Origin of the sequence: Streptomyces thermodiastaticus (genome assembly GCF_014656135.1) — a bacterium.
GTDB classification, from domain to species: domain Bacteria; phylum Actinomycetota; class Actinomycetes; order Streptomycetales; family Streptomycetaceae; genus Streptomyces; species Streptomyces thermodiastaticus.
The window spans coordinates 167,387-225,057 of record NZ_BNBV01000007.1 but is presented as its reverse complement, the minus strand read 5'-3'; the positions used below and the strand labels follow the sequence as shown (position 1 = coordinate 225,057).

Genomic DNA, 57,671 nt, shown 5'->3' with positions numbered 1-57,671 from the left:
CGCCCGCGTGCACCCGGGAGATTCAGCACGCGCCTTCCCTACCGGCCGGCACGGCAGCCATGGTGCCTGGAGCTTCACGCATGGCATGACGAGACCGAAGGGGGCAGAGCAGCATGGCGAGGTGTGGCGCCCCGACCAAGGCTGGAGGTCGGTGCCGGCGGCCGGTGGTGACCGGCACGTCCAGGTGTCCTGTCCATCAGGGACAGTGGTCCGCGTACGGCGTGGCCCAGCGCAAGGAGAAGGAGGCCAAGGAGAAGAAGCGCAAGATTCGCAAGAAGCGCTAGCTCCGGCTGGCATCCACGGGTGACATCGACAGCACCGGACCGGGCACCCGTGCACCGCCTGGCATGTTCGGTCACCCGCTCGACGGCACCGCCGGGATGCTCTCGGACCGACCCTCTGAAGCGGGCGTCACGGGTTCGGAACCTGCCGGGAGCACCAGCTCAGGAGCCCTCCCGCCAACGGACGTGAGGGCTCCTGCATTCCCGGCGCCCTCATGTACGTACTGCCCTTCTCAGATGATCCGGCCCAGCGTGCGCCACGAGTAAGAGCACTATGGTCACTCGACACCGGCCCCGGCCTTCCCTGAACAGCCGACGCACGCACGCATGCCGAAAAATCTGTCGAGCCCCACCCTGCGACGCCCCTACCATTCGCCGCATGGCGCATGCAAAGACCTCCTACGTCTGCCTGCCCTGCAGGGCCTCCTACAAGCAGCGATACCCAAGCTGCTACGACCACGACCGGGTCTGTCCCCGCTGCGCCGAACCGCTCATCCACGTCGGCTCTGCCTTCGCAGCGCCCAAGAGGCGGGACACCGCGGCCTGGCGCACCCTCTCCGTGCTCCTGCACGCCGGTGTGCGCTTCCACAAGAGCTGCTGCGGGTTTGGCCCTGGCTACCGCCCGCGCACCCTCCGAGAGGTGCGCGAGCGTATGGACTACGCCCGAGCCACCGGAGAGCCATTCGCCCGGGCGTTGGTCCGCCCCGAACTCCCCTAGTAATCTGATAGCAGGGGACTCCAGCCACCGTCGAGGCGGATTCCGCCGCCCTGCGAGGGTGTCTCACGCGTGGCGGCTGAATATTGCTCGCACCGGGGAGAATCCGTTGTGCTCGACATCGAGCGGCACGCCTTCGACCGGCCAGTCGAGTTGTTGACGCAAGCTGTCCAGATCACCACCCGCGCCACTCAGGCCAGGGGTTGGACCACGTCTGCCCGTCTTCCGGAGGGACGTTGACCGGTAGACCCGCCGCGAGGAACGCTCGGTGATCATCGGCGAACTGGAAGCCGTTACTCCCGCTCGATGCGCTCGAACTCGGCGTCGCTCAGCCCGGGCTCGAACTCGTAGAGGCCTGTCTCTGCCGGGCGATGCGCGGCTTCCGCACCCAGACGTGCTCCCTCTTGGCTGATCACCAGCGTACGCTAGCGCGATCGGGGGCCGGAGTCATCGGAGCACGCTCTCCGTCCCGGACGAGGGGACTGTGACGAGCCCGACCGGCATCGACGACTGCGGTACAGGGCATGCGCCGATGTTTCTGTACGTCTGGGGCCGGCCGGCGATCGCAGCCGGAGCGGGATCGATCGGTCTCCTGAAGGGGCGGGGGTGCATGCGGGCATGCCCTGGTCAGCAGTGAGACGCACGGGCCGAGGCCCTTCCGGCCGTCGGACGGAAGGGCCTTTGAACGGAAGCGTCGCGGGGTTCTGCGGCCACAAGTGCTCTGAGGCATCACGCAGGGGCGAGTTGGCTGTTGATGCGGCTGATCAGCTCATCTCGGCGTGCACGCAGGTCGGCCGGGGCGCAGGTGACGGCGACCCGGTTGGCTTCGACCAAGGGGCCGAGCTCCGGCGGAGGCTCGGCCACGCCGGTGAAGAGGGGCGCCACCCGGGCGACCGTCTGCGGATCCGCTTCGTCGGACGGGACGGCCGGGACCGGCGGACGGTTGCCGGCCTGTCCGTGGTACATGCGGGCCGTGAGGATGGCGGCCTCCCAAACGCGCATGCTCTCAAGGCGTACGTGTGAGGCGAGTTCGTCGCGCAGTGCGCACAGGTCGCTCCAGGCTCGTTCGTGGTCGCGCAGGGCAGTGCCGCACCGCCGCACCAGCCAGCCGTAGGTCAGTTTGGCCCGCAGCAGTGCGCGGCGGGCTTCGGCGGCACTGTCGGCGTAGGGGTTGTGGGCGACGACCTTCATCGCCACGGCAGTGATCGCGAGCACCAGCATCAGCACCGCGACATAGCCGGGGGCGTACCGCCCGCTCGCCGTCGCCATGTCATCGCCTGTGTCACGGGCCCGCAGCACCGCCCACACCGTGACGGTGAACAGGACGGCGATCAGGTAGAGGACGGGCAGGGAGAGTGAGGCGAGCAGCGACAGGGCGGGACGGCGTTCGCGGAGGGCGCGTACCTGCTCGCGTATCCGGTGCAGCGGGGCCGCGACCGCGTGTCCGGACAGCATGAGGGCGAGCGCCAGGACGACTCCGGGCAGGACGGAGACCGTCTGCTCGATCAGCGAGATGTCATCGTTGCTGACGGTGAGGTACTGGAAGACCTGCATGAAGTACCAGGCGTCGAACACGGCCATGGCGACGATGACGGGCCAGCGCAGCATCCGTATCCACATCTCGCGGCGGCGCCGGTCGTGGGCTCCGTCGTCCGCGTGACGGGCTTCCACCGCCTGGTGGGCGGCGCGGCTTCTCCGCAGGGAGGCCGCGACCTCGAACCGGGCCAGGGCCTGGATGGCCTCCTCGGCCCGCGCGTGGGCGTCGATCGTACGGGCTCGGGCGACGGCGAGCTGCTCGCGGTTGCTGCCGACGAGTTCGGCGACCTCCCGAGCCGCGCGGAGCAGCATCCGCATCTCACCGTTGTCCAGGTGCTCCGGCGCCCGTTCGGGACCGGACTCGGCGCTCTTCACCAGGTCTCGTATGTCGCATCCGCAGCCGTGGTGGCACGGGATGCCTCGGTGATTCAGGGACATGGGTGTGGTCCTTCGTGCGCTGTGCTTCTCGGACGGGTGAGGGCTGTGGTGGAGCGGTCAGCGGCGGACCGTCACGGCGATCTCCACGCGGCGGTTGCACGCCATGGCCGCGTAGTCGGGTACGCCGTCGTGGTATTCGGGGGTGCACCTGGGGCGGTCGTCGGAGTAACCGCGGGCGGAGATCACCGTGATGCCGCGCTGGGCGAGGGCTTTCCGGACCGCCTGTGCGCGGGCCCGCGAAAGCTGCCTGCCGTGTTGTTCGCTGCCGCGTGAGTCGGTGTGTCCGGAGACGGTGACCGAGACGGGATCGAGTTCCTTGATGCGGCGTGCGGCCTTGTCCAGCGTGTCCCGTGCGTCCTGGGACAGCTCTGCCCGGTCGGTGGCGAACAGGATGGAGCCGGGCAGGACGATCGTGGTGACCCGGTCGGCGGACCGTTCCGAGAGGGCCGGGAAGGTGACCGCTGGTTCCGGCTTTCCGGTGCCGGTGGTGTGCCCCGTCTCGTCGTCGTGGGTGATGGCGGTCACCTTGCAGGGGGAGGCTCCGGTCGCCTCGCACAGGCGGGTCCAGAGGGCGATCAGCCAGGCGGTCTGCGCGGAGGACGGCTTGTCGCCCCGGGCGGGCTGGCCTATTCCGACGAGGTGGACCTCCGTGCCCTTCAGGTCGGGCAGTTCTCCGGTCTTGCGGCAGCGTTCCACGGTCGCCTTGATCTCCGCCGTCCCGTCGAATCCCGAGGAGCGCAGGTCCGCGCAGCCGGTGTTGGTCAGCCCATCGGTGGCCACGTAGATCCGCCGGCGGCCGCCTTCCGTACCGAGTCGGTCGCTGGCCGCGGCGAGCGCGCCGAGGACATCTGTGCGATCCGTGCCCGGCTCCTCGGCGGCCAGCTGTCGCAGCCGCTCCTTCAGGCACTCGGACCGAGCTCGCTGCTGGTCCTTCCGCCGTGTCTCGTTGCCTTTCACCGGGGTGACGAAGGTGCTGCTGACCGCCCAGTCGACGGTGGACCTGTTGCCGTCGAAGCCGGCCATGGACAGGATTCCGCCTTCCAATGCCGGCAGCGTCATCTGCTGGGGGTCCAGCAGGGTGGCCGCCCAGTCCGGAGACTGGTGACCGGGCGAGGTGTTCGTGTCCGGGCGGGTGGACGAGCTTCGGTCCACGAGCACGACGGTCTGCTGCCGGGTGCTGCTGTCCGCCGGCTCGGCCTGGCGCTCCAGCCAGGCACAGGGCCGGGCCTTGGGGGTGTCGAACGCACCGCAGCCGCTGACGGCCGCGACGGCGGTGAGCGACAGCACCACTGCGAGGAGTCGGCTGGATCGTGCTTGCTTCGAGGAAGTCACCGGATTCTCCAGATCAGGATGGATCGGCGAAATGCGTATTTGTGACTTTTCCCGCGGAGTGTGAGGCGAGTTACTGGAATTCCTCAGCCACTCGGTGCCAGGAGGTTTTTCCGTGTCCAGTTCCGTTCCGGCTCCCGGAATCACCACCGCGGGAGAGGAGAAAGACGCCGGTCTCCGGTCCGGTCTGGCCGTGTACACATCGCTTCAGGCGTCGGCTCAGTTCGCCGACACCAAGGCCGGGGTCCTCAGTGCCGTTCAGGCGGGGCTGATGGCCATGGCCATCCCGCAAGGTGACCGTGTGCGCGAGGCGTGGGGCCACGGCGGTCCCGGCGCCTGGATCGCGGTCGGCCTGCTGGTGTTACACGTGGCGGCGTTCCTGCCCGCCGTGTACTGCGTGGTGCAGGCCCTCCGCCCCCGCCTGGGGCCGCCGGCCGCCCCGAACAGGTTCAGCCTGCCGTTGCTGGCCACCGCCGACGGCACTGCTCCGCCGGCGGATGCGGAGAGCGAGCAGAGGGAGATCTGGCAGCTGATACCGGTGCTCGCCCAGGTGGCGATGGCCAAGCACCGGTACATCGCCAAGGGGGTCGTCTGGACGGGGCTGATGGCAGTGACCACCGGTCTGTCCTTCCTCTCCGTCCCGCTGCTGGCTTGAGCCGTGTCCCCTTGCCTCAGTCCCGGGCCGACTGGGCCCGGGGCAACGGCTCCGACCACCCCTCGCCGGACTTCAACTCGCCCGGCAGGGGCAGGCCGAACAGCCGCATGGCGTGACCGAGCTGCCGCTCATTGGTGACCACGAACTCGAAGAGGTCGTGGGTCTGGTACGCCTTCATCTGCTTGTCCAGGTACTCGATGAATTCCTTGACCTGCTTCTGCCGTTGTTGGAACATCTCGCCGACCTCGGTCGCCGCCTTGTCCGGCTGTTCGGCGAGCAGCACGGCCCACGGCGTCAGCCAGGCGAGCGCGTCGTCGCCCTCGCGCATGCCGGCCATTCCGCTGGCGAGGAAGTGACGCCATTCCTCGGCCACTCGGCTGAGCAGCTTCACCTGCAGCGCCGACTTCGCGTACCGGTGCTCGATCTCCTGCAGCTCCAGGGCCGCCTTGCGCTGCTGCTCCAGCACTTCCGGCGCGGGTGCGAGGAACGCGGTGGTCCGGCAGGTCACCAGTCCGTTTTCGAAGCACTCGCCTTCTTCCAGCTTTTCGTTGACGTCGTGCTCTGCTTCCTCGACGTGGAACGGCTCGTGTGTGCGGGTGACCTCGCGGATCCGCGCAGCCAGTCGCTCGTGCACGCTCGCCGCGTAGTCATCGATGGCAGCGCGCAGCGTCTCCTGGTCGAAGCGTCCCTCGGCGCACCAGTCGCAGCGGACCTCGACGCGGAAGTCGAACCCGTCTCCCTTGGCGGGTGATTCGAACGTGACGGTGGTGGTGCGATGCACCGACGTCAGGTCCGGCACATCGACCGTCACGGCTTCCAAGGACGGAACCGGGAGGGGCTTCGGGGTGCGGTTGAACAGACCGCGCAGCCAGGTGAACAGGCCGCGGCGTGGTGCACTGGTCACATCGACCACCTTTTCTCCACGAGAGAACGAATACGTCCGACTGCTGTGGTGTCGGGGAGCTGGTGGCTCCACAGCCGCAGGTAGAACCGGAACTGCTCGCGCAGGCGGTCGCCCTCGCCGTCCTGCTCGGGCAGCTCGGCGAAGAAGTCGGCCAGGAGCTCGCCGAGGCCTTTCTCGCCCCCGGCCCGCTCCACCCACAGCCGCATGGCGTTCCAGCCGCACTGGCGGTGTGCGGGAGTGCTGCTGAGCAGGATGCGCCGGCTCAGCAGCAGCAAGTGCTCGCGCGGACCGGGCTCCTTGAGGAAGTTGGTGACCGCCCGCTGACCGCGGAACCTGCTGAGCCCCTGCAGGCACTTCGCCGCGTCGTCGCGCAGCCAGTGACGGGGTGAGGCCGCCCAGTCGGCCAGCCGTTCCAGGACCTGGACGCGCGACCCGGCCGCGTAGATCTCCCGTACCGCGGTCCACACGCTCTTCATCCCCGACCCTGCTGCGATGCGCTCCAGGCTGCTCAGCGCCTCGGCCGGGTACTTCGCGCCGATCCGGGTGCCGTACGCGGCCTGGGCGCAGGCCCGGAACTCACGCCGGTGGGACCAGCGCCGCAGCAGGCGCTGCACCCGGGGAGCGAGCAGCGGGTCGGCCACGGCCCGCTCCAGTGCCCACGCCGCCGCGAAGCGCCGCCGTCCAGCGTGCTCCCCCTTGTCCGACGCCCAGCGTACGAGCAGTTCCTCGTGCACATAGGCCCAGTCGAACGTGGCCAGGAGTCCGACCGCCTGGGCGGCCGACACGCGGATGTCCTCCTCGCCGCGGACGACGAGGCCGTCGAGCCACTCCAGCAGGGGGCCCCGGGCGCCGCTGTGGTCGTGCCACAGCACCTCCAGGACCGCCTCGCCGAGGCCCCGCTGCTTGACGTGTACCAGGCACTCCGGGTGCCGGGGCCCGACCGGGTTCCCCGCCCGGTCGGTGAACTCCACCTCGGAGTGTCCCAGCCAGTCCTGCACGCTCTCCTCGAACAACGGCATCCCCGGCACCGAGGAGGGCGAGCGCACCCCGTGCAGCAGCTCCGCGAGCCGGTGAGACTCCCGGCTGACCCGGGTCAGCGTGGTTCCGTCGAGCACCACACAGGCCAGCAGGAACGCCCGGGACCAGAGCGACACCTCCTGTTTCCTGCCGGCCTCCGAGCCGGTCCGCTGCGGAGATCCAAGAAGCTTGACGGCTTTGGCCCGCAGCTCGGCACCGAGGCCCTGCACGATGTCGTCGATGTCGTCGCCGTCGCGCACGCGTCCTGCCAGATGGCGGGCCAGGCCGGCAATCTCCGCCATGGACCTGCGTCCCAGCAGGTCCTCCTGAAGGCGTGGGTGCTCCAGCAGCTTGCGGCAGTCCGACGGCCGGTCCTTCAGCAGGACCGTCAGATGCCGTTCCAGCACCTGAGCCGGCATGTCGTCCGCCACCTCGTGCTCGACGACGTGTCCCGCCAGTTCCGCGACCGGCACCTGGTCGTCCACGACGATCACCAGCGGTGAGCGGCCGTACGTGGCCCCCCGCAGTCCCACGAGCAGTTGCGGACGCAGCTCGTTCGCCCACTCCGTGCCGTCTCCCTCGATGACGTGGCCGCGGCTCGGCTGGAGTCCTCCGTTGTCCCGCACCAGCCGGCGCACGCCTGCCTGCGGGTCCAGGACGACGACGCCGGCGGTCATCGCCTCCTGCGCGGCGAGCAGCGCCGTGGTGTACCGCCCCGAACCGGGGGTCCCACGCAAGACGGCAACCCCGTGATCGGCCAGATGCCGGACCAGAGCGGCATGCGCGGCGGGCGCCACGTACCGCTCTCGCAGGCGGTCGAGGTCGTTGTCGGGGACCGGTCCGTCGACCGGGGCGTCGACCGAGTCGGCGAAGGAGGCGCCGAGGTAGGTCTTGTAGATCGTCCCAGCCACATCACCGCTGCCGAAGCCGACGGCTTCCCCCGTGACTCCGCCCTCGACGACGGTTTGGGGCAGGCCGCGCTCCCGCAGTTCCCGGATGTGGTCGGCCTGTTCTTCGGTCACCGCCTCCGTGCCGGCGGGCACGGAGGCGGTCTCTTCCTCGTCGGCGGACGACTCCACCGAGGACTGGGTCACCAGCGGGTCTATGGGTGTTGCTGTGTCGTCCATGGCCGAGGCACCGTCACCTGTTGTAGTTCTTGTGCATGGTTTCGGCCGCGTCACCGCTGCCGAAGTGGTAGACGCCACCGCTGTTCTGCTTCACCACGTTGGTGGCGTGGGTCGTGGTGCTCTCCGGCTCCGGGTCCGCCACGAGCGGCTCCAGCTCCTCCGGCCCGTGCTCGGGCACGTGGATCCAGCCGTAGCCGCTGAACTCCTTCTCGCGGACGTGCACCTTGACGTACGCGCTCGGGTCCGGGCCCTGGCCGTCGCCCCGGAGCCGGACCACGTCCTGGTAGACCCGGTCCGAGACGATCAGCGCCAGGTCGGTCGAGTTAAGGGACTCCAGCACCCGCTTGAGCTGGGGGGCGTTGAGGTAGCGGGCCACCATGACCGGAGCGGGTCCGCTGTAGCCGAGAGCGGCCGTGCGGGCCACGCCGAAGTCGATGGCGAGCCGGAGCCTCATCCGCTTGCCCTCGGCGGCGTTGGCGTTGCGCTCGCCGAGCTGGATGGCCAGGTTCCGGATGAAGCTGCCCACCACGAGCGACTCCTGGGTGCCGTGCGGCAGAACAGCGAATTCCTGGTCACCTTGCGGCTGCCGCTGCCAGGTCGTGCGGTCCAGGCCGCTGAGGACCGCCGCTTCCTCGAGCACCCGTACCAGGTCGGCCTGGAAGGTCTCCTGGTCCGGGGTGTCGAGGCGGCTGTACTTCTCCACGTCAGCGGCCAGGCAGAGGTGGCGGGTGATGATCTCCTGCGTGTCAGTGTGGGGTGTCATGGGCTCGGGTCCCCCTCTGCTGGTTTGAGCGAGGTCGGCGTCAACTGTGCGGCAAGAAGAGAGGATCACCGAGTGAGTCGTAGAAATACGGTTTTCGCCGGACGGGGCGGGAGACGTGCTCGTTACGCGGAGAACCGGCGCAGGCGGGCGGTTTCCCGGAGTCCGGTCATGTCGAGGACCGTGGTGCGGCGATAACCGGTGGTGATGAGCCCTTCTCTGCGCAGTTCGGCAAGGGCTTTGTGGATGGTGACCTCTGCCGAGCCGGTGAGCGCGGCCAGTTCCGGCTGGGTGAGGTTGACCCCTATCACCGTTCCGCGCGGTACCGGGTGCCCGTACGAGTCGGCCAGCTCGGCGAGCACGCGGGCGAGCCGCACCTTGACCGAGTACCCGCCGAATTCCACCCGTCGTCGGTTCGACCAGCGCAGCCGCTGGACGACGATCCGGTTGAGCGCTCGCGACGCCTCGGGGTGGGATTCGAGGAAGAACCGCAGGTCGGACTCGCGGACGATGCTGGCGGCGACCTCTCCGCAGGCGGTGACCGTGGCCGACCTCGGTGCGCCCTCGTCCATGGCAGCCATCTCGCCGACTATGTCCCCTCCGACGCGGATGGCGAGGAGCGCTTCATGACCGTTGTCCAGGCAGGCGGTGACCTTGACGGATCCCGTGCGCAGAAGCACTACGTGATTGGATCTGTCGCCCTCGCGCATCAGAATTTCTCCGGGCAGATAGCGGCAGCGGGTGCCGATCCCCAGGAGCTTGGCGCGGACGGGTTCCGGCAGGCCGCCGAGAAAGCTGCGGGCAGGCCACTCCTCCCGCCCGGGGGCTTCGGACTGCAGCGTCAAGGGTGTCCCCTCCCTTCTCCGCTCCACCTCTGAACCATTTCTGATCCACAGGCATCAGCCGGTCCAGACAAGCAGGTGTCAGGGCAGCAGGGCAGAGAGCATGAAGCGCACACCTGATGCGTGGGTGCACACAGGGGCGCACGTCGGAGCAATACGGGAGCAATAAGTGCCCGGAGCCGCCGATCGACTGGAGAACCGCCGTTTCTCCCTTTCCCTTGATGAAGCACCTGCCGTATCGGCTCAGACGCCATACGTGACCGATACCCGCGGGAACGGAAGAACCACACACGCGACCTGCCGCCGCAGACGTGCCACCCCTTGGCCGCTGCCCCCCGGCTACCGCCGCGCCGCCCGCGCCACGGCGATCAGGGCGACGGCGGTGAGCGAGAGCGCTGCCAGGGCCGCGTTGGTGAGGGCGAAGGCGTGGGACGGTGTGCCGTCGTGTGCGGTGAGGGAGAGGTACACGGCGCCGAAAACGGCTACGCCCAGGGTGCCGCCGATCTGGAGTGTGGTGTTGAACAGGCCGGTGACGTCGGGGGTGAGGCGGGCGTCGACCGTGTCGGTGAGGTGGGTCAGGGTGCTGCTGAAGGCGGCACCGTAGCCGATGCCGCCGAGGGCGAGCAGGGCGGTCAGCCGGGCCGTGCTCGGGGGGCCGCGGCGAGGGCGGCGAAGGCGGTGGCCATGAGGAGGGCTCCGAGGGGTGCGGCGAGGCGCCTTGCGCTGGCCGGCAGGCGTCGGAAGAGTGGGCCGGCCAGGGCGAAGGCCGCCACCCGTGAGTCCACCCTCGGACTGTACATACTCGAGCAGAGCCGCGGCGGCCTCGCCGGCGCCTGCCGGGCGAGGCGCTCCGGCTTCTGCCGGGCCAGGCGCTCAGGTCACAGCGTCGCCGGGCGCTGGGGGCGGTGGGCGGTGAGGGCCCAGATCACCCAGGCGTCGAGGGCGATGGAGATCAGGCCCCACAGGGGCAGGTGGGGCAGCCAGAGGAAGTTGGCGACCAGGCTGATGGAGGCCATGAACACGCCCAGGACGCGGGCCCACAGGGCGTCCACGAGGAGGCCGAGGCCGGTGAGGACGGCGATCGCGCCCACGATGACCAGGGCCCAGCCCCAGCCGGTGAGGTCGAAGCGGTAGATGTAGTTGTCGACCTGGGCGTAGATGCGGTCGGAGGAGACGGCCGAGATGCCCTTGAGGATGTTCAGCAGTCCGTCGACCAGCAGCACCACTCCGGCGAAGATCGTGCCGCCGGTCGCCCAGAAGCCGGGGCCGGACAGCGTGCCGGCCGCGTCGGTGCGGTCCCGGTCGTGAGGGTGGCCACCCGGTGTCGTCGGCTGCTGCGTCATGGCGTGGTCCTCTCTGGAGGGGGTGGCTCCACCGTGTGCGCGGGGGCGTGCGGTCGCCATGTGGGGCCACCCGAACGGGTGGACGGCCGGGGCGGGTGCCGTTCGTCCGTCCGGCCGGTGGCGGCGGGGCGGGGCGCGGGGTCTGGGGAGTGTCACAGCCGAGCGTTACGATCGCCCGCATGACCATTACTGAGAGCAACGGCGCGGCGCCCCTCGAGGTGGAGATCGGTGCGCTGCGGGGCGGGTCCGCGGACCTGGGGCAGTACGCGGGGCGGGTCGTCCTCGTCGTGAACGTGGCGTCCAAGTGCGGGCTGACCCCGCAGTACGCCGGGCTGGAGCGGCTGCACGAGCGGTACGCCGAGCGGGGTTTCACGGTGCTCGGGGTGCCGTGCAACCAGTTCGCGGGCCAGGAGCCGGGCAGTGCGGAGGAGATCGCCGAGTTCTGTTCGGCGACGTACGGGGTGACCTTCCCGATGACCGAGAAGGTCGAGGTCAACGGGGCGGGGCGGCATCCGCTGTACCAGCGTCTGGTCGGGTTCGCGGACGCCGGGGGGCACAGCGGTGACATCCGCTGGAACTTCGAGAAGTTCCTCATCGGCCGCGACGGGCGGGTCGTCGCCCGGTTCTCCCCGCAGACCGACCCGGAGGCCCCGGAGGTCGTCGCGGCCGTGGAGGAGCAGCTGGGCTGAGCGTGCCGGCGGCGTTGACCTGGCCCTTGGGTGAGGGTTCAGCGTCGTGTCGCCGGGCGGGACAGTCCCGCCCGGCGACGGAGGACGAGAGCGTGGACGAAGAGCTGCTCACGATCGGCGTGTTCGCCGCCCGGACCCGGCTGTCGCCCAAGGCGCTGCGGCTGTACGACCGCCTGGGTCTGCTGGTTCCGGCGTACGTCGACGAGGTCAGCGGCTACCGCTACTACCGTGCCGGCCAGGTGGAGCGGGCCCGGCTGGTGGCGCTGCTGCGCCAGCTGGACATGCCGCTGGCCCGGATCGCGGAGGTGCTCGACGCCGACGGGCCCGAGGCGGCGGAGCGGCTCGGCGTGTACTGGGCGGATGTGGAGACCCGGGTGGCCGGGCAGCGTGCCCTCGTCGCGTACCTCCGTGGACGGCTGGCGGAAAGGAGCCCGGAGATGTACGGAGAGTTCACCATCGAGACGGTCGACGTGCCGGAGCAGGTGGTGATCGCCGAGACCCGGCACACGCTGGCGCCGGAGCTGCCCGCGTGGATCGGGGCGTCGCTGAACCGCCTGGAGGAGGCGGCCGGTGCGTGCGGAGGGGCAGCGGGGGCGCCGTTCGTCGTCTACCACGCCGAGGTCACCATGGAGAGCGATGGGCCGGCCGAGTGCTGTCTGCCGGTGGCCGACGAGGCGGCGGCGCGGGTGTGGGCCAGGGAGGGCGGCCGGGCCCGGGCCTGGCAGACCGGTGTGCGGGTGGAGCCGGCGCGACGGCTGGCGTACACCCGGATCACCAAGGCGCAGGTGGTGTTCCCGCAGATTCTGGCGGCGTTCGAGGCGGTGGAGCGGTGGATCGCCGGGCAGGGCCTGGAGCAGGCCGGGCCGCCCCGCGAGGTGTACTTCGCCGACTGGGACGCGGCGGGGCCCGATGACCCGGTGTGCGACGTGGCCTTCCCGGTGCGGTGACGGCTGCGGCAGCGGAAACGGCAAGGCAATGGCAATGGCAACAGCAACAGGGGAAGGTGACCGCCGGGCGCGGTGACGATGGTTTCGCGGCGTGCGGCACCGCCCGGGTCCGGCGTGGGCCGGCCCGGGCGGTGTTCCGCTCAGTGCGTCAAGGGTTCTGGCCTGCGGTCTCAGGCCGCCGGGACGGTCACGGTTTCAGTTCGTCGGGGCAGGGGGTGCCCCGGGGGAGCTGGTAGGGGGCGGCCAGACGGTACGTTCCCGCCCGCGGGGCGAGCAGGGTGGTCCACTTGTCGCCGCGGGCGTCCTCGGCGGCCTCGGCCAGGCAGCCGTGGACGTTGTCGAAGGTCTTCGGCATGCCCGGGGCGCGGTGCTTGGAGGCCTCGGTCTCCTGCGGTGCCTTGAGTTTCTTGCCGTTCTCGTCGACCAGGCTCAGCCACGGCGAGTACGGCACCCGGATGAGGATCCGGCCGGGCTTGCGCACCTCAAGGGTCAGTTCGCCCTGTTCGGCTCGCTGGACGACCGCGTCCGGCCCGGCGAGCGGGGTCGGGTCGGTCACCTCGTACAGCCGCCAGTTGGCGTCGCCCCAGATCTGCTTCAGGTAGGGCATGCCGCGCAGCACCAGGTCGCGTTCGCGGTGCCCGCCGTCGCCGTCGGGTTCGCCCTTGGGCAGGACCACGTAGTGGACGGCCCAGCGGCGCAGCCACTCGTGGTAGTTCTCGGCGTTGAGGGTGTCGTCGTAGAACAGCGGGTTGCGTTCCATGTCGGCCTGGCGGTTCCAGCCGCGGGCCAGGTTGACGTACGGCGCCAGCGCGGACGCCTCCCGGTGGGAGCTGGCCGGGACGACCTCGACGCGGCCCTTCTGCGCGCCGGCCTTCTGCAGCTGGTGGACCAGCGGGGCCAGCTCGCGGGACCAGGACGCGGCGGGGGCGGTGTGGACGACGTCGTCGACGGACTTGATCCCGATCCACACCACGAACCCGACCAGCGCCAGCACGGTCGCGTACCACTTGCGGGTGCGCGGCACGGTGAAGGGCAGCGCGGCCGCCAGCACCACCCCGGCGAAGAGCATCGCCAGGCGGGTGATGTTGGAGCCGATCTGGGAGCTGATCAGCCACACCCCGACGACGAACAGGGCGTACACCCAGGAGGTGATCCGGACGGTCTTCCACCGTTTGGGCACCAGGACGGCGCCGAGGACGGCGTAGAGCAGCGGCAGCACCGCCGAGCCGAAGGCCATCGGCTGGGTGCCGGAGAACGGGAACAGCAGCGCCGAGGCGGCCACCACCGCGGTGGGCGCCAGCCCGAGCGCCCAGGCGCCGGGGCGGCGCTTCTGCAGGAACAGCGCCACCGCGACCAGCCCGACGAACAGGCCGGCGACCGGCGAGGACATGGTGGCCAGCGCCGCCAGCGGTGCCGCGACCAGCGCCTTCGCCCAGCGTTTGTGCCGCCAGCGGTACGGCCAGCAGAACACGGCCGCGACCGCGCCGAGCCCGAACATGGTGCCCAGGCCGAAGGTCACCCGGCCGGACGCCGCGTTGCACAGCAGTCCGAAGACTCCGGCGAGCGACGCCCACAGGGGGTTGCGCACCCGGCGGCTGCGGACGAGGACCAGCGTCAGCAGGCCCGCCGAGACGGTGCCCGCGATCATCATGGTCGTCCGCACGCCCAGGAGGGACATCAGATACGGCGAGACCATGCTGTAGGACACCGGGTGCATGCCGCCGTACCAGGCGAGGTTGTACGCCGAGTCCGGATGACGGCCGACGAACTCGGCCCACGCGTCCTGCGCGGCGAGGTCGCCGCCGCTGTTGGCGACGGTGAAGAACCAGACGATGTGCAGCACACCGGCCAGCGCGGTGACCGACAGCGCGGGGTGCCTGAGCATCCGCCTCCGCAGGGCCATGACGGCGGCCCGGGTGCGCGGCAGCCGCCGCCCGGTCGGCGGCGGGCCGTCCCCGCCTCCGTCCCCCGCGCCGGCGTGCTGTCCGTCAGGGTGTGTGGTGGTCTGCGGCGCAGCTATTCGCGGGCCGGCTCCCGGCCCCGGCTCGGCGTCGTCCGCGCGTGTCGACTCCGCTGTGGCCACTGCAAGGCACTCCCCGTGTCCTGTCCATGAGTTCGCGGCCGCGTCCCGCGCAACCGGCCACGTGCCCGATTCGTGACGCTAGCACGCACCCCGCCGCGGAGCCCGCGGGTGGGGCTTCGCGACGGGGTGTGCGAGGGCCGTACGGCCCCGGGGGACGCCCGCGCCGGCCGGTGAGCGCCGGCGGCGGGCGGGCCGGGGTGCCGCGGCGGGTCAGCCGAGGCGGGTCAGCTTGTCCGTGAAGCCGGGCTCGGTGAGGTCCGTCTGCAGGGCGACGGGCACCTGGACCGCGCCCTGTGCGCCGTCGCCCACGGTGAGCCGGCCCACGGTCGTCCCGGCCTTGGCCTCGTGCGGCAGGTCGTTGCCGGTGAGGGCCAGCTTGACCTTCAGGCCGGCCCAGCCGACCGCCGTGACGTCCTTGGTGACGACGACCGGGGTGTGGCCGCCGAGTCCGTCGTCCACGTACCCGACGACATCGCCCTTCTTCAGGATCTTCGCCGAGGTCAGCGCGTCCTGCGCGGCCGTCAGCGCGACCTTGCTGACCTTGTTGACCGTCTCCAGGATCGACTGCCCCTTGTGCTGGGCGAGGATCGCGCCGACGACAGTGACCGTCTGGCCGCCGACCTCCTTGCGGGAGGCGAACAGCAGGTTGCCGCCGGCCGCGGTCGTGGTGCCGGTCTTGATGCCGATCGCGCCCATGGTGTAGGGCAGCTCGTTGTAGTTGGGCCAGTAGCGGCCGGAGGGGTCCGTCCAGCTGGCCGCGCTGGTGATGGCGATCAGCGCCGGGACCTTCACCACGGCGTGGCCGAGCTTCACCTGGTCCTGAGCCGTGGAGACGGTGGTCTTCGTCAGGCCCGAGGGGTCGGTGTAGGTGGTGTTGGTCATGCCCAGCTCCTTGGCCGTGGCGTTCATCTTCTTGACGAACGCCTGCTCGGAGCCCGCGTCCCAGCGCGCCAGCAGCCGCGCGATGTTGTTCGCGGAGGGGATCATGACGGCGGACAGGGCCTGCTTCTCGGTGAGGTAGTCGCCGGCCTTGACCGTGTTGAGGGTGGACTCACCGCTGGTGTCGTAGCCGCCCTCCTTCTCCGCCTGCTCGTCGATCTTGATCTTCGGGCCTTCCTGGCCCGGCTTGAGCGGGTGGTCGCGCAGGATGATGTACGCGGTCATCGTCTTGGCGACCGAGCCGATGGCCACCGGCTTCTGCTCGCCGAAGTGGCTCATCGTGCCGATGCCGTCGACGTCCATCCAGCCCTGCCCCTCGTCGGGCCACGGCAGGCCGGCGTTCGCGCCGTCGAAGGTGAAGGTGTCCTTCGCGGACAGCGCGAGAGTGGGGGACGGCAGCGGGCGCAGCGCCTGCACGACCGCGAAGATGATCGCGAGGAGCACCACCACCGGCGACCAGATCTTGATGCGGCGCAGCAGGGTGCGCAGCGGGGTCTGCGGGGGCGGCGGCGTGTTCGTCAGCTCGGCCAGCAGGTCCAGCGGAGGCTTGGGCGGCAGCGGCTGCTGCGCGGTGCGCTCGGCGGTGGCCCGGGGCACGACGACCGTGGCGTCCGCTGCGCCCACGGCGTCCGCCGGGGGCTTGCTCTGCGCGCCCTGCGCCTGCGGGGTGCGCGGCTGCGGCTTGCGGGTGGACGGGTCGTCGAGCGGTTTGAGCGCGACGAACTTGCTGGTCCGTTCGCCGTCCGACTCGCCGGAGCGGGAGCCGGCGGCGGGCCGGGCACCCGTCTTCGGAGCGTCCTGGACGTCCTTGGCGCCCTTTGCGTCCTCGGCGCCCTTTGCGGCCTCGGCGTCCTTGGGGTCCTTGGCGTCCTTCGTGGGGCCGCCGAGCTTCAGCATCGTGGTCGGCTGGTCGACGGCGGGCCGCTTGGGCGTCGCGAAGACGGCCGTGGGCCGGTCGACGGGGGTGTCGGTCCTCGGCCCGGCCTTCGACTCGGTCTTCGTCTCGGCCTTGGGTTCGCCCGTCGCGCCGGTCTTGGCGCCGGTCTTGGCGTCGGCCTTGGCGTCGGCCTTGGCGTCGGTCTTGGCGTCGGCCTTGTTCCCGGCCGTCTCCTCGCCGGACTTCCCGCCCTCGGGCGCGCCGTCCTTCGTCAGGCCGACCGCCTTCGGCTGCCCGGGCTTCGCCGGCTCGCCGCCCGCGGGCGCCTCGGCCTTCCTCAGGTTGACGCCCTTCGGCTCCCCGGACTTCTCGGGCTCGCCCCCCTTGGACGTCCCGGCCTTCTCCGGCTTCTCGGGCTTCGCGGCCTCGGACTCGCTGTCCGCGCTCGCCGCACCGGCCGGCCTGCCGCCCTCGGTGCGCGAGACGCCCTTGCCGCCGCCGGCGTCGGCGGACTGCTTCTCGGCGCGTGTCGCGGAGTCCTCGGTCTTCTTCTGCCCGTCCGTGCGGCCGGCCTCGGACGTGCTGCCCTCGCGCGACTCGTCACCCTCGGCAGCACCCGCCTGCGAGGTACCCGACGTGCCCGACTCGCCTGATTTGTCCGAGATGCCGGACGACTCCCCGGACTCCCCTGCCGCCGTCACGACCTCACGCACCGACAGCACCCGGGTCGCGGTGTCCACTCCACCGCGCTCGCCGGCCGCGGCGGCAACGGACGTGCCCGCCGAGCCGGACGCGCCGGACTCACCGGCCCCCTCGCCCTCCCCGGTGAGCGCGACGCGCGGGTCGAGGGTGCCGCGGGCCGTGCCGCTGTCGCTCCTGGCCTCGGCTTTTGGACCCGCGCTCCCCGACGCCGGTTTCGCCGACGACTCGCGCTGCTTCGAACTGTCGGGGGACTCGCCCGCCACCGATGCCTCCTCCATGCACCGCACGCCCCGCGTGCTACCGAACCGTGAACCGCCACCCGGACCGGGGCCGTCCAACGGGCCCTGCCACGTGCCAAGTCGCGTGGCCGCACCGCTGTGTCCGAACCATGTACCAGTGTCCTGTGTACGGGCCAAACCCACGCGCAAGACGGGAACGACATACCTACCGGTTCCACTACGAAGCGGTCACGCACCCTCGACAGACCAATGTGAGAGGGGTCACCCTGTCATTCATCCACGCGGGGAGGCATGGATGGGCAGGAGCCGCAGAACACTTCCGGAGGAGCTTCTGCTGCTCGCACTGGACCCGGCCACGGGTACCACTGCGCAGCCGCAGTCGCTCGACCTCGGTCTGGCCGGAGCGCAGCTAGTGGAGCTCGCGCTGGCCGGGCGGATAGCCCCAGACGGGGATCGTATCGCTGTGGTGATGCCACGGCCGACAGGAGATCCTCCTCTGGACTCCGCACTGGAGCTGCTGCGCAGGCGTGGTGCTCCGGTCCGGGCGGTCCACTGGATCGGCGGGCCCCGGCTCGGGCTCCGCCAGATCTACCTGACACATCTGGAGCGGTGCGGCATGGTGGCCGCCGTGCCCGGACAGATGTGCGGGGTGCTGCCGACGACGCGCTACCAGGCGACGGACACGGCCATCAGCCGGGAGATCAGGGCCCGGCTGGATGCCGCGATCCGCACCGGCGTTCCGCCGGACCCGCGGACCGCGGCGCTCGCCGCCCTGGCGCACGCGGTCGGGCTGGGCAAGCACCTGTATCCGGGCAACGAGGGCCGTTCGTCCCGTTCCCGGCTGCGGGATCTGATCCGGCACGATCCGATGGGCGGTCTGGTGGCGCACGCCGTGATGGACGTCCAGAACGGCGTGGCGGGCCAGTCGCGCCGCACGTCCGGCGGTCCCGCGGGCGGCCGTCCGCCCGCCGCGGGCCGGACGGCCGCGGGCAGGGCGACCGCCGCCAGGGCGGCCGCGGGCAGGTCCGCGGCGGAACCGGCGCGCGGGGTGCCGATGCAGCCGCGCCGTGGTTCCATGGCGCGGGCCGGCTTCCGCTGAGCGGCGCACCGCAGCTCCACCCGGCACGGCCGGCAGCACGGCGACCGGACCAGCACCACGCGCAGTCCCCGGACCGGTCCGGGAGCCGGCGCGCATCCGGGCGGAGCGCCGCGGCGGCACCGTCGCGGCGCTCCGCCCGGTCGCGCCCGAGGCCGGGCGGCCGTTGACCGCGCGCGACCCTGAAGTGGCGTTCTCGCACCGTATATCCGCCGTTTTCCAGCGGAAGCACGCACCTTGGTGGCAGTCTGCTCAGCAGCAGATACGCAATGTTAAGTATGCAGCCGGAGGTGCACGTCCCGTGGCGTCCAATGTCAATCCCACCGTCAGGCGACGCCGGCTGGGCCAGGAGCTGCGCAGGCTCCGCGAGCTCAAGGGCATGACGGCCGAGGAGGTGGCGGAACGGCTGCTGGTGTCGCAATCGAAGATCAGCCGTCTGGAGAACGGCCGGCGCAGCATCAGCCAGCGTGATGTCCGCGATCTGTGCGGGGTCTACGAGGTGGAGGATCAGCGGGTCGTCGAGTCGCTGATGCAGATGGCCAAGGATTCGCGCCAGCAGGGCTGGTGGCATTCCTTCGGCGACATTCCGTACAGCGTCTACATCGGCCTGGAGACGGACGCCGCGAGCCTGAGAGTCTACGATCCACAGGTGGTGCCCGGCCTGCTGCAGACCCGTGCGTACGCCCAGGCGTTGATCAGGGGTGCGCTGCCGGAGACGGCGCCCGCGGACATCGACAAGCGGGTGCAGGTGCGCATGCGGCGGCAGGAACGAATCTCCGCCGCCGAGAATCCGCTGCGTCTGTGGACCGTGCTCGACGAGGCCGCCCTGCGCCGGGTGGTGGGCGGCCGGGCGGTGATGCGCGAGCAGTTGGAGCACCTGGTGGAGCAGTCCCAGCTGCCGCATGTGACCGTGCAGGTGATCCCGTTCGAGATGGGCGCGCATCCGGGTCTCAACGGACAGTACGCCATTCTTGAGTTCCCGGACGCCGCCGACTCCAGTGTCGTCTACATCGAGGGTGTCACGAGCGACCTGTATCTGGAGAAGGCGAACGACGTACGGAAATACAGTGTGCTGTACGAGCACCTGCGGGCGCAGGCGCTGAACGTGGAGCAGTCGCGCCAGTTCATCGCCGACATGGCCAAGTCGTACGCGAGCTGAGAAGGGCGCAGAAAGGCGTACGGTACACCTCCTTCCGCTTTCTCGGAAGCCACCTGGAAATATGCCATCCGGTCGAGTGAACGATCCGGCACGAGCCGGGAAGTGGCGGGTAGCGTCGATCACGCCACCGTGCACGACGGTGGTGCACGCCGCGCGCGGGGTTCCCGAAACCGCGCAGTGGGTTCACGGCGAACACGTCGTGCGGTGACAGCGACTCAACCACTCCACTGCATTCCGGAGCAGAAATGGCAATTCGTCAGGGCGCCACCCAGACGTGGACCAAGTCCTCGTATTCCACGGGCAACGGCGCGTGCGTCGAGGTCAAGTCACCGGTCGTCGCCGCCATGGCGGTCCGGGACTCGAAGGTCCCGCAGGGTCCGGTGCTGACCTTCCCGGCCGAGGCCTGGAATTCCTTCGTGGCGTCGATCAGGGCGTGACCGGGAGGATCGTCGCGATCCCCCTGCCGCGTCCCGGCCGGCATCTCTCGCCGGCACAACCGAATCGGAGCGACAGGCGTTCCGGCACCGCCGGCGCCGCCTCAAGAGCCCTCTCGACCAGTCCGCCGTCCTTGCCGAGGGGGCTCTTCTCATGCCCGCAGCGGGCTCGGGACCTGTCCCGCCACCCCCTCCCGGTCGTTCATGACCATGAATGAGAGTCAGGCAGAGGAACAATTTTACCTGCTCTTGACCTGCTGCTCGCTTGTCGTGCCCATGCGCACGCACCCACGATGAGCGGGCACTTCGCGGCCTGCCTCGCCCCTACCCCGCTCATGCGAAGTGCCAACCAGCTGAGCGGAGTTCACAAGGCGGACCCTGGAAGGGGGCACATGAACGGTCTCGACTGGGCCGTGCTGATCGGCTACTTCGGCGTGATGGTCGCGATCGGGATCTGGTCGCACAAGCGCGTGGACAACGTCAGCGACTTCTTCACCGCGGGCGGCAAGATGCCCTGGTGGCTGTCCGGCATCTCGCACCACATGTCCGGCTACAGCGCGGTGATGTTCACCGGGTACGCGGGCATCGCCTACACCTACGGCGTCACCTCGTTCGTCACCTGGTCGTTCCCGATCGCGCTCGGCATCGCCATCGGCGCCAGGCTGTTCGCGCCCCGCATCAACCGCATGCGCTCCCGGCTGCACGTCGCCTCGCCGCTGGAGTACCTGAAGAACCGCTACAACGTCCCCACCCAGCAGGCGCTGGCCTGGTCCGGCATGCTGCTGAAGATCGTGGACGTGGGCGCCAAGTGGGCGGCGATCGCGACGCTGCTGTCCGTCTTCACCGGCGTCACCCTCAACCAGGGCATCCTCATCACCGGTGTGATCACCGCCGTCTACTGCACGATCGGCGGCCTGTGGGCGGACGCGCTGACCGAACTCGGCCAGTTCGCGATCCAGTTGCTCGCCGGCCTGTCCATGTTCGTCGCGGTGGTGCTGAGGCTGAACGACAAGGGCATCGGCTTCCTCGGCGCCTGGGACGAGCCGGCCCTGCACGGCCATGCCAAGCCCCTGGTCGGCCCCTACGGCACGGTGTTCCTGCTGGCGTTCCTGTTCATCAAGCTGTTCGAGTACAACGGCGGCATGCTCAACCAGGCCCAGCGCTACATGGCGACGGGCAGCGCCCGGCAGGCCGAACGGTCCGCCTGGCTGTCGTCCGTGCTGTGGCTGGTGTGGCCGGTCGTGCTGTTCTACCCGATGTGGATGTCGCCGCTGCTGGTGCACGCCCAGAAGCCGGACGGCTCCGACTCCTACGGCCTGATGACCGAACAGCTCCTGCCGCACGGCCTGCTGGGCCTGGTCATCGTCGGCTTCTTCTCGCACACGATGGCCATGTGCTCCTCCGACGCCAACGCCATCGCCGCCGTCTTCACCCGGGACGTGGCGCCCGTGCTGTCGCAGCGGGCCCGCACCTGGGGTGCGCGCAGCGGCCTGATCGCGGCCCGCGTCACCACCGTCGTCTTCCTCGGTCTGTCCATGGCGGTGGCCACCCAGGTCAACTCCCCCACGTTCAAGGACATCATCACCGTCGTCATCAAGTGGGTGGCCGGTCTGATGGGCCCGATCGCCATCCCGATGATGCTCGGCCTGCTGCGGCCCTTCCGCCGCTCCGGCCCGACGGCCGCGCTCATCAGCTGGGCCGCCGGTCTGATCGCCTTCTACCTGGTGAACTACCCGATCGACGCGGCCGTCGGCGGAGTCGCCCTGCAGTACCAGGTGTCCGTGCCGCTCGCGGTGTCCCTGGTGCTGTTCATCGCCGTCGGCTACCTCAAGCCCGAGGACACCCCCGAACGGCTGGAGATCATCGAGAAGGTCAACACGGACGACGACGGCGACCGGCCCGCCGCGGCCGCGGTCCCCGCACCGGCGGGCGCCGAGGACGGCGTGGCGGGCCGGCAGCCGTAGACGGTCCCGCCCGGTCAGGCCCGCGGGTAGCGGGCCAGCCAGCCCGGGGACGATCCGGCGGGACCGTGCAGCGCGGGCCCCTGGGTCATCTCCATCGCGAAGTCGTCCGCCAGCGCCAGCACCGTGGGACGGCCCTCCAGCTCGGCCAGCCAGGCCGGCGGGAGGGCCGTCTCGCCGTGCAGGGCACCGAGCAGACCGCCGGTGAGCGCACCGGCCGCGCCCGAGGGGCCGGACTGGTTCACCGCCAGGCACAGCCCGTGCCGGACGTCCTCCCCGACATACGCGCAGTACACGGCCACGGCCAGCACGCCCTCCGCGCTGCCCTGGCCGGCCAGCTCCTCCACCCGGGCCGGGGTCGGCATGCCCTGCCGCACCGCGCCCAGCGCGTGCTGCAGCGCGCCGGAGACCGGTTCGTGCCCGGGGCGCTGCGCCAGCAGCGCCAGCGTCCTCTGCACGGCGCCGTCCAGGCTGTCCCCGCGGGCCAGCGCGTGCACCACCGCGGCGTACGCGCCCGCGGCCAGACACGCCACCGGATGCCCGTGGGTCTGCGCCGCGCACTCCACCGCGAGCTGGACCACCAGATGCGGATCCCAGCCGACCAGCAGCCCGAACGGCGCCGACCGCACGGCGGCCTCCGGCCCGCACTCCCCCGGGTTCTTCGGCGCCTGGGGCGTGCCCATGATGTCGTCACCGAACCCGACCAGCAGCGCCCGGGTCGCGTCCCGCCGCGCGTACAGCCACTCCTCGCGGGCCAGCCACCCGTCGTCCTCGCGGCGCTCGTCCGGCCCCCAGTCCCGCTGGGTCGCCGCCCACCGCCGGTACGCGCGGTGCAGGTCCGTCGGCGGATGCCAGGCCCCGGTGTCGCGCCGCACCTGCGCCCGGATCAGCCCGTCCACGGAGAACAGCGTCAGCTGGGTCAAGTGGGTGACCGCGCCGCGCCGCCCGTGGGCGGGCACCAGGTCCACGACGCCCTCGGGCCCGTGCGCCGCCCTGATCGCGTCCAGGTCCAGCCCGTTCACCGGTGCCCCGAGCGCGTCGCCCAGGGCCACCCCGAGCAGCGTGCCGCGCACCCGGCTGCGGAAGTCCTGCTGCTCGGTACGCCCCCAGACGGCGCCGGATGTCCTGCCCACCCAGACCTCCCTCACGGCACCGTCCGCACGTGTGACGCGGAGCACTGTAATCGAACAGGAACCGTCCGTCAGGGCTTGGCGGAAAGGCCGGGCGCGGCGGCCGTGGGCTGCGGTCCCGCGCGCCCGGATCAGGCGCGCGAGCCGGAGGTCAGGGAACCACCACCACCCGGGTCTTGACGGTCGCGAACGCCCACAGCGCGTCGCCGTCCTCCTTGCCGGTGCGGATACCGCCCGTCTTGATGCCGGGGCCGACCGGCGGGGGCGAGGAGCCGTCGACGGCGTTGGAGAACGCGATGAACACACCCGACTTGCCGGCGAAGTACATGATGTGCTCGATCTGCACGCCGTCGGAGCCCTTGGTGGAGGGCACCCGCTGGGAGATCGCGTAGCTGCCCGGGTCCGGGCTGACCGTGCCCGGCCAGACGGGGAAGGTGCGCGCCGGCATGCCGCGCTCGTCCACGATCCACACGCGCTTCTGGCCGAGGGAGTAGACGATGCGGCGGCCCGTGCCCGAGCCGTCCGGGATCACCGGCGGGGCCGGGGTGGGGCTCGGGCTGGGGGACGGGTGCGCGCTCGCCGACGCGGAGCTGCTCGGGCGGGCGGTCGCGGCCGTGGGGTGCGGGCCGTGGCTCGCCTGGACGGCCAGCACCCCCAGCACGGCGACCGCCCCCGCGGTCAGGCCGCTGACCCAGGCCCACGAAGGTATTCGGGCAGGCACGGGCACGCATCTCCTCAGCTGTGGACGCCCCCGGAACGGTCGGCTCATCGTACTGTGACGCGCCTCGCCGTCTGTCAGGCGGAGGGCGGGCGCGGCGCGGGCCGGCGGCGTGTGCGGCCGCCTCGCGCGCACCCGGGTCACTCCAGGACCGGCAGCAGCTGAGGCAGATGGCCGTCCGAGGCGGCGGCCGCGCGCTGCCGCTCCTGAGGGACCTCGCCGTACAGGGTGGTGCGGGGCCTGGCAGGGCGGCCGGCCGCCTCGGCGACCGCGACGAGGTCCTGGATCGACTTGTACGAGCCGTAGGAGGAGCCCGCCATGCGGGAGATGGTCTCCTCCATCAGCGTGCCGCCCAGGTCGTTGGCGCCGGAGCGCAGCATCTCCGCCGCGCCCTCGGTGCCCAGCTTCACCCAGCTGGTCTGGATGTTGGGGATGTGCGGGTGCAGCAGCAGGCGGGCCATGGCCGTGACCGCGCGGTTGTCGCGCATGCTCGGGCCGGGGCGGGCGATGCCCGCCAAGTACACCGGGGCGTTGGTGTGGACGAACGGCAGGGTCACGAACTCGGTGAAGCCGCCGGTCCGCTGCTGGATGCGGGCCAGGGTGCGCAGGTGCCCGAGCCAGTGGCGGGGCTGGTCCACGTGGCCGTACATCATCGTCGAGGACGAGCGGATGCCCAGCTCGTGCGCGGTGGTGATGACCTCGATCCAGGTGGAGGCGGGCAGCTTGCCCTTGGTGAGGACCCAGCGGACCTCGTCGTCCAGGATCTCCGCGGCCGTGCCCGGGATGGTGTCCAGGCCGGCTTCCTTCGCGGCGGTCAGCCACTCGCGGATGGACATGCCGGTGCGGGTGGCGCCGTTGACGACCTCCATCGGGGAGAAGGCGTGCACATGCATGCCGGGCACGCGTTCCTTGACCGCGCGGGCGATGTCGAAGTAGGCCGTGCCGGGCAGGTCCGGGTGGATGCCGCCCTGCATGCACACCTCCACCGCGCCCACGTCCCAGGCCTGCTGGGCCCGGTCCGCGATCTGCTCCAGGGACAGGGTGTAGGCGTCGGCGTCGGTGCGGCGCTGGGCGAAGGCGCAGAAACGGCAGCCGGTGTAGCAGACGTTGGTGAAGTTGATGTTGCGGGTGACGATGTACGTCACGTCGTCGCCGACGGCGCTCTTGCGGACGTCGTCGGCCACCTGGCACAGGGCGTCCAGGGCGGCGCCGTCCGCGTGCAGCAGGGCCAGGGCCTCGTCGTCGGTGAGCCGGGTGGGGTCGTCGGCGGCGGTGCGCAGCGCCTGCCGGACGTCGGTGTCGATTCGCTGCGGTGCCATGCCGCCGGCCGCGGCCTCGCGCAGGGCGCCCCAGTCGCCGTAGACCTCGTCGAAGTCGGCGCGGCGGTCGGTGGTGCGGCCCTCGGTGTCGATGGTGCGGTGCAGGTCGGTGCGGCCGCCGGCGGTGAACACCTCCTCCGGCTCCTGCCAGGGGCGGCCCTCGACGGTGGCGTCCTCACGGGCCAGGCCGGTGGCCGGGTCGGCCAGGGCGGTCACGTGGGGCAGCAGCCGCGGGTCCAGCCAGGGTTCGCCGCGGGTGACGAACTCCGGGTACACGCACAGCCGTTCGCGCAGCTCGAAACCGGCGGCGCGGGACCTCTCGGCCAGCTCGTCGATCTGCGGCCAGGGGCGCTCGGGGTTGACGTGGTCGATGGTCAGGGGGGAGACGCCGCCCCAGTCGTCGATGCCGGCCGCGATGAGCCGCTCGTACTCGCCGTCCACCAGGTTCGGCGGGGCCTGGATGCAGGCGCTCGGGCCGAGGATGAGGCGGGCCACGGCGACCGTGGCGACCAGGTCGTCCAGCTCGGCGTCGGGCATGCCGCGCATCGCCGTGTCCGGCTTGGCGCGGAAGTTCTGGACGATCACCTCCTGGATGCCGTGGTAGGCGCGGGCGATCCTCCGCAGCGCGAACAGGGACTCGGCGCGTTCCTCGTAGGTCTCGCCGATGCCGATCAGGATCCCGGAGGTGAACGGGACGGAGGAGCGGCCGGCGTCCTCCAGGACGCGCAGCCGGACGGCGGGCTCCTTGTCCGGGGAGCCGTGATGCGGGCCGCCCGGCTCGGACCACAGGCGGGTCGCGGTGGTCTCCAGCATCATGCCCATGCTGGGCGCGACGGGCTTGAGACGCTGGAAGTCCGTCCAGCTCAGCACGCCCGGGTTGAGGTGCGGCAGCAGCCCGGTCTCCTCCAGGATGCGGATGGAGATCGCGCGGACGTAGGCGATGGTGTCGTCGTAGCCGTGGGCGTCCAGCCACTCGCGGGCCTCGGGCCAGCGGTCCTCCGGCTTGTCGCCGAGGGTGATCAGGGCTTCCTTGCAGCCGAGCGCGGCGCCCTTGCGGGCGATGTCGAGCACCTCGTCCGGCGACATGAACATCCCGTGCCCGGCACGGCGCAGCTTGCCGGGCACGGTGACGAAGGTGCAGTAGTGGCACTTGTCCCGGCACAGCCGGGTCAGCGGGATGAAGACGCTCTTGGAGTAGGTGATGACGCCGGGCCGGCCGGCGGCCCGCAGGCCCGCGTCCCTGACCCGGGCGGCGGACGCGGTGAGGTCGTCGAGATGGGCGCCGCGAGCCTGGAGCAGCACCGCCGCCTCGGCGACGTCCAGCGCGACGCCGTCCCGGGCACGTTTCAGGGCGCGACGCAGGGAGTTCTCGGTGGGGCCCGTTCCGGAGGTCGCGGAAGTCGTCATCCTTCGAGCATAGGAGGGGTGCCGTGCGGCGCAGCAGGGGGCGACCACGTGGTGGACGGTGCGCGGTGGGTGCGGGGCCGTGAGGCGGGGCGGGGCCGCCGGCGCCGGCGTCCGACCTTCCCGGCCGGCTCGGACAGGCGCTGCGGAGAGGTTGTGGGGGCGATGTGACGCCGGGCGCGACGAGCTGTGATCTCACCCGCCCGTGGCTGACGCTACTGCCATGAACAAGGCAAACTGGCCTCCTGGTTGGCAGTGAGCAAACACCGGGGGGCCAGGGAGCAGCGATGGACGGTGTCCCACGAGTACCCGAGCAGCGGGTGCCCGACCAGCCGGTGCCGCTGCGCTTCGGCGTACTCGGCCCGGTGCGCGCCTGGCGCGGTGAGGAAGCCCTGCCCACGGGGTCGCCTCAGCAGCGGGCCCTGCTGGCCGCGCTGCTGCTGCGCGAGGGCCGTACCGCGACCGCGGCCGAGCTGATCGACGCGCTGTGGGGCGAGGAGCCGCCCGCGCAGGCCCTGGCCACGGTGCGCACCTACGCCTCCCGGCTGCGCAAGCTGCTCGACCCCGGGATGCTGGTCAGCGAGTCCGGCGGGTACGCGGTGCGCGGACTGGGCGGGGACGCCCTGGATCTGACGGCGGTGCGGACTCTGGCCGCCGCCGCGGAGAGGGCCCGCGCGGCCGGTGACCTCGGCAGTGCGCGGGCCGCGCTGCGCCGCGCTCTCGAGGTGTGGGACGGCGAGCCCCTCGCCGGGGTGCCGGGCCCGTACGCCGAGACCCAGCGTGCCCGGCTGCAGGAGTGGCGGCTGCAACTTCTGGAGATGCGGTTGGAGTTGGATCTGGAGCAGGGCTGCCATGCCGAGGTGGTCTCGGAGCTGACGGCTCTGACGGCGGACCACCCGCTGCGGGAGCACCTGCGGGAGCTGCTGATGCTGGCCCTGTACCGCAGCGGCCGCCAGGCCGAGGCGCTCGCGGTGTACGCCGACACCCGCCGGCTGCTGGCCGACGAGCTCGGTGTCGACCCGCGCCCTGAGCTGCGCGAACTGCAGCAGCGTATCCTGCGCACCGACCCGGCTCTGGCGGAGCCGGCGGCGCCCGCGCCCGAGCCGGCTCCCACGGTGGCGCGTCCGGCCCAACTCCCGGCGACGGTGGCGGACTTCACGGGCCGGGCGGCGTTCGTCAGCGAGCTGAGCGAGGTGCTCGCCTCGGCGAAGGGCCGGGTGATGGCCGTGTCGGCGCTGGCGGGCATCGGCGGCGTGGGCAAGACGACGCTCGCGGTCCACGTCGCCCACCAGGCGCGCCCCGCCTTCCCCGACGGCCAGCTCTACGTCGACCTGCAGGGCGCGGGTCCGTCTCCGGCCGAGCCGGAGACGGTGCTCGGTTCCTTCCTGCGCGCCCTGGGCACGGCCGACTCGGCCGTCCCGGACTCCCTGGAGGAACGCGCTGCCCTGTACCGGTCCCTCCTCGACGGCCGCCGCATCCTCGTGCTGCTGGACAACGCGCGCGACGCGGCCCAGGTCAGGCCGCTGCTGCCCGGCGCGGAGGGCTGCGCCGCTCTCATCACCTCGCGCACCCGGATGGCCGGCCTGGCGGGCGCGCATCTGGTGGACCTGGACGTGATGAGCCCGGAGGAGGCGCTGGCGTTCTTCATCAAGATCGTCGGCGAGGAGCGGGTGGCGAGCGAACGGGAGGCCGCACTGGACGTGGTGGCCGCCTGCGGCTTCCTGCCGCTGGCCATCCGCATCGCCGCGTCCCGGCTGGCGGCCCGCCGCACCTGGACGGTGTCGGTGCTGGCGGCCAAGCTCGCCGACGAACGCCGGCGGCTGGACGAACTGAGAGCGGGCGACCTCGCCGTCAAGGCCACCTTCGAACTGGGCTACGGCCAGCTGGAGCCGGCCCAGGCCCGCGCGTTCCGCCTGCTGGGCCTGGCCGACGGCCCGGACATCTCCCTCGCCGCCGCGGCCGCCGTCCTCGACCTGCCGCAGGAGGAGACGGAGGACCTGCTGGAGTCCCTGGTGGACATCTCCCTGCTGGAGTCCGCCGCTCCGGGCCGCTACCGCTTCCACGACCTGGTCCGCCTCTACGCGCGTACCTGCGCCGAGCGCGACGAGCAGGAGGCGGGCGAGTGCGAGGCGGCGATGGCGCGGCTGCTGGACTTCTACCTGGCCACGACCGCCGGGGTGTACGCGATCGAGCGGCCCGGGGACAAGCTGGTGGAGCACCTCACGCCCACCCGCTGTCCCGGGCTGCGCTTCACCTCCCGCACCAGCGCCCGGGACTGGCTGTACACGGAGGCGAACTGCCTGCTGGCCACCGCCCGCCGGCAGGCGGGCAGGCCGGCCGGGCTGGGCGCCGCCATCGACCTGCTCTGGGCAGCCCTGGACCTGTCCGAGTCGGGCGCGAACTCCAAGGAGTACGAGGCCACCGCGACGGCGCTGTACGGCGCGGCACGCGAGCTGGGCGTGGCCCGGATCTCGGCCCGCGCCCTGATGACCCTGGCCCACGCCCATGTCGACGGCGGCCGCTTCGAGATGGCGGACGAGGAGGCGGAGCAGGTGATCCGGCTCGCCGGGGAGGCGGAGGATCCGCTGCCGGTGTGCTGGGCGCGCAACGCACGCGGCATCATCGCGCTCTACCAGGGCCGCACCGCGGACGGCGAGGAGCATCTCAGCGAGGCCATCCGGCTCTTCCGGCAGCTGGGCGACCGCCCGGGCGAGGCGAGCGCCCTGTGCAACCTGTCCCGCATCCGGCTGGCGGCCGGCCGGCTCCAGAGCGCCGTGGACCTCGCCCAGCAGGGCATCGGCATCTACGACGCCATGGGCAACTCCATGCGGGGCGCGAACGCACGCTACGCCCTGGGGCTGGCACTCACCGAGAGCGGCCGGCTCGACGCGGCGGCGAGCAGTCTCCACGAGGCGCTGCTCGTCTTCCGCGACAGCCGGCAGCGCCTGTGGGAGGGCATGACGCTGTTCCGGCTGGCGGAGGTGGATCTGGCCGCGCAGCGCCCGGCGCAGGCCGCCGCGAACGCCGAACGGGCCCTGACGGTGCTGCGCGGCATCGGCGGCGAGTGGCGGCGCGGCAATGTGCTCACCGTGCTCGGGCAGGCGCTGTCCCGCATCGGTCAGACCGACCGGGCCCAGGTGTGCTGGCAGGAGGCCCTGCACATCTACGAGACTCTCGGCTCTCCGGAGGCGGCCGCCGTGCGGGAGCTGCTCAACCCGGTGCAGGCGGCCTGACGGGGCGGATGAACGCCATGGGCGGCGGCGTTCATCGTTCGTTTATCGCCGCAGGCCATGCTGGACTCAGTCGGCCCGTCGCGTCGGGGGCGTGCGGGTCGGCTCGGCAGGCCGCGCACCGGGGGATCGGGGGAAGCGCGCCCGGAGAGGTCCGTCCGGTCATGCGCAGGGGGAGTGACCGGACGGACAGTGCCGGCCTTGAGACGGACAACCAAGTGGAGTACGCACCATGAGCGACGAGTCGGACATCACGCCGCAGGACATGCACGCCACCGGCACCACACAGACCGCCACTGCGGCCGATGCCGCTCGGACCGGCAACGGTGAGGACACCACCGGCGACATGCACGCCACGGACGACATGCACGCCACGGACGACATGCACGCCACCGGGGAGCCGGTCACCACGAAGGACATGCACGCGACCTCGGAGCCCTTCAAGCCGGCGCAGTAGGCATCCGGAACACGGGGGAGGCGGCCGCGACGGCCCAGGGGGAGCCGTCGCGGCCGCCGTGTCGTGCCGGGGCGCGGTCCGGCCGCACGGATGCCGGGGCCGGGGCCGCCGGGGGGTCACGCGGGCCGTCCGTCGTCGGACGCCGCCACCGGTGCCGGCACGCCGGTACCGGCGTCACTGCGTGGCGGGCGCCGTCGGTTCGAGGTCGCAGTGGTTCAGCCGGCGTACGCGCTCGGCCGGCAGATCCGGCTCGATGCGGACGGTCGCCGATTCGTTCGCGGGCACCGATGCCTTCTTCACCACGGAGCTGATCACGCTGCCGCCGGCGCCGGTGAAGGTGATGGTCACCTCGAAGGTGCCGGCGGTGTCGTTGGGGTTGGTGACCCGGACCGTCGCGTACGGCTTCTTCGGTGTGGCGCAGCTCAGCAGTTCGGTGGTCGCATCCTCGAGCGTCGAATCGTAGGTGCCGCTGCTGCCGCTGCCCGACGTGTCGTCGTCCGTGTCGTCGTAGTCGTGGTACGAGCCCCGGTAACCGCCGTAGCCCGAGCCGTAACCCGAGTCGTAGTCCGAGCCGTAGCCCGACCCGTCGTCCTTCGCCACGCCGCCGCTGCCCGAGGAGGTGTCGTGGTCCTGGTGGGGACTGCTGCATCCGCTGCCGCCGCCCCCGCCGTCCGATCCGTGCCCCCGGCTGTGTCCGCCGCGTGAGAAACCGGTCAGGGCCAGCACCACCGCAACCATGACGACCGTGAATCTCGCTGAACGCCCCCGTATCGGCATGGGGGCAGTGTAGCCGCGGCGCGTGATCCGTGGGCGGCGTCACGGCGGGATCCGGCCGGATGCCGTGGGGCGGCGTGCACCGTGCGGCCCGCACCATGGGCAGGACCCGCCATGAGCGGGGACGCCGGGCAGGCGGCCGTCGTCCGGAACCCCGGCGTGCGCCCCGTACGGCGGCCGTCCGCCGTGGTGCGCCGGCCGCTCAGGCGGAACGTGAGGTGCCGGTGCCCTTCTCCGCGTCCAGGGCGTACACGCAGCGGTCCTTGCTGCAGGCGTACACCACCCCGTCCTTCACCACCGGGGAGCCGGTGATCTCGCCGCCGGTGGCGAGTTTCCAGCGCAGGCGGCCGTCGTCCGCCTTGAGGGTGTAGAGCAGGTGGTCGGTGGAGCCGAAGTGGATGCGGCCCTCGGCGACCGCCGGGGAGCCGACGACCTCGCCGCCCGCCTGGAACCGCCACTTGGGGGTGCCGGTGACCGCGTCCAGGGTGTACAGGCCGTTGCCGCTGCCGACATGGACGTGGCCGGCCGCCACCAGCACCGGGTCGACGCCGGAGCGCGCCTCGGTGGCGATGCGCCAGCGGTCGCGGCCGTCGGCGGAGTCCAGCGCGTAGACCGTGCCGAGGTAGTCGGCCAGGTAGATGCCGCCGCCGGTGACGGCGGGCCCCGGGGAGAAGGCGGGCGGGGAGAGGAAGACCGCGGGGGCCTCGAAGTGCCAGCGCAGGCGGCCGGTGGCCACCTCCAGCGCGAGGACGCGGGTGCCGGCGGCGGCGTAGACGGTGCCGTCCGAGGCCGGGGTGAGGCGGACCGGGACGCCGCCGCAAGAAGCCGCGTCGCCGATGGGGTAGGACCAGCGTTCCTCGCCGCTGCGGGCGTCCAGGGCGCGCAGGCGGGCGTTCTGCCAGACGTACACCGTGCCGTCGTGGACGACGGGGCCGGCCTCGGGGGACTCGAAGTCGGTCTGGCAGCCGCCGGTCTCCCACAGTTTCCCGCCGCTCGCGGCGTCCCAGGCCTGGACGCCGCCGCCGCGGGTGCCGGTGACGCAGGTGCCCCGGTCGGTCTTGAGCGAGTACACCCAGGCGTCCGTGCGCACCCGCCACACGTCGGTGCCCTCGCGGGCGTCCAGGGCGAACAGCGTCGGCCCGTCCGAGGCGTGGATGCGGCCGTCGGCCACCGTCATCGACCAGGCGACGTCACGGGTCTTGAAGCGGCGCCGGCCGGTGGCGACGTCCAGGGCGTGCACCTCGAAGGAGGTCACGTAGACCAGGTCGCCGGCGACGACGGGGGTGCCCCAGACGTCGTTGGACATCCGGAAGCGCCACGGGCGCCAGGTGGAGGGGGCCTCCGGGGGCGTGGCGGGCTTCGGCGGGGTGGGCGCGGACGCCGTCGGTGCGGCGCCGCCCGCCCCGGGGACGGGTTTGGTCCAGGAGGCGGCCAGGCCCTCGGCCGGCAGCAGCACGGCCGCGGCGGCGGCGCGGGCGTCGGCGACCCGCAGGCCGGGCCCGATGGGCACCGTGGCGCCGGCCAGCAGCACCGGGCCGGTGTCGGAGCCGCCGGCCGCGGAGGGCGCGCCGACGGGCACCGGGGCGGGCGCCGGAGGCCTCACGGGTGCCGGGGGCACGGAGGGTGCCGGGGGCGCCGAGGGTACGGGAGGCGCGGCGGGCGCAGGGGGTGTGGCGGGCGCCGGGACCACCGGGTCGTGCGACGGCGGGGGCGGTACGGGCGGACGGCCGCCGGCGCGCGCCCCGGACACGGCGGTCTGCACGGTGGTACGGCCGCCGCGGCGGGACTCGATGAGGCTGACGGCGCGCTCGGGCAGCCAGGCCGAGGCGGTGCCGCTGTCGTCGCCGCCGGCGAACAGGTGCGGGGCGAGCTGGGCCTGCAGGTCCGCCGGGGTGGGCCGGGCCGCGGGGTCCATCTGCATGCAGGATTCGATCAGCGGACGCAGCTCGTCCGGGAGGCCGTCGAGGTCCGGGCCCTCGCGCAGCAGCATGAACACCGTCTCGACCGGGTTGGCGCCGTGGAAGGGCGGGTGACCGGTGGCGGCGAAGACGAGGGTGGAGCCGAGCGAGAACACATCGCTGGCGCCGGTCACGCTGCGGGAGTCCTTGGCCTGCTCGGGCGACATGTAGGAGGGGGTGCCCACGGCGACGTTGGTCATCGTCAGCCGGGTGTTCGACACCCCGGAGGCGATGCCGAAGTCGATCACCCGGGGCCCGTCCTCGACCACCAGCACATTGGACGGCTTCAGGTCGCGGTGGACCAGACCGGCGCCGTGGATGGACTGCAGCGCCTCGGCGACGCCCGCGGCGAGCCAGCGCACCGCCTGGACCGGGAGCGGCCCGCACTCGGTCACTATCTCCTCGAGCGAGGGCGCGGGCACGTAGGCGGTGGCCAGCCAGGGCACGGCGGCGCGCGGGTCGGCGTCGACGACCGCGGCCGTGTAGAAGCCGGAGACCGCCCGCGCCGCCTCCACCTCGCGCGTGAAGCGCACCCGGAACAGCTGGTCCTCGGCCAGCTCGGAGCGCACCGTCTTGATCGCCACCCGCCGGCCGGACGCCGAGCGGGCGAGATAGACCAGCCCCATGCCGCCGGCGCCGAGCCGTCCCAGTACCTCGAACGGCCCGATCCGCCGCGGATCGTGCTCCGTCAGCTGATCCACCACTTGCCTGCCACCTCCCCGTACGAGCCGCGCCACCTCCATGTGTACGCGACCGAAGTGCAGCGTCTCACCACCGCACCGCCGTGGCGGCACGCACCCCGATTCTTCCTGGCCGCGGCACCGGTTGCGAACCGGCCGACGAATCGGGATGTCCCGCCGCAAACGCCGTGGAACGCCGCCCTTGGGGCGTCGACCGCACCAGTTCTGGTCGGAACTGCGGCAGTTTCGGTCACCTCTGCGGCGCGGCCGGTCACCTGATGCGCGGCCGCACCGGTCACCGTGTCCGCGCGCCTGCCGGTCACCGTTGCAGCAGGGCGAAGGACGCCCCCTGATTGTCGGCGACGACCGTCACGGTCCCGTAGGAGGCCGTGAACGGCGGCACCTGCACCCGGCCGCCGAGCCGGGTGACGGCGTCGAGGGCCGCCCCGGTGTCCGCGACGCGGAAGTGCACCAGGAAGTGCGGCGGCATCGGCGGCGGGAAGACGTCGGTGACGGCGGAACGGCCGAAGTCGGGGCGGGCGTCCGGGCCGAAGAGGGCCTCGTGGAACAGACCGCCGTAGAAGGTGTTGGCGGCCTCGGTGTCGCGGGCGTACAGCTGCGCCCAGCCGAAGGTGCCCGGCTCGTGCCGCCGCCCGAAGCCGGGGTGCCGGCCGGCCTGCCACAGCCCGAACACGGCGTGCTCGGGGTCGGCGGCCAGCACGGCCGTGCCGTAGGGGCCGACCGTCCTCGGCTCGCCCAGGAGCCGGCCGCCGCCCGCCTGGATCCGCCCGGCCAGCGCCGCCAGGTCCGGGGCGGAGAAGTACACGGTCCACACGGTGGGCAGGCGGCCGTCCGTCTTCGCGGACAGCGAGGCGACCGGGGCGCCCTCGAGGCGGGCGAGCACCGGGCCGCCGTAGGACGTCCCGTCCTCGGCCTCCGTCTCGAAGGACCACCCGAAAAGCTCACCGTAGAACCGCTTGCCCGCCTCGACGTCGGGGAGCTGCGCGTCCACCCAGCACGGGACGCCCTCCCGGTATGCGGATGCCCTGTTTTCGGCCATACCGCCAACCTAACCCGCTTCGCCCGCACCCCGCAGACCAGGCACTGTGGCCTCCCGGCCCCCGTTCACCCCATTTGCAGTCGGCCGAATCGCGACCCCTCGCCCCCTCGGTAAGCTGACGACATGACAGGACAAGTGCGCACCGTTGACGGCCGCGTGGCAGGCCGGCGTGGGCAGGCGACGCGGCAGAAGCTGCTCGACTGCCTCAGTGACATGCTCAGCTCCTCCCCCTACCGGGACGTCAAGGTCATCGACGTGGCCCGGAAGGCGGGGACTTCGCCCGCGACCTTCTACCAGTACTTCCCCGACGTCGAGGGGGCCGTTCTGGAGATCGCCGAGCAAATGGCCTCGGAGAGCTCCGCCTTGGCCGGACTGCTCGAAGGGCGCTCCTGGGCCGGCAAGGCGGGCTGGCAGACCGCTCAGGATCTTGTGGACGGCTTCCTGGACTTCTGGCGCCGCAACGACGCCATTCTGCGCGTGGTCGATCTCGGCGCCGCCGAGGGGGACAAACGTTTCTACAAGCTCCGCATGAAGATCCTGAACGCCGTGAACAGCTCCCTCACGGATTCGGTTGCCGAACTCCAGTCCAAGGGCAGGATCGACAAGGACGTGAACCCGGCCGCGATCGCCGGCGCGCTCGTCGCGATGCTCGCGGCCGTCGCCGCCCACCAGAAGGGCTTCACCTCCTGGGGCGTGAAGCAAGCCGAACTGAAACCGAACCTCGCGCTGTTGGTGCACCTGGGTGTCACCGGAAGAAAGCCCACGAAGTAACCCGGAGCCACCCCGGAACCGACCGGGCCCGTGGCTGTCCGGTCCCCCAAGTCCTGTCAGGCAGGCGGCGGTTCACCCGAGTGGACCGCCGCCTGCTGCACTGCGGGGACCTTTGCGCCAGGGCCCGTGCGCCCCGACGCCCCTCCGGCGGGCGCACCGGACGGGGCGATACTCGGCGCATGCACACCGATCTGGACGCCCTGCTGAGATCACTGCGCGTGTGGGACCCGGAGGTCACCCGGCTGCCCGCCTTCGACCCGGAGCGTGCGCCCGAGGCGCCGCTGCCCCTGTTCGTGCGCTGGTTCGCGGATGCCGTCGAGGCCGGTGAGCGCGAGCCGCACACGATGTCCCTGGCGACCGCCGACGCCGAGGGCCGCCCGGATGTGCGCATCGTGATGCTGCACGGCGCCGGCGAGGAGGGCTGGTGCTTCGCCACGCACGCGGACAGCCGCAAGGGCCGCCAGCTGGCCACCCGCCCGTATGCGGCGCTGGCCTTCTACTGGCCGCTGCTGGGCCGCCAGGTCCGGGTCCGCGGCCCGGTGACGACCGCACCGTACGAGCAGGCGCAGGCCGATCTGCACGCCCGTTCCACGGGCGCCCTGGCCGCCGCGCTCACCGGCCGGCAGAGCCGGCTGCTCCACTCGCCCGAGGAGCTGGCCCGCGCCTCACAGGAGGCCTGGGAGCGGGCCGGGCGCGAGCCGCGGGCGGAGGTGCCCACCTGGACGCTGTACCGGCTCGCGCCGGACGAGGTGGAGTTCTTCCAGGGCGAGGCCCGGCGCCGCCATGTCCGCCTGTGCTACCGCCGCACCCCGCACGGATGGGCCCGCGAGCTGCTGTGGCCGTGAGGGCCGGCGGCCCATGCGGCGCGGGCCGGGCGGGCAAGGCCGCTCAGGTGAAGGCGTACTGCGCGAAGCCGGACACCGGCCGGTAGCCGAGGCGCTGGTAGAGGGCGTTGCTGGTGGGGTTGGCCAGGTCGGTGAAGAGCACCACCTCCCGCGCCCCCGAGGCACGCACGGCCCGGCTCAGCTCGGCCGTGACGGCACCCGCACAGCCCCGGCCGCGCAGGGGCGCGGGGGTGTAGACGCCCGTGATCCGCACCTGTCCGGCGACCTGCGGCGACCGGCCGGCCATGGCGGCCGGCTCGCCCTGCGGGGTCTCCCGGAGCAGCACGTCACCCAGGCGTGTCCGGTTCTGTGCCCACGCGTGCCCGCCCCGTCCGGCGGGTTCGCCGACGGCGGCGCGGAACTCCTCGTACCAGCGGGCCAGCAGCTCGCGGTCCTGTTCGGCCACGGCTCTGGCCCGGCCCGGCGGCAGCGGGCGGGGAGGACGCAGCTCGCCCAGCCGGTACAGCCGCTGCCGCCGGGCCAGGGCGACCTCCGCTCCGGTGATCCGCTGCCAGGCCGCGGCGAAGATCTCGGCGGTGTGCCGGTCGGCGCTGACACCGGTCAGGGGTGCCCGGGCGCCGTCCGGGTCCGTCCCGCCCGTCCCGTCGTGGCGTGCGGCCGGCCGCCGGGCCAGGGCGTCCGCCTCCTGCTCGGTCAGGGCGGTCAGGACGGCCGGGTACGGGGATGTGCGGACGCAGGCGGCCCGCACCGCGCGGGTGCCGTCCTGGCCGGCCGGGCCTTCCAGCACGCCGAACTCCGGTCGCGCGTGGCCGTAGGCGGCGGCCCCGTGCGAGCGCAGGTTCTCCGTCACGGTCAGCTAGACGGTGTGCGCGGCGGGCCGTGAGCGCAGGAACGCTCCGGCGCGGGCGAGGAAGGCGTCCACGTCACCGGTGAGATACCAGTCGCAGCGGGTCATGCCCCACGATGCGGCGGGCGGCGGTTGCCGGGCCAGGGAGTTTCACCGGGGCGGTTCGGGGTCGGTGGCCAGCCGGGCGTGCAGATGGCAGTCGCGGAAGGCGTCCCGGCGTCCCTCCTCCCACATCGCGCCGCGCAGCGTGCCCTCGTACGGGAAACCGCACCCTTCGGCGACGCGGCAGGACGCGGTGTGCCCGAGGGCGTGGCCCAGCTCCAGGCGGTGCAGGCGGTAGTCGGTGAACGCCCAGCGGGTCACGAGCCGCAGGGCCCGGGTGGCGACCGTGCGGCGGCGGGCCTCGGGCAGCACCCAGTAGGCGACCCGGCCCCTGCGCAGGTGGCGGCTGACGTCGTCGACGGCGATGTGGCCCAGGATCGCCCCGGTCGCCTCGTCGGTGACGCAGAAGGGGATCGCCGTGCCGTCGACGGCGCCGCGTACGACGGAGGTGAGCGAGGAGCGTGCGTCGTCCAGGGTCTCCACCGGCAGCAGCGGGGTGTTCCAGCGCCGGAACTCGGGGTCGGTCCGTCCGCGCAGCCAGGCCTCGACGTCGTCGTCGCGGTCCGGATCCCACCGGCGCAACCACAGCCCGTCTCCGCGCAGTTCGGGAGCGGGGGCGGCTGAGGACCCCGGGCGTATGTCGTCCATCGCACCATTGTGGCCGGGGCGCCGGACACGTCAACGGCGGTCCGTCTCACCGGCCGTCCGTGTCACCGGCGGTCCGGGCGCCGGTGACACGGACCGGATCACGGACCTGGGTCCGGGTGGCGGCGCGCTCATGCCCGCCCGAGCACGGCACCGCGCGCCGCCATCCGGCTCCGGCGCACCGCCCCCACCCCTTGGGCCCCGAAGGAACCGACGGACGCCGACCGCACGACTCACACTCGCCGAGGGCTTGCGGCATCCCGGCCCGCCCTCGACGTCCCCTCACGGCGAATCGCTGCCACCAGCGTGATCAACCGGCCACGAGGCGTCAACAGCCCCTCGGGGATTTACCCGTTATGCCGGTATCGCAACGGGCGCGCGCGGAAGCAACCCCGGCGCACGGCCGGCCGCGTCCCCGCGCACTCGTGCACAGGCATCGCACAGCACGGGCACGGCTCTCCTGCCTCGCCCCGTGCACACGTGCGCCCGCTACGGAGTCAACCGCGTGGCCGTCTGCACCGCTTCGTACGCCGGACCGCCGAACACGGGCTTGTCGTACGGCTGCCGGCGTGCGGCCTCCTCGCATTCCGCGGTCTCGCGCGGCCGTCCGTCGTCGCGCCCGGTGCGGCCGCCGCGGGCGGCCGGGGCCGTGGAGGCGTCGGGGGTCCGCGGCGGTGCGCAGCGGTCGAGTTCGCACCAGATCCGCTTGCCCGCACCGTCGGTGCTCCATCCCCAGCGGTCGGCCAGGCCGTCGACAAGGGCGAGGCCGCGTCCGCCGGTGGCGTCGTCGTCCGGGCAGCGCGGCACGGGGGCACGGGAGCTGGCGTCCGCGACCTCCAGCCGCACCGGGGCCGCCACCGCCTCGCCCGGCAGGGACAGCCGGAGCACGGCCGGAGCGCCGGTGTGCACGACGGCGTTGGTGACGAGTTCGGAGACGAGCAGGACGAGCGTCTCGGCGAGCGGGTCCTCGGCCGCTATCCCGGACACCGCGAGCCGGGCGCGGGTCCACCTGCGGGCCCGCCCCACCTCGGCGGGATCGGGCCGGATCTCCAGCTGCACTTGTAGCACCTGCACCGCTCACACCATCCGAACCGGCGGACGCGCGGCCCCGCATCGGGCGGGGCCCACGATCGCAGCCATCTCCTGTATGGCCGGCACCACGGCCACGGCGGGGATCACGGAACGTGACTCCCTTGTGGAACAGCATGGTTGACGTACCGTCACCGCAACAAGCGCTTCGGGCATATTCCCGCGCGAAGGAGTGCTCGTGCGGCATACTGTGCGACGCCCGCCGCGGGGAGTCGAACAGGCGGGCAGCGACAACCGTCCGACCTGGCGAGCCGCGGCATGCACCGCCCGGTCCGGGGCCATCACCAAGGCCGCACCGGGACGGCAGGTCCTCGGAACCACTCGCACCCCACACAAGGTACCGGAGCGCGAGGGCGACTCCGGTACGTGACGAGTCCCCGTCGGGGCGACCGCGCCATGATCACGCAGGGTAATGCCCCAGGCATCACGTTCCGTGACGGTCCGTTCGCGTCCGGCCGCGAGGGCCGGTGCGCGGGTCAGGCGGACAGGGGCTCCTCGTCGACCGCCGCCGCGAGGTGCGGGTACACGTCGAACAGGCGGCGGACGCCGAGCGCGGCGAGCACCCGGTTGACGTGGGACCCGTCCTCGGCGCCGCCCGCCGGGAGGATCAGCCGCAGCCGGCCCCGGCAGGAGCGGATCAGGCGGCGTGCGGCGATGAGGACGCCGACGCCGCTGGAGTCGCAGAAGAAGACGTCCCCGAGGTCGAGCACGAGATCATGCCGTCCGTGCGCCACGACGTCGTGGATGCGCTGGCGCAGTACCGGCGAGGTCACCAGATCCAGTTCGCCCGTGACCTGGAGCACACTCCACTCGCCTCGCTCGTCGCCGGTCACCTTGAACGCCACGGCCTGCCCTCCGCTCGCCGGATCGTGCCGGGAACCGCCCGGAAAACGGAGCCAGTTCCTACGCCTCTTTCCGCGCGGCTGCCCAGCGGCCGTTCCCCCAAACACCGCGCGGCAAACCGTGCGCGTGCATCGGCGCACATCTTCTGGTCAGGTGCGGTGCGGGCCGGTGCATCCGCCCGCGTCGGCGCGCATGGGTGCGCGCCGGTCCGCATCGGTGCGCACCGGTGGCTGCGCGATGCGGGTTTCGGGATGCGGGAGCCGGGGTGCACAACGCGGCGCGCGTCGGCCACCGTACACGCCGACGCCGGCGTCCCCTGCCTCCCCCGTCACCCCCGCGCCGCGGGCGCCCGCACGGCGGAAGGCCGGCACGGCGGCACGGCAGCACGGCGGTGGCTAGGCGAACACCACCGTCCGGCGGCCGTTGAGCAGGATGCGGTGTTCCGCGTGCCACTTCACCGCGCGGGCCAGTGCCTGGCACTCCACGTCCCGACCGATGGCGACCAGCTGGTCGGGGGTGACGTCGTGGCTGACCCGCTCGACCTCCTGCTCGATGATCGGGCCCTCGTCCAGGTCGGCCGTCACATAGTGGGCGGTGGCACCGATCAGCTTCACACCCCGGGCGTGCGCCTGGTGGTACGGCTTGGCGCCCTTGAAGCTCGGCAGGAAGGAGTGGTGGATGTTGATGATCCGGCCGCTGAGCTGCTTGCACAGGTCGTCGGAGAGGACCTGCATGTAGCGGGCGAGCACGACCAGTTCGACCTGTTCCTCGCGGACGATCTGAAGCAGCCGGGCTTCGGCCTCGGGCTTGGTCTCCTTGGTGACCGGGATGTGATGGAAGGGAATGTCGTACGACGCCACCAGCTCGGCGAAGTCGGTGTGGTTGGACACCACTGCCACGATCTCCACCGGCAGCGCACCGATCCGGGCGCGGAAGAGCAGGTCGTTCAGGCAGTGCCCGAACTTGCTCACCATCAGCAGCACGCGCATCTTCTGCTCGGCCCGGTGGATCTGCCAGTCCATCGCGAAGGAGTCCCCGACGGCCGCGAAGCTGGCGCGCAGCTTCTCCAGGGTCACCGACGCCTCTGCGGAGAAGTGCACCCGCATGAAGAACAGTCCCGTGTCCTGGTCGCCGAACTGCTGGCTGTCCACGATGTTGCAGCCGGTCATGAACAGGTAGCTCGACACGGCGTGCACGATGCCCCGCTTGTCCGGGCAGGACAGGGTCAGAACGTACTGGCCGGCGGCCGGGGCCGCGGCTCGGGGGGACTGCTCACTCATGCAGCACAGGGTCTCATGCCGGGCCCGGGACCGGGGCGCGCCGTCCGTTACGCGGACCGGGTCAGGATGCGCAGCACCTCCAGGCTGCGCGGCGGCGCGTCCGGGTCGTCGCCGTCGGCGGCGGCCATCCGCACATGCGCCTCCCGCGCCGCGCGCACCGCCTCCGGCCAGCCCGAATGCTCGAGGTAGGCGGCCACCGGGGCGTCCGGCCCGACCTCGTGCATGATCCGCAGCACGCTCAGCACGGCCGCGTCGACCAGCGCGGCCTCCTCGGCGTCCCGGAAGATCGTGCCGATGTACTTCTCGGCGGACCAGTTGTCCAGCCAGGTGTCCTCGACCAGGCGGTAGACGGCGTCGGTGACGTCGCCGTACCCGTCGACGCCCGCCTGCCAGACGTCCCGCTGGAACACGGGGTCGGAGAGCATGTGCAGCGCGGAGCGCACATGGCTGCGCCAGCGCCACCACGGCATGTCGTTGAGCGGCATGGTGCCCATGGTGGAGGAGCGACGGCCGCGGCGTGAAGGGGTCTCCGAACTGTGCACGGTCATTGATCGTACGGTCTTCTTTCCGTGGCACCGTCCGGCCCTCCCCGCGCCCGCCCGCGGGCTCCGGAGTCGGCGACGCACGCTGGCGAGACCCACGTCACCCGGCCGTCACGCCGGGTCGTCGCCGGGTCGGGCCGGGCCCCGGGGCCCGGGCGGGCGGCGGTTCACAGCTCGGTCGGCTGGCGCTGGGTGAGGCCGTACTGCTGCGCGATGGTGTTCCACAGCTGCGCGGCCTTGTTCTTCTGGGCGCTGGCCACCCCGCTCTGCTGGTTGCCGGCCTGGGACTGGGAGGTGGTGCGGGCCTGGCCCTTGTGGCAGCCCTTCTTGCCGCGGGTCTGATCGGCCCAGGCCGCATAGTGCTGGTCGGCCGACGCGGACGCCTGCCACGCCTTGGTGAGGGCGGCGGTCAGCTCGGCGTGCCCGGGCAGTCTGTCGACGGCGAGGGCGCCCAGCCGGGTCACCAGTTCATTGCGCTGCTTGGCCGCCGCACGCAGGTCGGAGGCCGCCTGTTCGAGGTTGTCGCACTTCTTGACGTCGGCGACCGCCTTGATCACGGAGGCGCGGCTGCTGCCGCTGTCGGCGAGCAGCTGGTCCAGCGCGACGGCCTGTTCCCGGGCCGGGTCGGCCGTGGGCGAGGCGGAGGCGGCGGCCGAGGGGGCGGCCGAGGCGACGGAGGTGTTCGTCTTGGCGCTGTCGTCCTCGCCGCCGCCGCTGAGCAGGGCGCCGGCGCCCACACCGACCACGACGATGCCGACGCCGGCGGCCGCGATCATCGGCACGCGCGAGCCGGACCGCCGGCCGCCGCGGCCGCCGCCCCGGTTCCCCGCGGGGGCGGACGGGCCGGCCGGGCCCGCGGGTGCGGGCTGCTGGAGGCGGGGCAGCTGCTGGGTGGCCGGCGCGCTCCGGGCGCCGTCGCGGAAGAGGTTGTCGAACTCGGCGGGCGTCTGCCGCCCGCCCTGGCCCGCGCCGTAGGCGGGGCCGCTCTGGGCGCCCACGGGGGGCATGTACTGCGTCGGCTCGGCGTCCGGGTTGCCGGAGGACGCCGTGGGCATCGCACCGGGCGCCACCGGCGGCAGGTACTGGGTCGCGCCCTCGTCCGCCGGTGCGGCGGCCACGGGCGGTATGTACTGGGTGGCCCCCTCGTCCCCGGCGGGGGACGCGCCGACCGGCGGCAGGTACTGGGTCGCCGCCTCCGAGGCGGCCGGAGCGCCGGAGGCACCCGCGGGGCCGTAGGCCTGCCCCGCCGGGCCGGCCTGGTCCGCCGGGGGCAGCGGCGCGCCGCCCTGCGGCGCCGGGTAGCCGTAGGAGGCGGACGTCTGCGGCGCCGGGGCGGCCGGGTAGCCGTAGGAGCCGCCCTGCGGTCCGGGCGCGGGTGTGCCCTCCGGCGGCAGCGGTCCGGCCCCGGCGGGCGCGGGAGACTGGGCTGCCGTGCCGTAGCCGTTCCACGACGCGGCGGGTGCCGCCGGCCAGTCCTGGCCCGAGGACCGCGGGGGCGTCGTGTGCCCTCCGTCCGGACCCCACGGCCCGCCCCAGGCCTGTCCGCCGGCCGGGGCCGCGGCGGGCGGCTCGGCACCGGCGGGCTGAGCGGGCGGCAGACCACCGGGTCCGGCCGGACGGCCCGCCGTGCCCGGCAGCAGAGGCTGCCCGCCGTCGGAGGGCAGCACGATGCCTTCGCGCGGCACCCGCGCCGAGGGCTCCTCGCCCTGTCCACTCTGCGTCACCGGGACTCCTACGACTGGGGGACCTTCTGAATCGTCGGCTCACGCTACCGGATCCGTTCACGTCCGTGTGGGGGCATGCGGGGCGTGCGGGCCCGGCCTGGACGGGACGTGAACGCGGCGGTGGACGCGCCGGGGCGGCCGGGCGCAGCCGACGGCCGGGCGGACGCGGCGAGGAGCGGGACGTGCGGCGACGCCGGCGCGGTGCGGCTCAAACCGCGCGGCACCACGGCCTTCGCCGATGCGACGGGCGGCGGCGCCCGCCGTGACGGGCCGGAGCGGATGCCGTCAACTTCCCCTGAATCACTTCGGGTTGACGGACGGCGCACGCTTCTTCCCCGCCGCCGCAGTGACGAAACCCACATGCCGTGTGCCGCACGGAACGCACACGGCATGCGCACATGGCCCGCACCGTCCCCGGTACAGGCCATGTGCTGCCGTACGGCCGGGCGGACCGCTGGTGTTGAGTGCTTGGCCGGCACCCCGGGCCGCTGCCGGGGCCGCAGAAGCGGTCCGGTGCCGACGCGGGCTCCCCGCGCCGGCCGCGGCAGCCGCCCGGCCGCGACGCGGGGAGCCCGTACGGCCCCTCAGGCGGCCAGCTGTGTCTCCAGCCGGGCGCCGAACTCCCTGACCACGGCCTCGTCCCGGTACGGTTCGAGCCGCTGCTGGAGGTCCTCCAGGTACTCGGTGCCCCGGCGGGAGCGCAGGCCCTGCAGCAGTTCCACCGCCTTCAGGCCGGTGGCGCAGGCCTGTTCGACCTCGCGCTGCTGCACCTGCGCCGTGGCCAGGAGCACATAGCCGATGGCCCGGCGGCGTACCCGGGTGGGCGGATGCGCCGCCAGCGCCGCCTGAGCCTGCCGGGCCGCGGCGTCCGCCTGGCCCAGGTCCCGGTGGCAGTGCGCCAGTTCGTCGGCGAGGTAGGCCTGGTCGAAGTGGGCGATCCAGGCCGGGTCGTCCCCCGAGTCCGCCTCGGCCGCCTCCATCGCGCTCACCGCGCGGCCGGCCGCCAGCTGCGCGGACCGCACGTCGCCCATGAGGGCGTGGCCGCGCGCCTCCGCCGCGTGGAACATCGCCTCCGCGCGCGGGGTCACCCGCCCGCGGGCGCCCTCCTGCGCCGCCCTTGCCAACTGCGCGATTTCCCGCGGGTTTCCGAGCTGGGCGGCGAGGTGGCTCATGGAGGCGGCGAGCACATAGCCGCCGTAGCCGCGGTCCCCGGCCGCCTGGGCCAGCCGCAGGGCCTGGATGTAGTACCGCTGGGCCAGGCCCGGCTGGCCGGTGTCGACGGCCATGTACCCGGCCAGTTCCGTCAGCCGCGCGACGGCGGCGAACAGATCACGGCCGACGGCCTCCCGGTACGACCCCGACAGCAGCCCGGAGACCACGCTGTTGAGGTAGTGCACGACCACCGGGCGCACATGGCCGCTGCCGTAGCTGTGGTCGAGGTCGACCAGTGCCTGCGTCATGGCGCGCACGGCCGCCACGTCGGACTGCCCCACCCGCGGTCCGGCCGAGCGCGCGACCTGCCCGTCCGGCGCGGAGATCAGCCAGTCCCGGCTGGGCTCGACCAGCGCCGAGGCGGCCACCGACGAGCCGGAGAGGAAGTCCCGGCGGCCCACGTCGCTGCGCCACAGTTCGCAGACCTGCTCGATGGCCCCCGTCACCGTCGGGGAGAACTGCAGGCCCACCCCGGAGGCGAGGTTCTTGCCGCCGGCCATGCCGATCTCGTCGATCGTGACCGTGCGGCCCAGCTTGCGGCCCAGCGCCTCCGCGATGATGGCCGGGGCCCGTCCGCGTGGCTGCTGTCCGCGCAGCCAGCGCGCCACGGACGTCTTGTCGTACCGCAGGTCGAGGCCGTGCTCGGCGCCGCACATGTTGACCCGGCGGGCCAGTCCGGCGTTGGAGCAGCCCGCTTCCTGGATGAGCGCCTGCAGCCGTTCGTTCGGCTGCCGCGCGACGAGAGGCCTTGCGGCCATGGCGTAAACCCCCTGCTTCCTGGCGGCTCGCGTGGCTGCGGTGCCTGCCCACGCACCGACGCTGACGTGTTCTGCGCGGCCGGTCCGCCTCCCCTCCCGCGACCTGGGTCGCGGGCCGGGCGGCGGTCCGGCCGTGAAGATCAATGCCCCACCGGCATACCGACAATGCGGGACATGCACGGATTGCCGGGGTAAAGGCGCATGTCGCCCCTCACGGAACTACCCCGCATCCGCCGACCGCCCTCCCGCGCGCCCCCGCCCGTGCATCCATGCGCCCCGTGCGGCGAATCGATGCACCGCCACGGGCGCGGGGTGCTCGCGTAACCGGTCAGGAGTACGGGAGTTGAGTGGGGCGTGGACGAGACGATCGCGGGCGCGCACGCCGTACAGACTGCCGGTCAGATCCCCCCGCAGCGCGGGGAGACGTCGCTCCAGACCGCGGTGCGCTACGCCGGGGAACGCCACTGGGACGTGGTCCCCGGCACCTGGCTGGTGTCCGACGGCGCGGTGCAGCGCTGCTCCTGCGGTGACCCGGTGTGCGCCGCGCCCGGCGCACACCCGGCGCGCGAGGACTGGGCGACGACGGCGACGGGCAGCCCCACCGTCGCCCGCCGGCTGTGGCAGGCACAGCCCGCCGCCTCGGTCCTGCTGCCCACCGGCCGTGCGTTCGACGCGCTCTGCGTCCCGGAGACGGCCGGTTTTCTCGCCCTGGCCCGGCTGGAACGGATGCGGACGGCCCTCGGGCCGGTGACGCTCACGCCGCTGCGGCGGATGCAGTTCTTCGTCCTGCCGGGGACGAGCGCCAAACTGCCCAAGGTGCTGCGCACGCTGGGCTGGTCGCCGGGATCCCTGGATCTGGTCGCGCTGGGCGAGGGCGCCTACGTGGTGGCGCCGCCCACCCGGTACGGCACGCGCGGGGCCGTGCAGTGGGCCCGCCGCCCGACGTCCGCGAACCGCTGGCTGCCGGACGCTGAGGAGCTGATCCCGGCACTCGCCTACGCCTGCGCCCGGGAGAGGTGACCGCCGTCGCGTCCAAAGACGCCGCGCCCCGGGAAGCGGCAAGCGCCGCTCCTCCGTCCGCCCCGTAGGGTCGTGCGGGAGGGAAGGAGGAGCGGCCATGGCCACAGCCGCACTGCGCATCGAGGGGCTCTGGAAGCGGTTCGGAGGGCACACCGCCGTCGCCGGCATCGATCTGGAGCTGCCGGCCGGGAAGTTCATCGGGCTGGTGGGGCCCAACGGTGCCGGGAAGACCACCACCCTGTCCATGGTGACCGGACTGCTGCGGCCGGACGAGGGCACCGTGGAGGTCGCCGGGCACGACGTGTGGCGGGATCCGGTGGCCGTGAAGGCGCGGATCGGGGTGCTGCCGGAGGGGCTGCGGCTCTTCGAGCGGCTGTCCGGGCGTGAACTGCTGTCGTATTCCGGGCGGTTGCGGGGGCTGCCCGGCGATGAGGCGGACCGGCGGGCCACCCAGCTGCTCGACGTGCTCGACCTGGCGGGCGCCCAGCACAAGCTGGTCGTCGACTACTCCACCGGCATGCGGAAGAAGATCGGTCTGGCGGCCGCGCTGCTGCACAACCCCGAAGTGCTGTTCCTGGACGAGCCGTTCGAGGGCGTCGACCCGGTGTCCGCGCAGACCATCCGGGGCGTCCTGGAGCGCTACACCGCCTCCGGCGCGACCGTGGTGTTCTCCTCGCACGTGATGGAACTGGTGGAGTCGCTGTGCGACTGGGTGGCCGTCATGGCCGCCGGCCGCATCCGTGCCCACGGCCCGCTGGCCGAGGTGCGCGGGCAGGCCCCGACCCTGCAGCAGGCGTTCCTCCGCCTGGTCGGCGCGCAGGGCCGCGACGCCGGCTCGGACCTGGACTGGCTGGGCGGCGGTACCCGGTGAGCGCCACAGCCGTCCCCGTCCCGCCCCGGAGCATCACCCCCGTCGTCGTACGGCTGAAGCTGGCGCTGCTGCTGAGCGGGCTGCGCCGGTCCTCCGGCCGCCGCGCCGCCTACCTCTCCTCGGCGGTCGTCGCGCTGCTGTTCGGTGTGGCGCAGCTGTGGGGGTTCGTGCTGCTGCGCGACCTGCCGCACATCGCGTCGGTGGCCGTGCTGGGCGCGACCGTGCTGGCCCTGGGCTGGGCGGTCATGCCGCTGTTCTTCCCCGGTGGCGACGAGACGCTCGACCCGACCCGGCTGGCGATGCTGCCGCTGCGTCCCGGGCCGCTGGTGCGCGCGCTGCTGGCGGCCTCGCTGGTCGGCATCGGACCGGTGTTCACGGTGCTGCTGCTGGTGGGGTGCGTGGTCGCGGTGGCCGACGGGGCGGCGGCGTGCGCCGTGGCGGTCCTCGCGGTGCTCCTGGCGCTGCTGGGGTGCGTGGCGCTGGCGCGGGCCGTGGCCGCCACCAACATCCGTCTGCTGTCCAGCCGCAAGGGGCGGGACCTGGCGGTGCTCAGCGGGCTGGTGGTCGCGGTCGGCGCGCAGCTGGTCAACCTCGGTGCGCAGCACCTCGGGCAGGCGGGCCTGGGTCAGCTCGACCCGGTCGCGGACGTGCTGCGGTGGGTGCCGCCCGCCTCGGCGGTCGGCGCGGTGGACTCCGCCGCCCACGGCTCCTACGGCGCCGCGGCGGCCCAGCTCGCCCTGGCCGCGGCGGCCGTGGCCGTGCTGCTCGGGGTCTGGGCGCGCAGCCTGACCCGGCTGATGACCGCACCGGACTCCTCCACCCTTCAGCCCATTGACGCAGCCGGCCGCGGCCGCGGCCGGACCCGCGGCCGGCTGCGGATGCTGCCGGCCGGGCGCACCGGCACCGTCATGGAGCGCAGCCTGCGCTACATCTGGCGGGACCCGAAGACCAAGGCCGCCTGGGCCACCGCGCTGGCCGTCGGCCTGCTCGTGCCGCTGGTCAACGCCGCGCAGGGCACCGGCTCGCCGTACATCGCCTGCTTCGCGGCGGGCATGCTCGGCGTGCAGATGTACAACCAGTTCGGGCAGGACTCCTCCGCGTTCTGGATGGTGGCGCTGACCATCTCCTCGCCGCGGGACGCCTGGCTGGAGCTGCGCGGCCGCGCCCTGGCCCTGCTGCTGATCACCCTCCCCTACGCCACGCTGGTCACGGTGGTGACGATGGCGGTGCGGGGGGACTGGGCGCGGCTGCCGGAGGTGCTGGGGCTGTCCTTCGCGCTGCTCGGCGCGATGCTGGCGACCGGGGCGTGGACCTCGGCGCGCTTTCCGTACTCCATTCCGCAGGAGGGCTTCAAGAACGTGATGCCCGGGCAGGCCGGCCTCGCCTGGATCTCCGTGTTCGGCGGCATGGTCGCCGCGGTCGTGCTGTGCGCCCCGGTCGTCGCCCTGGCGGTCTGGGTGCGCCTCGGCACGGCCGGCGGGGCCGTGAGCGCCGTGCTGCTGCCGGCCGGCGCGGTGTACGGCGCGGCGATCACCTGGCTGGGGCTGCGGCTGGCGGCCCCGCGCACGGCCGCCCGCCTGCCGGAGATCCTGGACGCGGTCAGCAAGGGCTGAGCAGGCGCGTCCCCTTCCTCGGCCGGGCGGTCAGCCGGCGAGGACCGTGCCGAGGAAGGGTTCCAGGACGGCGCGCCAGGCCTCGGGGCGTTCGTAGTGCAGGTAGTGGCCGGCGTCGGGGATCTCCGCGTACTGGCCGCGGGGCAGGACCCGGACCATCTCCTGGGCCTCCGCGCGGCCCAGCTCGCCGTCCAGGCCGCGCACGACCAGGGCGGGGCAGCCGACGAGGGCCAGCTCGTCCCAGTGGGCGTCGAAGGCCCAGGTCGCGCGGGCGGCGAGGATGTGCGCGGGGTCGAAGACCGGACGCCAGCCGTCTGCGCACGCGTGCAGGACCTCGGCGTAGAACGCGCCGCGGGCCGGGCTCGGGCGGTCCACGCGGGGGTCCTGCTCGGCGAACCAGGTGCGGGCCTGGTCCAGGCCGGCGAAGGGCAGCGGCCACGCCGCGAGCCAGGACTCCCACTCCCGCTGCGAGGCGGAGCCCAGCGCCGAGGCCCGCATGTCGCCCACGACCAGCGCGCGCACCAGGTCGGGGCGTGCGGCCGCGAGCTGCCAGGCGGTCAGCGCGCCCATCGCGTGCCCGACGACGACGGCCGGGCCGAGGCCGAGCTGCTCCACGGCGGCCTGCACGTCCTCGACGAAGGCGTCGCGGGTGTACGCCTCCGGTGCGGGTTTGCCGCTGTGGCCGTGGCCGCGCAGGTCCAGGGCGACGACCCGGTGCCGCGCGGAGAGCCAGCGGGCGGTGGCGGCCCAGTGGGAGGCGCGGCCGGTGAGCCCGTGGAGCAGGAGCACACCCGGCCGCGGGTCCGTGCCGTGTGCCGGGACGGCGTCCCGTGTCCCGTCCTGGCCGGCGGCCGTCTCCGGCCCGCCGGACTCCCACGCGGCCAGCCGTACGCCGCCCGCCCCCGTCACATCGATGCGCCGCGCCACTGCGTCCACCCCCTGGCTGTGCCGCCCCCCTGCCGTCGTGCGGCGCGTGCGGCCCGTCGCCCGCAGACTATCGAATACGCATTCGAAAATGTCGGTCCCATCGGCAACACCCCTCGTTCGAGTGACCCCCCGTGATGCATGATCGCCGCTGCCGCGGGGAGATCTTCACCGGGAGGCGGACCGCTCGGGGATACAGGTCCGAGGGGGACGACCCTGAGAGCTCGGGGCTCCGGGTCGACGCAAGGGGAGGACAGGCCCCGGCGCCACGCGGCGCCGGGGCCTCCGCACGGTCCCGGCCCGCACACCCCGCCTGACCCGGGGCCTGCCGGACCCTCCGCTCCGGCGCCCGGCCGGGGCCCGGCCCCGGTCAGGGCTTGGCGACGAACACGTGGGAGGCGACGTCCGGGTCCAGCTCGGCCGCCTCGCCGCCGCTGCCGACCAGCACCCCGGCCACCGACTCGGTCACGCTCACCACCGAGCCGGGCTGCACGCCCGCGCGGCGCAGCGTGTACATCAGCTGGGCGTCCGTCTGGATCGGCTCCCCGATCCGGCGGACCACGACCGTCTTGCCGTCCGCGCCCGGGTCCAGGTCGGCCAGCGACACCATGCCCTCGTGGAGGAACGGGTCGGCGCCGTCCTTCTCGCCCAGCTCCTCCAGGCCCGGGATCGGGTTGCCGTAGGGGGACTCCGTGGGATGTCGCAGCAGCTCCAGCACCCGGCGCTCCACGGCCTCGCTCATCACGTGCTCCCAGCGGCAGGCCTCGGCGTGCACCTGCTCCCACTCCAGGCCGATCACGTCGACGAGCAGACACTCCGCGAGCCGGTGCTTGCGCATCACGCGCGTGGCCAGCCGGCGGCCCTCCTCGGTCAGCTCCAGATGCCGGTCCGGGGCCACCGAGACGAGCCCGTCACGCTCCATCCGGGCGACCGTCTGGCTCACCGTCGGCCCGCTCTGGTCGAGCCGTTCGGCGATGCGGGCGCGCATGGGGACGACGCCTTCCTCCTCCAGTTCGAGGATGGTGCGGAGATACATCTCCGTCGTGTCGATCAGTCCGGACATCCGTGCCCCTCGATTACCTCTGCCGGAGGCTCGACCGCTTCCGGCGCGTGCGCTGGCCCTGTCTTCAATTCTGACGCATCCCGCCGACAATCGAGGCGTCCCGCGCAAGCCCGGGGGATCGCGGGCCCGGAGCCCCGGCCTCCGGTTGCCCGCCCTCCCGGCGGCCGGCCGGGACGCGGCCTCTTGACAGCGCTCCGGCGCGGAGCCCACCGTGATCGGCGGCACGCGGCACCGGCGCCGCGGCCCGGCACCCGGAGGGATCCCATGAGCGAGCGCACACCGGCCGGCCGCTATCTCGACGCGGCCATCGGGCTGCTGAGGCGGGTCCGCGACGAGGAGGCCGAGGCGATCGCGGCGGCCGGCACCCTGCTCGCGGACACCGTGGCCGGCGGCGGCCGCCTGTTCGCCTTCGGCGCCGGACACTCCTCCCTCGCCGCCCAGGACGTCGTCTACCGCGCCGGCGGCCTGGCCCTGATGAACCTGCTCGCCGTGCCCGGCGCCGTCGGCGTCGACGTCGTGCCCGCCACACTGGGCTCCGCCCTGGAACGCGTCGACGGGCTGGCCGGCGCCGTCCTGGACAGCTCACCGCTGCGCTCCGGCGACGCCCTGATCGTCGTCTCGCTCTCCGGGCGCAACGCCCTGCCGGTGGAGATGGCCCTCGGCGCCCGCGCGCGGGGCGTGAAGGTGATCGGCGTGACCTCCGTCGCCTACGCCGCCGAGACCACCTCGCGGCACTCCTCGGGCACCTTCCTGAAGGACCACTGCGACCTCGTCCTCGACTCCAAGATCGCGGTCGGCGACGCGGAACTCACCCTCGACGGCGTCGCCGCGCCCTTCGCCCCCGCCTCCACGGTCGTCACCTCGGCCCTGCTGCAGGCCGTCCTGGCCACCGCCGCGAGCACCCTCGCCGACCGCGGGATCGAGCCGCCGCTGCTGCGCTCCGGCAACGTCGACGGCGGCCACGAGTGGAACGCCCGCGTCTTCGAGCAGTACGCGGACCGCATCTTCTACCGGCACTGACCGCGTCTGCCGCCGGCACTGACCGCGTCTTCCGCCGGCACTGACCGCGTCTTCCGCCGGCACTGACCGCGTCTTCTGCCGGCACCGCAGGGGGCCGGCCCGCACCCGCGCCCGACCCGGCGCGCACCCGCGGCCGCAGCCCCCGTGGTGAGACCCGCCGTGACGGGTACACGGCACACGGCGGCGCGGCACCGGCGGGCCCGGTGCGGTGAGAGCCGGCCGATCTCAGGGAACCCGGTGTGCGCTGCGTCACGTTCGCGTTGAATGATGGCCAGTGAGCGGATCCGCGCACCGTACGTGCGGACGCAGCCTGCAGTGGGGGTTCAGGTGAGTGCTTCCCGGCGCAGTGGAGCCGCGGACGACCGTGCCGGACCGCGGGAGCAGCGCGGCCCGGGCGGACAGGACGCCGCCGGCGCGGCCGACGGTGCCGGCGCCGATCTGCTCGCCGCCCTTCTCGACGGCATGGACGCGGCGCTGTGCGCCTTCGATGCGCAGGGCACCGTCACCCACTGGAACCGCGAGGCCGAGCGCATCCTCGGCTGGAGCGCCGCCGAGGCGGTCGGCCGGCACGGTTTCGCCGGATGGGCGGTGCGCAGCGCGGACGCCGAGGAGGTCGAGCGGCGGCTGATGTCGGCGATGCACGCGCCCGGCCGCCAGGTGCACGAGTTCGCGCTGGTCACCAAGGACGGCCGCCGTGTCCTGGTGCGCACCCAGTCCGCGGCCGTGCGCGGTCCCGACGGCACGCCCGCGGGCGTGTACTGCGCCTTCAGCGAGGTGCACGCGCAGATCGACCTGGAGCGGTCCATCGCGCTCAGCGAGGCGCTGTTCGAGGACGCCTCCTGGGGCGTGGTCCTGGTCGACGCCGATCTGCGGCCGGCCGTCGTCAACGCGCACGCGGCCCGCGCCCTCGGCGTCGGCCGCACGGCCGCGCTCGGCCGCCCGCTGGGCGATCTGCTGTGCCGGGGGGTGGAGGAACTGGAGAGCGCGCTGGCCCACGTCCTGGCGGAGGGTGCGCCGCCGGCGCCCGCGGAGATCTGGGTCGGGGTGCGCGGCCCGGAGGGCGAGCGGCGCCGCTGCTGGCGCAGCGGCTTCGTCCGGCTGTCGTCCCCACTCGCGGAAGAACCGGTTCCGCTGGGGGTGGCCTGGCTGTTCACCGACGTCACCGACACCAGGCAGGCCGAGCAGGAGGCGGCGCTGCTGCGGTTCCGCACCCAGCAGCTGCACCGCGCCGTCCGGGTCGCCGCCGAGTGCGAGGACCCGCTGGACGCCGCCACCTGCCACCTCGACTTCGCGCTGGCCGGGTTCGCCGACCACGCCCTGCTGGACCGGGTGAGCGGCCCGGCACCGCCGGGCGACGGCGCGAAGGGGACACCGGTGCGGCTGGTCCGCGTCGCCGCCACCCCGGCCACCGGTGCCGGGCCCAGCGTGGTCACCGGCCGCGCGGGCCTGCCCGTCGGCTACGGGGAGGGGCACCCCGCCCTGCAGTGCGTCGAGCGGGGCTCCTCCGTGCGGGCCGGCGCGGGCACGGCGACGGCCGACCGCGCCCGCTCCTGGGCCCTGGCCTGCCAATGGCCGGCGGAGACCGTGCACGCGCTGTGCACTCCGCTGCGCAGCCGGGGCCGCACTCTCGGGGTCCTCACCTTCCTGCGCGGCCCCAGCCGTTCCCCCTTCGACCGCGGCGACACCGCCCACGCCGAGGACGTCGCCGCGCATGTCGCCGCCGCCCTGGACCTGGCTCGGAGCGCGGACGCGGAGAAAAGCGGTTGAAGTGCTGCCGGAGCGGTTCCTAGGGTGGCGGTACACGAGAAGGGAGGTGGTTCGGCAGATGTATGACTACCGGACGCGTGAGGTGGCTGCGGGCTAGCGGCCCGTCACCCACCGAGTGCGGTGCCGGACCAGCACGTGTTCCGTGCGTGCAGCCGGCCCAATCCCAAGCAGTCACCCGGCCCGCGAGCTGCCGGTACGTCCGGCCGGCTCCTTGCGCCCCAGGCGCCAGGACCCAGCTCGCGGGCCGTCTGCGTGCACAGAACGGTCCCGGGTCCGCGGTTCAGGGGCTGAGCCGCTCCACGCGCCAGCCGCCGTCCGGTCCGGCGACGTAGCGCAGACGGTCGTGGAGGCGGTTCTCCCGTCCCTGCCAGAACTCCACGGACTCGGGCACGACCCGGAAGCCGCCCCAGTGCGGCGGGACGGGGACCTGCTCGCCCTCCGGGTAGCGAGCGGCCAGGGCGGCGTAGGAGGCATCGAGTTCCGCCCGGCTCGCGATCAGCGTCGACTGGGCGCTGGCCCAGGCGCCCAGCTGGGAGCCGTGCGGGCGGGTGCGGAAGTACGCGGCGGTCTCGTCCCGTCCGGTGCGGCGGGCCACGCCCTGGACGATGACCTGGCGGGCCATGGGGTGCCAGGGGAACAACAGCGAGACGTACGGGTTCTCGGCGAGGTCGCGGGCCTTGCGGGAGCCGTAGTTGGTGTAGAAGACGAAGCCCTGCTCGTCGAAATGCTTGAGCAGGACGGTGCGGGAGCTGGGCCGGCCCTCGGCGTCGGCGGTGGAGACCACCATGGCGTTCGGCTCGAACAGGTGCGCCTCCGCGGCGGCCAGCCGGAACCAGCGGGCGAACTGCTCCACCGGGGTGGCGGCCAGGTCCGCCTCGGTCAGGCCCTCCGCACGGTAGTGCTTCCGCATGGCGGCCAGGTCGAACGGCGCGGTCTCCCGCGCCCGCGCTGTTTCGGCGTCCCGGACGTCGCGCGGTCCGGTGTCTCGTGTTCCGGCGTCTGGAGCGGTCACGCGGTCATCTTGCCCCATGCCCGGCGGCGCCCGGCGGCAGAGGTGTCCCGTCTCACGCCTGGCACCGGGTGTCAAAGAGCCTCCTCAATCGTGGCACCCGGGGTTATGGTGCTGCTCCCGTCTCCGGCCGGGTGAGCGCCGGCCGTGCGGGGCACCCACTCAGGTACCGTCCCGGGCCGCGCGCCGGTGTACGCGACCGCGGACCGCTCGGGCCTGCACATCCCACGCAACCGACACCGCCGCATTCCCGACCCGCCGGCACTGGGCCGTCGTCGTCCAGCGCACGCACCATCTGCCGCACCGACCACGAGGAGCCGCCTGATGTCCGATTTCGTGCCCGGACTCGAGGGAGTCGTCGCGTTCGAGACGGAGATCGCCGAACCGGACAAGGAGGGCGGCGCCCTCCGGTACCGGGGCGTCGACATCGAGGATCTGGTGGGTCACGTCTCCTTCGGGAACGTGTGGGGGCTGCTCGTCGACGGCGCCTTCGACCCGGGGCTGCCGCCCGCCGAGCCGTTCCCGATCCCCGTCCACTCGGGTGACGTACGGGTGGACGTCCAGGCGGCGCTGGCGATGCTGGCGCCGGTGTGGGGGCTGAAACCGCTGCTGGACATCGACGCCGAGCAGGCCCGCGAGGACCTGGCCCGGGCGGCGGTGATGGCGCTGTCCTACGTCGCCCAGTCGGCGCGCGGGCAGGGGCTGCCGATGGTGCCCCAGCGGGAGATCGACAAGGCCCGCACCATCACCGAGCGGTTCATGATCCGCTGGCGCGGGGAGCCGGACCCGAAGCATGTGGCGGCCGTGGACGCCTACTGGACATCGGCCGCGGAGCACGGCATGAACGCCTCCACGTTCACCGCCCGGGTCATCGCCTCCACCGGCGCGGACGTGGCGGCGGCCCTGTCCGGAGCGGTGGGCGCGATGTCCGGTCCGCTGCACGGCGGGGCGCCCTCCCGGGTGCTGGGCATGATCGAGGAGATCGAGCGGACCGGGGACGCGGAGGGCTACGTCAAGGCGGCGCTGGACCGCGGTGAGCGGCTCATGGGCTTCGGTCACCGGGTCTACCGGGCGGAGGACCCGCGGGCGCGGGTGCTCCGCCGCACCGCCCGCGAGCTGGGCGCGCCGCGTTTCGAGGTGGCCGAGGCACTGGAGAAGGCGGCCCTCAAGGAGCTGCACAACCGGCGCCCGGACCGGGTGCTGGCCACCAACGTGGAGTTCTGGGCGGCGATCGTGCTGGACTTCGCCGAGGTGCCGGCGCACCTGTTCACCTCGATGTTCACCTGTGCGCGCACCGCGGGCTGGTCGGCGCACATCCTGGAGCAGAAGCGGACCGGCCGTCTGGTGCGCCCCACGGCCCGCTACGTGGGTCCGGGCCCGCGCAGCCTGCGGGAGGTCCCGGGGTACGACCACATCGCGCACTGAGCCGGACCGGGCGGGAGGGCCTCGCGCCGAACGCGCCATACGGCCCCGCGGCCGCACCGAGCGCGCCATACGGCCCCGCAGCCGCACCGAGCGCGTGCGCACGAGATGTGCCCGGCGCGGGCGCGGGGCTGCGGGCGTCGCCCCCGTGACCCGTGCGCCGGCGGTCAGGAGTCGCGGGGCGCGCGGGATCGCGCGCCCCGCCCGGCCTGCGTCCGCACCGCGCCCATGCTGGCCACGACGACCAAGGCGATCGCGACGACCTCCAACGGCACGAGGGACTGGCCGAGGACCAGGAACCCGGCCGTGGCGGCGATGGCCGGCTCCAGGCTCATCAGGATCGCGAAGGTGGAGGCGGGCAGGCGGCGCAGCGCGAGCAGTTCGAGGGTGTAGGGCAGCACGGACGACAGCACCGCCACCGCCGCACCCAGCCCGAACGTCGTCGGGTCCGCGAGCTTCGTCCCCGACTCGGCGATGCCGAGCGGCAGGAACAGCACCGCGCCGACCGCCATCGCCAGGGCCAGCCCGTCGGCCTGCGGGAAGCGCCGCCCGGTCCGCGCGCTGAAGACGATGTACGCCGCCCACATGGCTCCCGCGCCCAGCGCGAAACCCACACCGGCGAGGTCCAGACCGCGGAAGCCTCCGCCGCCGAGGAGGAACACCCCGCACAGCGCCAGCCCCGCCCACAGCACGTTGATCAGCCGGCGGGAGGCCAGCACGGACAGGGCGAGCGGGCCGAGCACCTCCAGGGTGACGGCGGGGCCCAGGGGGATGCGGGCGACGGCCTGGTAGAAGAGGCCGTTCATCGCGGCCATCGCGACGCCGAACACGACGACCGTGCCCCAGTCGGCGCGCGAGTGCCCGCGCAGCCGGGGCCGGCACACCGCGAGCAGCACGATCGCGGCCACCAGCAGCCGCAGGGTCACGACGCCGAGCGCACCCGCGCGCGGCATCAGGCTCACCGCCAGCGCGCCGCCGAACTGCACCGAGACACCGCCGGCGAACACCAGGCCGACCGGACCGAGGGAGCCGAACCGCCCCGAGGGGCGGGGAGTTCCACCGGGTCCCAGGGCGGTGGCCGGGGCCGGCGAGGACTCGGGGGCGGTACGGGGCGTGCTCACGGGCGGTCCAAGGGGAGGTGAGAGTTCGGGTTCTGGCTCTGGGTCACGTCGGGGCGCTTCGCTTCTCGGGTGGGCCGGTCGGGTCGGTCCTGGGGTGGCGGGCGAATCCCGCCGCGTGGGGCCACACGGGGTGAGGCCCCCCGAAGCGCTCAGCGTAGTGGCCCGCGTCAGGAGTGAGAAACGGAGACGGAACTGTCATGTGACGGCGAGTTCCCGGCCGCCGTGCGCACCTCACCCGCGCCGGCCTCACCTGGCTTCCCGCGCCCCGCGCGCCTCCGTCCGGCCGCACGCCTCCGTCCGGCCGCACGCCTCCGTCCGGCCGGGCGGAGGCCTCCCCGGCGTCCGGGGTCGCCGGCGGAGCCGCTGTCACCGCGGCCCTC

General features: G+C 73.1%; 48 protein-coding genes (1 of these 48 cut by a window edge). 18 read left to right on the top strand and 30 right to left on the bottom strand.

The genetic code is table 11. The features are described 5' to 3' along the window. The first annotated feature begins 660 nt into the window (after positions 1-660). Entirely contained in the window at positions 661-999 is a 339-nt protein-coding gene (locus IE286_RS27120; RefSeq protein WP_229862214.1) for a deoxyxylulose-5-phosphate synthase, read from the top strand. A 290-nt stretch (positions 1,000-1,289) separates the two neighbouring features. Here IE286_RS27120 and IE286_RS27605 read toward each other — a convergent pair whose 3' ends face one another. The 3 genes from IE286_RS27605 to IE286_RS10000 all read right to left on the bottom strand — a co-directional run bounded on the left by IE286_RS27605 (position 1,290) and on the right by IE286_RS10000 (position 4,302). Next, positions 1,290-1,412: a hypothetical protein gene (locus IE286_RS27605; RefSeq protein ID WP_267969553.1), complete on the bottom strand. Its 123-nt coding sequence runs from the start codon at positions 1,410-1,412 to the stop codon at positions 1,290-1,292. Between the two features lie 313 nt (positions 1,413-1,725). Further along, positions 1,726-2,970, bottom strand: coding sequence for a hypothetical protein (locus IE286_RS10005; protein ID WP_189796268.1), 1,245 nt, complete (start codon positions 2,968-2,970; stop codon positions 1,726-1,728). 57 nt (positions 2,971-3,027) lie between these two features. Further along, on the bottom strand, positions 3,028-4,302 hold the full coding sequence (locus IE286_RS10000; RefSeq protein WP_189796267.1) for an OmpA family protein: 1,275 nt from the start codon (positions 4,300-4,302) through the stop codon (positions 3,028-3,030). Positions 4,303-4,492: 190 nt separating this feature from the next. On the opposite strand from IE286_RS10000, the gene IE286_RS09995 reads away from it, so the two are divergent. Next, positions 4,493-4,954 carry a Pycsar system effector family protein gene (locus IE286_RS09995; protein ID WP_189796266.1) on the top strand — a complete coding sequence of 154 codons (462 nt, stop codon included), beginning with the start codon at positions 4,493-4,495 and terminating at the stop codon, positions 4,952-4,954. A 16-nt stretch (positions 4,955-4,970) separates the two neighbouring features. Here IE286_RS09995 and IE286_RS09990 read toward each other — a convergent pair whose 3' ends face one another. The 6 genes from IE286_RS09990 to IE286_RS09970 form a co-directional block, all read right to left on the bottom strand. After that, positions 4,971-5,858 carry a hypothetical protein gene (locus IE286_RS09990; RefSeq protein ID WP_189796265.1) on the bottom strand — a complete coding sequence of 296 codons (888 nt, stop codon included), beginning with the start codon at positions 5,856-5,858 and terminating at the stop codon, positions 4,971-4,973. Next, on the bottom strand, positions 5,855-8,002 hold the full coding sequence (locus IE286_RS09985; RefSeq protein ID WP_189796264.1) for a hypothetical protein: 2,148 nt from the start codon (positions 8,000-8,002) through the stop codon (positions 5,855-5,857). Before IE286_RS09985 ends, IE286_RS09990 begins: the two co-directional genes overlap by 4 nt. 13 nt (positions 8,003-8,015) lie before the next feature. Beyond that, a complete protein-coding gene (locus IE286_RS09980; RefSeq protein ID WP_189796263.1) occupies positions 8,016-8,765 on the bottom strand; it encodes a hypothetical protein in 750 nt (249 codons plus the stop codon). Positions 8,766-8,887: 122 nt separating this feature from the next. Continuing rightward, positions 8,888-9,607, bottom strand: coding sequence for a Crp/Fnr family transcriptional regulator (locus IE286_RS09975; protein WP_229862211.1), 720 nt, complete (start codon positions 9,605-9,607; stop codon positions 8,888-8,890). Positions 9,608-9,943: 336 nt separating this feature from the next. Continuing rightward, positions 9,944-10,072, bottom strand: a complete 129-nt coding sequence (locus IE286_RS27600; RefSeq protein WP_267969552.1) for a hypothetical protein — start codon at positions 10,070-10,072, stop codon at positions 9,944-9,946. A 410-nt stretch (positions 10,073-10,482) separates the two neighbouring features. Continuing rightward, positions 10,483-10,947 carry a DUF7144 family membrane protein gene (locus IE286_RS09970; RefSeq protein WP_189796262.1) on the bottom strand — a complete coding sequence of 155 codons (465 nt, stop codon included), beginning with the start codon at positions 10,945-10,947 and terminating at the stop codon, positions 10,483-10,485. 179 nt (positions 10,948-11,126) lie between these two features. Between IE286_RS09970 and IE286_RS09965 the strand changes: the two genes are divergently transcribed. After that, the gene (locus tag IE286_RS09965) at positions 11,127-11,636 is read left to right on the top strand and encodes a glutathione peroxidase (RefSeq protein ID WP_189796261.1); all 510 of its coding nucleotides are present in this window, start codon (positions 11,127-11,129) and stop codon (positions 11,634-11,636) included. A gap of 92 nt (positions 11,637-11,728) precedes the next feature. After that, positions 11,729-12,583, top strand: a complete 855-nt coding sequence (locus IE286_RS09960) for a MerR family transcriptional regulator (protein ID WP_189796260.1) — start codon at positions 11,729-11,731, stop codon at positions 12,581-12,583. 187 nt (positions 12,584-12,770) lie between these two features. Here IE286_RS09960 and IE286_RS09955 read toward each other — a convergent pair whose 3' ends face one another. Both IE286_RS09955 and IE286_RS09950 read right to left on the bottom strand, forming a co-directional pair. Continuing rightward, the gene (locus IE286_RS09955; RefSeq protein WP_189796259.1) at positions 12,771-14,666 is read right to left on the bottom strand and encodes a DUF8823 domain-containing protein; all 1,896 of its coding nucleotides are present in this window, start codon (positions 14,664-14,666) and stop codon (positions 12,771-12,773) included. Positions 14,667-14,876: 210 nt separating this feature from the next. Continuing rightward, positions 14,877-17,462 carry a D-alanyl-D-alanine carboxypeptidase gene (locus IE286_RS09950; RefSeq protein WP_189796258.1) on the bottom strand — a complete coding sequence of 862 codons (2,586 nt, stop codon included), beginning with the start codon at positions 17,460-17,462 and terminating at the stop codon, positions 14,877-14,879. Positions 17,463-17,718: 256 nt separating this feature from the next. On the opposite strand from IE286_RS09950, the gene IE286_RS09945 reads away from it, so the two are divergent. The 4 genes from IE286_RS09945 (at position 17,719) to IE286_RS09930 (ending at position 22,076) form a co-directional block, all read left to right on the top strand. Continuing rightward, the gene (locus IE286_RS09945) at positions 17,719-18,522 is read left to right on the top strand and encodes a GOLPH3/VPS74 family protein (protein ID WP_189796257.1); all 804 of its coding nucleotides are present in this window, start codon (positions 17,719-17,721) and stop codon (positions 18,520-18,522) included. 298 nt (positions 18,523-18,820) lie between these two features. Next, a complete protein-coding gene (locus IE286_RS09940) occupies positions 18,821-19,678 on the top strand; it encodes a helix-turn-helix domain-containing protein (RefSeq protein WP_189796256.1) in 858 nt (285 codons plus the stop codon). A 245-nt stretch (positions 19,679-19,923) separates the two neighbouring features. Then, on the top strand, positions 19,924-20,115 hold the full coding sequence (locus IE286_RS09935) for a DUF397 domain-containing protein (RefSeq protein WP_189796255.1): 192 nt from the start codon (positions 19,924-19,926) through the stop codon (positions 20,113-20,115). 389 nt (positions 20,116-20,504) lie between these two features. Then, complete coding sequence (locus IE286_RS09930; RefSeq protein WP_189796254.1) at positions 20,505-22,076, top strand: sodium:solute symporter family protein; 1,572 nt, start codon at positions 20,505-20,507, stop codon at positions 22,074-22,076. Positions 22,077-22,090: 14 nt separating this feature from the next. On the opposite strand, the gene IE286_RS09925 is transcribed toward IE286_RS09930, so the two are convergent. From IE286_RS09925 to IE286_RS09915, 3 genes are all read right to left on the bottom strand, one after another. After that, positions 22,091-23,206 (bottom strand): ADP-ribosylglycohydrolase family protein, encoded by a 1,116-nt coding sequence (locus tag IE286_RS09925; protein ID WP_189796253.1) that lies wholly within the window; start codon positions 23,204-23,206, stop codon positions 22,091-22,093. Positions 23,207-23,354: 148 nt separating this feature from the next. Further along, positions 23,355-23,924 (bottom strand): hypothetical protein, encoded by a 570-nt coding sequence (locus tag IE286_RS09920; RefSeq protein ID WP_189796252.1) that lies wholly within the window; start codon positions 23,922-23,924, stop codon positions 23,355-23,357. Positions 23,925-24,061: 137 nt separating this feature from the next. Next, the gene (locus IE286_RS09915; RefSeq protein WP_189796251.1) at positions 24,062-26,647 is read right to left on the bottom strand and encodes a bifunctional FO biosynthesis protein CofGH; all 2,586 of its coding nucleotides are present in this window, start codon (positions 26,645-26,647) and stop codon (positions 24,062-24,064) included. Between the two features lie 284 nt (positions 26,648-26,931). On the opposite strand from IE286_RS09915, the gene afsR reads away from it, so the two are divergent. Together afsR and IE286_RS09905 are read left to right on the top strand one after the other, a co-directional pair. Continuing rightward, complete coding sequence (gene afsR, locus IE286_RS09910; RefSeq protein WP_189796250.1) at positions 26,932-29,877, top strand: SARP-family global regulator AfsR; 2,946 nt, start codon at positions 26,932-26,934, stop codon at positions 29,875-29,877. A 229-nt stretch (positions 29,878-30,106) separates the two neighbouring features. Then, entirely contained in the window at positions 30,107-30,331 is a 225-nt protein-coding gene (locus tag IE286_RS09905; protein WP_189796249.1) for a hypothetical protein, read from the top strand. A 174-nt stretch (positions 30,332-30,505) separates the two neighbouring features. Here the strand turns inward: IE286_RS09905 and IE286_RS09900 are convergent, their stop codons facing one another. From IE286_RS09900 to kbpA, 3 genes are all read right to left on the bottom strand, one after another. Beyond that, positions 30,506-31,069: a DUF916 domain-containing protein gene (locus IE286_RS09900; RefSeq protein ID WP_229862209.1), complete on the bottom strand. Its 564-nt coding sequence runs from the start codon at positions 31,067-31,069 to the stop codon at positions 30,506-30,508. 238 nt (positions 31,070-31,307) lie between these two features. Further along, complete coding sequence (gene afsK / locus IE286_RS09895) at positions 31,308-33,767, bottom strand: protein serine/threonine kinase AfsK (RefSeq protein ID WP_189796247.1); 2,460 nt, start codon at positions 33,765-33,767, stop codon at positions 31,308-31,310. A 295-nt stretch (positions 33,768-34,062) separates the two neighbouring features. Continuing rightward, a complete protein-coding gene (kbpA, locus tag IE286_RS09890; RefSeq protein WP_189796246.1) occupies positions 34,063-34,803 on the bottom strand; it encodes an AfsK-binding protein KbpA in 741 nt (246 codons plus the stop codon). Between the two features lie 135 nt (positions 34,804-34,938). On the opposite strand from kbpA, the gene IE286_RS09885 reads away from it, so the two are divergent. Both IE286_RS09885 and IE286_RS09880 read left to right on the top strand, forming a co-directional pair. Then, complete coding sequence (locus tag IE286_RS09885; protein WP_189796291.1) at positions 34,939-35,574, top strand: TetR family transcriptional regulator; 636 nt, start codon at positions 34,939-34,941, stop codon at positions 35,572-35,574. A 179-nt stretch (positions 35,575-35,753) separates the two neighbouring features. Continuing rightward, the gene (locus IE286_RS09880) at positions 35,754-36,419 is read left to right on the top strand and encodes a pyridoxine/pyridoxamine 5'-phosphate oxidase (protein WP_189796245.1); all 666 of its coding nucleotides are present in this window, start codon (positions 35,754-35,756) and stop codon (positions 36,417-36,419) included. A 43-nt stretch (positions 36,420-36,462) separates the two neighbouring features. On the opposite strand, the gene IE286_RS09875 is transcribed toward IE286_RS09880, so the two are convergent. From IE286_RS09875 to IE286_RS09840, 8 genes are all read right to left on the bottom strand, one after another. Continuing rightward, positions 36,463-37,269: a GNAT family N-acetyltransferase gene (locus tag IE286_RS09875; RefSeq protein WP_308115056.1), complete on the bottom strand. Its 807-nt coding sequence runs from the start codon at positions 37,267-37,269 to the stop codon at positions 36,463-36,465. 147 nt (positions 37,270-37,416) lie between these two features. Beyond that, positions 37,417-38,016: a GNAT family N-acetyltransferase gene (locus IE286_RS09870; RefSeq protein WP_189796244.1), complete on the bottom strand. Its 600-nt coding sequence runs from the start codon at positions 38,014-38,016 to the stop codon at positions 37,417-37,419. 486 nt (positions 38,017-38,502) lie between these two features. Then, entirely contained in the window at positions 38,503-39,072 is a 570-nt protein-coding gene (locus tag IE286_RS09865; RefSeq protein WP_189796290.1) for an ATP-binding protein, read from the bottom strand. Between the two features lie 506 nt (positions 39,073-39,578). After that, positions 39,579-39,947 carry an STAS domain-containing protein gene (locus IE286_RS09860; RefSeq protein ID WP_189796243.1) on the bottom strand — a complete coding sequence of 123 codons (369 nt, stop codon included), beginning with the start codon at positions 39,945-39,947 and terminating at the stop codon, positions 39,579-39,581. A gap of 393 nt (positions 39,948-40,340) precedes the next feature. After that, positions 40,341-41,225: a formyltetrahydrofolate deformylase gene (gene purU / locus IE286_RS09855; protein ID WP_189796242.1), complete on the bottom strand. Its 885-nt coding sequence runs from the start codon at positions 41,223-41,225 to the stop codon at positions 40,341-40,343. 47 nt (positions 41,226-41,272) lie between these two features. Next, entirely contained in the window at positions 41,273-41,773 is a 501-nt protein-coding gene (locus IE286_RS09850) for an SCO4402 family protein (RefSeq protein WP_189796241.1), read from the bottom strand. A gap of 161 nt (positions 41,774-41,934) precedes the next feature. Next, complete coding sequence (locus IE286_RS09845; RefSeq protein WP_189796240.1) at positions 41,935-43,491, bottom strand: hypothetical protein; 1,557 nt, start codon at positions 43,489-43,491, stop codon at positions 41,935-41,937. Positions 43,492-44,075: 584 nt separating this feature from the next. Then, entirely contained in the window at positions 44,076-45,461 is a 1,386-nt protein-coding gene (locus IE286_RS09840) for an NsdA family TPR-like regulatory protein (protein ID WP_189796239.1), read from the bottom strand. Between the two features lie 354 nt (positions 45,462-45,815). Here IE286_RS09840 and IE286_RS09835 point away from each other — a divergent pair, with 354 nt between their 5' ends. The 3 genes from IE286_RS09835 (at position 45,816) to IE286_RS09825 (ending at position 48,965) form a co-directional block, all read left to right on the top strand. Continuing rightward, positions 45,816-46,481 (top strand): bifunctional DNA primase/polymerase, encoded by a 666-nt coding sequence (locus IE286_RS09835; protein ID WP_189796238.1) that lies wholly within the window; start codon positions 45,816-45,818, stop codon positions 46,479-46,481. Between the two features lie 97 nt (positions 46,482-46,578). Beyond that, positions 46,579-47,352 carry an ABC transporter ATP-binding protein gene (locus IE286_RS09830; protein ID WP_189796237.1) on the top strand — a complete coding sequence of 258 codons (774 nt, stop codon included), beginning with the start codon at positions 46,579-46,581 and terminating at the stop codon, positions 47,350-47,352. Further along, positions 47,349-48,965, top strand: a complete 1,617-nt coding sequence (locus IE286_RS09825; protein ID WP_229862199.1) for a transporter — start codon at positions 47,349-47,351, stop codon at positions 48,963-48,965. Before IE286_RS09830 ends, IE286_RS09825 begins: the two co-directional genes overlap by 4 nt. Positions 48,966-48,995: 30 nt before the next feature. Here the strand turns inward: IE286_RS09825 and IE286_RS09820 are convergent, their stop codons facing one another. Beyond that, complete coding sequence (locus IE286_RS09820) at positions 48,996-49,892, bottom strand: alpha/beta fold hydrolase (RefSeq protein WP_189796288.1); 897 nt, start codon at positions 49,890-49,892, stop codon at positions 48,996-48,998. A 367-nt stretch (positions 49,893-50,259) separates the two neighbouring features. Then, entirely contained in the window at positions 50,260-50,952 is a 693-nt protein-coding gene (locus IE286_RS09815; protein ID WP_189796236.1) for an iron-dependent transcriptional repressor DtxR, read from the bottom strand. Between the two features lie 264 nt (positions 50,953-51,216). Between IE286_RS09815 and IE286_RS09810 the strand changes: the two genes are divergently transcribed. Together IE286_RS09810 and IE286_RS09805 are read left to right on the top strand one after the other, a co-directional pair. Next, a complete protein-coding gene (locus IE286_RS09810; protein WP_189796235.1) occupies positions 51,217-51,972 on the top strand; it encodes an SIS domain-containing protein in 756 nt (251 codons plus the stop codon). A 264-nt stretch (positions 51,973-52,236) separates the two neighbouring features. Next, positions 52,237-53,739 carry a PAS domain-containing protein gene (locus tag IE286_RS09805; protein WP_189796234.1) on the top strand — a complete coding sequence of 501 codons (1,503 nt, stop codon included), beginning with the start codon at positions 52,237-52,239 and terminating at the stop codon, positions 53,737-53,739. A 280-nt stretch (positions 53,740-54,019) separates the two neighbouring features. Here the strand turns inward: IE286_RS09805 and pdxH are convergent, their stop codons facing one another. Beyond that, positions 54,020-54,649 (bottom strand): pyridoxamine 5'-phosphate oxidase, encoded by a 630-nt coding sequence (gene pdxH, locus IE286_RS09800; RefSeq protein ID WP_189796287.1) that lies wholly within the window; start codon positions 54,647-54,649, stop codon positions 54,020-54,022. Between the two features lie 423 nt (positions 54,650-55,072). Here pdxH and IE286_RS09795 point away from each other — a divergent pair, with 423 nt between their 5' ends. Continuing rightward, positions 55,073-56,173 carry a citrate synthase 2 gene (locus IE286_RS09795; RefSeq protein WP_189796233.1) on the top strand — a complete coding sequence of 367 codons (1,101 nt, stop codon included), beginning with the start codon at positions 55,073-55,075 and terminating at the stop codon, positions 56,171-56,173. A gap of 164 nt (positions 56,174-56,337) precedes the next feature. Here the strand turns inward: IE286_RS09795 and IE286_RS09790 are convergent, their stop codons facing one another. After that, entirely contained in the window at positions 56,338-57,291 is a 954-nt protein-coding gene (locus tag IE286_RS09790; protein WP_189796232.1) for an EamA family transporter, read from the bottom strand. Positions 57,292-57,657: 366 nt separating this feature from the next. Continuing rightward, positions 57,658-57,671 carry the 3' portion of an FAD-binding and (Fe-S)-binding domain-containing protein gene (locus IE286_RS09785; RefSeq protein ID WP_189796231.1) on the bottom strand. The gene runs 2,965 nt beyond the window's last position, so 14 of the gene's 2,979 nt are visible here — the last part of the coding sequence; its start codon lies off the right edge, out of view; its stop codon occupies positions 57,658-57,660.

What these genes read in the sequence shown, in the direction of transcription:
- IE286_RS27120 (WP_229862214.1), top strand. Translation starts at nt 661, where the DNA reads ATGGCGCATGCAAAGACCTCCTACGTCTGCCTGCCCTGCAGGGCCTCC.
- IE286_RS10005 (WP_189796268.1), bottom strand. Translation starts at nt 2,970, where the DNA reads ATGTCCCTGAATCACCGAGGCATCCCGTGCCACCACGGCTGCGGATGC.
- IE286_RS09985 (WP_189796264.1), bottom strand. Translation starts at nt 8,002, where the DNA reads ATGGACGACACAGCAACACCCATAGACCCGCTGGTGACCCAGTCCTCG.
- IE286_RS09980 (WP_189796263.1), bottom strand. Translation starts at nt 8,765, where the DNA reads ATGACACCCCACACTGACACGCAGGAGATCATCACCCGCCACCTCTGC.
- IE286_RS09970 (WP_189796262.1), bottom strand. Translation starts at nt 10,947, where the DNA reads ATGACGCAGCAGCCGACGACACCGGGTGGCCACCCTCACGACCGGGAC.
- IE286_RS09965 (WP_189796261.1), top strand. Translation starts at nt 11,127, where the DNA reads ATGACCATTACTGAGAGCAACGGCGCGGCGCCCCTCGAGGTGGAGATC.
- IE286_RS09950 (WP_189796258.1), bottom strand. Translation starts at nt 17,462, where the DNA reads ATGGAGGAGGCATCGGTGGCGGGCGAGTCCCCCGACAGTTCGAAGCAG.
- IE286_RS09945 (WP_189796257.1), top strand. Translation starts at nt 17,719, where the DNA reads ATGGGCAGGAGCCGCAGAACACTTCCGGAGGAGCTTCTGCTGCTCGCA.
- IE286_RS09935 (WP_189796255.1), top strand. Translation starts at nt 19,924, where the DNA reads ATGGCAATTCGTCAGGGCGCCACCCAGACGTGGACCAAGTCCTCGTAT.
- IE286_RS09930 (WP_189796254.1), top strand. Translation starts at nt 20,505, where the DNA reads ATGAACGGTCTCGACTGGGCCGTGCTGATCGGCTACTTCGGCGTGATG.
- IE286_RS09915 (WP_189796251.1), bottom strand. Translation starts at nt 26,647, where the DNA reads ATGACGACTTCCGCGACCTCCGGAACGGGCCCCACCGAGAACTCCCTG.
- afsR (WP_189796250.1), top strand. Translation starts at nt 26,932, where the DNA reads ATGGACGGTGTCCCACGAGTACCCGAGCAGCGGGTGCCCGACCAGCCG.
- IE286_RS09905 (WP_189796249.1), top strand. Translation starts at nt 30,107, where the DNA reads ATGAGCGACGAGTCGGACATCACGCCGCAGGACATGCACGCCACCGGC.
- IE286_RS09900 (WP_229862209.1), bottom strand. Translation starts at nt 31,069, where the DNA reads ATGGTTGCGGTGGTGCTGGCCCTGACCGGTTTCTCACGCGGCGGACAC.
- kbpA (WP_189796246.1), bottom strand. Translation starts at nt 34,803, where the DNA reads ATGGCCGAAAACAGGGCATCCGCATACCGGGAGGGCGTCCCGTGCTGG.
- IE286_RS09880 (WP_189796245.1), top strand. Translation starts at nt 35,754, where the DNA reads ATGCACACCGATCTGGACGCCCTGCTGAGATCACTGCGCGTGTGGGAC.
- IE286_RS09870 (WP_189796244.1), bottom strand. Translation starts at nt 38,016, where the DNA reads ATGGACGACATACGCCCGGGGTCCTCAGCCGCCCCCGCTCCCGAACTG.
- purU (WP_189796242.1), bottom strand. Translation starts at nt 41,225, where the DNA reads ATGAGTGAGCAGTCCCCCCGAGCCGCGGCCCCGGCCGCCGGCCAGTAC.
- IE286_RS09850 (WP_189796241.1), bottom strand. Translation starts at nt 41,773, where the DNA reads ATGACCGTGCACAGTTCGGAGACCCCTTCACGCCGCGGCCGTCGCTCC.
- IE286_RS09840 (WP_189796239.1), bottom strand. Translation starts at nt 45,461, where the DNA reads ATGGCCGCAAGGCCTCTCGTCGCGCGGCAGCCGAACGAACGGCTGCAG.
- IE286_RS09830 (WP_189796237.1), top strand. Translation starts at nt 46,579, where the DNA reads ATGGCCACAGCCGCACTGCGCATCGAGGGGCTCTGGAAGCGGTTCGGA.
- IE286_RS09815 (WP_189796236.1), bottom strand. Translation starts at nt 50,952, where the DNA reads ATGTCCGGACTGATCGACACGACGGAGATGTATCTCCGCACCATCCTC.
- IE286_RS09810 (WP_189796235.1), top strand. Translation starts at nt 51,217, where the DNA reads ATGAGCGAGCGCACACCGGCCGGCCGCTATCTCGACGCGGCCATCGGG.
- IE286_RS09805 (WP_189796234.1), top strand. Translation starts at nt 52,237, where the DNA reads ATGATGGCCAGTGAGCGGATCCGCGCACCGTACGTGCGGACGCAGCCT.
- pdxH (WP_189796287.1), bottom strand. Translation starts at nt 54,649, where the DNA reads ATGCGGAAGCACTACCGTGCGGAGGGCCTGACCGAGGCGGACCTGGCC.
- IE286_RS09795 (WP_189796233.1), top strand. Translation starts at nt 55,073, where the DNA reads ATGTCCGATTTCGTGCCCGGACTCGAGGGAGTCGTCGCGTTCGAGACG.